Annotated in this window: 52 protein-coding genes and 1 pseudogene (1 of these 53 running past the window's edge); 32 read left to right on the top strand and 21 right to left on the bottom strand. The window is 64.4% G+C overall.

Annotation, left to right across the window (positions count from 1 at the left end):
• The 12 genes from IVA96_RS29600 to IVA96_RS29545 form a co-directional block, all read left to right on the top strand.
• Nucleotides 1–1182, top strand: partial view of a DUF445 domain-containing protein gene (locus tag IVA96_RS29600; RefSeq protein WP_247420842.1) — the 3' portion only. 105 nt of this gene lie to the left of the window's left edge; the window shows 1182 of its 1287 coding nt (coding positions 106–1287); the start codon falls outside the window, past its left edge; it ends in the stop codon at nt 1180–1182.
• A 198-nt stretch (nt 1183–1380) separates the two neighbouring features.
• A complete protein-coding gene (locus tag IVA96_RS29595; protein ID WP_247420839.1) occupies nt 1381–2151 on the top strand; it encodes an alpha/beta hydrolase in 771 nt (256 codons plus the stop codon).
• A 96-nt stretch (nt 2152–2247) separates the two neighbouring features.
• Complete coding sequence (paaX, locus tag IVA96_RS29590) at nt 2248–3114, top strand: phenylacetic acid degradation operon negative regulatory protein PaaX (protein WP_247279823.1); 867 nt, start codon at nt 2248–2250, stop codon at nt 3112–3114.
• 74 nt (nt 3115–3188) lie between these two features.
• Entirely contained in the window at nt 3189–4181 is a 993-nt protein-coding gene (paaA, locus tag IVA96_RS29585) for a 1,2-phenylacetyl-CoA epoxidase subunit PaaA (RefSeq protein ID WP_247420838.1), read from the top strand.
• A 9-nt stretch (nt 4182–4190) separates the two neighbouring features.
• Entirely contained in the window at nt 4191–4478 is a 288-nt protein-coding gene (gene paaB, locus IVA96_RS29580; RefSeq protein ID WP_106942621.1) for a 1,2-phenylacetyl-CoA epoxidase subunit PaaB, read from the top strand.
• Entirely contained in the window at nt 4478–5254 is a 777-nt protein-coding gene (paaC, locus tag IVA96_RS29575) for a 1,2-phenylacetyl-CoA epoxidase subunit PaaC (protein WP_247420835.1), read from the top strand. Before paaB ends, paaC begins: the two co-directional genes overlap by 1 nt.
• Nucleotides 5248–5751 (top strand): 1,2-phenylacetyl-CoA epoxidase subunit PaaD, encoded by a 504-nt coding sequence (gene paaD, locus IVA96_RS29570; protein ID WP_247279820.1) that lies wholly within the window; start codon nt 5248–5250, stop codon nt 5749–5751. The genes paaC and paaD overlap by 7 nt, the downstream gene beginning before the upstream one ends.
• Before the next feature lie 2 nt (nt 5752–5753).
• Nucleotides 5754–6836, top strand: coding sequence for a 1,2-phenylacetyl-CoA epoxidase subunit PaaE (gene paaE / locus IVA96_RS29565; RefSeq protein ID WP_247420831.1), 1083 nt, complete (start codon nt 5754–5756; stop codon nt 6834–6836).
• A 55-nt stretch (nt 6837–6891) separates the two neighbouring features.
• Nucleotides 6892–7341, top strand: coding sequence for a hydroxyphenylacetyl-CoA thioesterase PaaI (gene paaI, locus IVA96_RS29560; protein WP_247420828.1), 450 nt, complete (start codon nt 6892–6894; stop codon nt 7339–7341).
• A 42-nt stretch (nt 7342–7383) separates the two neighbouring features.
• Nucleotides 7384–8715 (top strand): phenylacetate--CoA ligase PaaK, encoded by a 1332-nt coding sequence (gene paaK / locus IVA96_RS29555; RefSeq protein ID WP_247420825.1) that lies wholly within the window; start codon nt 7384–7386, stop codon nt 8713–8715.
• A gap of 51 nt (nt 8716–8766) precedes the next feature.
• Complete coding sequence (locus tag IVA96_RS29550; RefSeq protein WP_247420823.1) at nt 8767–9771, top strand: zinc-binding alcohol dehydrogenase family protein; 1005 nt, start codon at nt 8767–8769, stop codon at nt 9769–9771.
• 114 nt (nt 9772–9885) lie between these two features.
• Nucleotides 9886–10965, top strand: coding sequence for a YeeE/YedE family protein (locus IVA96_RS29545; RefSeq protein ID WP_247420821.1), 1080 nt, complete (start codon nt 9886–9888; stop codon nt 10963–10965).
• 1 nt (nt 10966) lies between these two features.
• On the opposite strand, the gene IVA96_RS29540 is transcribed toward IVA96_RS29545, so the two are convergent.
• Genes IVA96_RS29540 through IVA96_RS29520 form a run of 5 tightly spaced genes read right to left on the bottom strand, consistent with a single transcriptional unit; the run spans nt 10967 to nt 15720 of the window.
• A complete protein-coding gene (locus tag IVA96_RS29540) occupies nt 10967–12190 on the bottom strand; it encodes a bifunctional alpha/beta hydrolase/OsmC family protein (protein WP_247420820.1) in 1224 nt (407 codons plus the stop codon).
• Nucleotides 12191–12216: 26 nt separating this feature from the next.
• Nucleotides 12217–12876: a sulfite oxidase-like oxidoreductase gene (locus tag IVA96_RS29535; RefSeq protein WP_247420819.1), complete on the bottom strand. Its 660-nt coding sequence runs from the start codon at nt 12874–12876 to the stop codon at nt 12217–12219.
• 3 nt (nt 12877–12879) lie between these two features.
• Nucleotides 12880–14202 carry an MFS transporter gene (locus IVA96_RS29530; protein WP_247279813.1) on the bottom strand — a complete coding sequence of 441 codons (1323 nt, stop codon included), beginning with the start codon at nt 14200–14202 and terminating at the stop codon, nt 12880–12882.
• 30 nt (nt 14203–14232) lie between these two features.
• Nucleotides 14233–15456 carry a cytochrome P450 gene (locus tag IVA96_RS29525; protein WP_247420818.1) on the bottom strand — a complete coding sequence of 408 codons (1224 nt, stop codon included), beginning with the start codon at nt 15454–15456 and terminating at the stop codon, nt 14233–14235.
• 54 nt (nt 15457–15510) lie between these two features.
• A complete protein-coding gene (locus tag IVA96_RS29520) occupies nt 15511–15720 on the bottom strand; it encodes a ferredoxin (RefSeq protein WP_247279811.1) in 210 nt (69 codons plus the stop codon).
• Nucleotides 15721–15855: 135 nt separating this feature from the next.
• Here IVA96_RS29520 and IVA96_RS29515 point away from each other — a divergent pair, with 135 nt between their 5' ends.
• Nucleotides 15856–16500: a TetR/AcrR family transcriptional regulator gene (locus IVA96_RS29515; protein WP_247420817.1), complete on the top strand. Its 645-nt coding sequence runs from the start codon at nt 15856–15858 to the stop codon at nt 16498–16500.
• Here IVA96_RS29515 and IVA96_RS29510 read toward each other — a convergent pair.
• The 4 genes from IVA96_RS29510 to IVA96_RS29495 form a co-directional block, all read right to left on the bottom strand.
• Nucleotides 16497–17135 (bottom strand): aspartate/glutamate racemase family protein, encoded by a 639-nt coding sequence (locus tag IVA96_RS29510; RefSeq protein WP_247420816.1) that lies wholly within the window; start codon nt 17133–17135, stop codon nt 16497–16499. The genes IVA96_RS29515 and IVA96_RS29510 overlap by 4 nt on opposite strands.
• 144 nt (nt 17136–17279) lie before the next feature.
• Nucleotides 17280–18293: an amino acid ABC transporter substrate-binding protein gene (locus IVA96_RS29505; protein ID WP_247420814.1), complete on the bottom strand. Its 1014-nt coding sequence runs from the start codon at nt 18291–18293 to the stop codon at nt 17280–17282.
• Nucleotides 18294–18305: 12 nt separating this feature from the next.
• The gene (locus IVA96_RS29500; protein WP_247420812.1) at nt 18306–19655 is read right to left on the bottom strand and encodes an aspartate aminotransferase family protein; all 1350 of its coding nucleotides are present in this window, start codon (nt 19653–19655) and stop codon (nt 18306–18308) included.
• 3 nt (nt 19656–19658) lie between these two features.
• Nucleotides 19659–20531: a MurR/RpiR family transcriptional regulator gene (locus IVA96_RS29495; protein ID WP_247420810.1), complete on the bottom strand. Its 873-nt coding sequence runs from the start codon at nt 20529–20531 to the stop codon at nt 19659–19661.
• An 88-nt stretch (nt 20532–20619) separates the two neighbouring features.
• Between IVA96_RS29495 and IVA96_RS29490 the strand changes: the two genes are divergently transcribed.
• On the top strand, nt 20620–21807 hold the full coding sequence (locus IVA96_RS29490; RefSeq protein WP_346347918.1) for an ABC transporter permease subunit: 1188 nt from the start codon (nt 20620–20622) through the stop codon (nt 21805–21807).
• A gap of 2 nt (nt 21808–21809) precedes the next feature.
• A complete protein-coding gene (locus IVA96_RS29485; RefSeq protein ID WP_247420806.1) occupies nt 21810–22916 on the top strand; it encodes an amino acid ABC transporter permease in 1107 nt (368 codons plus the stop codon).
• A gap of 66 nt (nt 22917–22982) precedes the next feature.
• On the opposite strand, the gene IVA96_RS29480 is transcribed toward IVA96_RS29485, so the two are convergent.
• The gene (locus tag IVA96_RS29480) at nt 22983–24401 is read right to left on the bottom strand and encodes an amidase family protein (RefSeq protein WP_247420804.1); all 1419 of its coding nucleotides are present in this window, start codon (nt 24399–24401) and stop codon (nt 22983–22985) included.
• 127 nt (nt 24402–24528) lie between these two features.
• On the bottom strand, nt 24529–25305 hold the full coding sequence (locus IVA96_RS29475) for an SDR family oxidoreductase (RefSeq protein ID WP_247420801.1): 777 nt from the start codon (nt 25303–25305) through the stop codon (nt 24529–24531).
• A gap of 152 nt (nt 25306–25457) precedes the next feature.
• Here IVA96_RS29475 and IVA96_RS29470 point away from each other — a divergent pair, with 152 nt between their 5' ends.
• Nucleotides 25458–26531: a tartrate dehydrogenase gene (locus tag IVA96_RS29470; RefSeq protein WP_247420799.1), complete on the top strand. Its 1074-nt coding sequence runs from the start codon at nt 25458–25460 to the stop codon at nt 26529–26531.
• A 198-nt stretch (nt 26532–26729) separates the two neighbouring features.
• Here IVA96_RS29470 and IVA96_RS29465 read toward each other — a convergent pair whose 3' ends face one another.
• From IVA96_RS29465 to IVA96_RS29450, 4 genes are read right to left on the bottom strand one after another with little or no spacing between them, the layout of a single operon-like run.
• Nucleotides 26730–27803 carry a malate/lactate/ureidoglycolate dehydrogenase gene (locus tag IVA96_RS29465; RefSeq protein WP_247279800.1) on the bottom strand — a complete coding sequence of 358 codons (1074 nt, stop codon included), beginning with the start codon at nt 27801–27803 and terminating at the stop codon, nt 26730–26732.
• Nucleotides 27804–27814: 11 nt separating this feature from the next.
• The gene (locus IVA96_RS29460; RefSeq protein WP_247420794.1) at nt 27815–28726 is read right to left on the bottom strand and encodes an NAD(P)-dependent oxidoreductase; all 912 of its coding nucleotides are present in this window, start codon (nt 28724–28726) and stop codon (nt 27815–27817) included.
• Nucleotides 28727–28738: 12 nt separating this feature from the next.
• A complete protein-coding gene (locus tag IVA96_RS29455) occupies nt 28739–29989 on the bottom strand; it encodes a Zn-dependent hydrolase (RefSeq protein WP_247420791.1) in 1251 nt (416 codons plus the stop codon).
• A gap of 32 nt (nt 29990–30021) precedes the next feature.
• The gene (locus IVA96_RS29450; protein ID WP_247279797.1) at nt 30022–30939 is read right to left on the bottom strand and encodes a LysR family transcriptional regulator; all 918 of its coding nucleotides are present in this window, start codon (nt 30937–30939) and stop codon (nt 30022–30024) included.
• A gap of 120 nt (nt 30940–31059) precedes the next feature.
• Between IVA96_RS29450 and IVA96_RS29445 the strand changes: the two genes are divergently transcribed.
• The 6 genes from IVA96_RS29445 (at nt 31060) to IVA96_RS29420 (ending at nt 36653) form a co-directional block, all read left to right on the top strand.
• Nucleotides 31060–31875: a putative hydro-lyase gene (locus tag IVA96_RS29445; protein ID WP_247420789.1), complete on the top strand. Its 816-nt coding sequence runs from the start codon at nt 31060–31062 to the stop codon at nt 31873–31875.
• A gap of 88 nt (nt 31876–31963) precedes the next feature.
• Nucleotides 31964–33208 (top strand): ABC transporter substrate-binding protein, encoded by a 1245-nt coding sequence (locus tag IVA96_RS29440; protein ID WP_247420786.1) that lies wholly within the window; start codon nt 31964–31966, stop codon nt 33206–33208.
• A gap of 167 nt (nt 33209–33375) precedes the next feature.
• Nucleotides 33376–34254 (top strand): branched-chain amino acid ABC transporter permease, encoded by an 879-nt coding sequence (locus tag IVA96_RS29435; RefSeq protein WP_346015458.1) that lies wholly within the window; start codon nt 33376–33378, stop codon nt 34252–34254.
• On the top strand, nt 34254–35237 hold the full coding sequence (locus tag IVA96_RS29430; RefSeq protein WP_247279794.1) for a branched-chain amino acid ABC transporter permease: 984 nt from the start codon (nt 34254–34256) through the stop codon (nt 35235–35237). Before IVA96_RS29435 ends, IVA96_RS29430 begins: the two co-directional genes overlap by 1 nt.
• Nucleotides 35234–35965, top strand: a complete 732-nt coding sequence (locus tag IVA96_RS29425) for an ABC transporter ATP-binding protein (protein ID WP_247279793.1) — start codon at nt 35234–35236, stop codon at nt 35963–35965. The genes IVA96_RS29430 and IVA96_RS29425 overlap by 4 nt, the downstream gene beginning before the upstream one ends.
• Entirely contained in the window at nt 35949–36653 is a 705-nt protein-coding gene (locus IVA96_RS29420; RefSeq protein WP_247420781.1) for an ABC transporter ATP-binding protein, read from the top strand. The genes IVA96_RS29425 and IVA96_RS29420 overlap by 17 nt, the downstream gene beginning before the upstream one ends.
• Before the next feature lie 182 nt (nt 36654–36835).
• Here the strand turns inward: IVA96_RS29420 and IVA96_RS29415 are convergent, their stop codons facing one another.
• A complete protein-coding gene (locus tag IVA96_RS29415) occupies nt 36836–37510 on the bottom strand; it encodes an aldolase (protein WP_247279791.1) in 675 nt (224 codons plus the stop codon).
• A 104-nt stretch (nt 37511–37614) separates the two neighbouring features.
• Between IVA96_RS29415 and ltnD the strand changes: the two genes are divergently transcribed.
• The 6 genes and pseudogenes from ltnD (at nt 37615) to IVA96_RS29385 (ending at nt 46995) form a co-directional block, all read left to right on the top strand.
• Nucleotides 37615–38532 carry an L-threonate dehydrogenase gene (gene ltnD, locus IVA96_RS29410; RefSeq protein ID WP_247279790.1) on the top strand — a complete coding sequence of 306 codons (918 nt, stop codon included), beginning with the start codon at nt 37615–37617 and terminating at the stop codon, nt 38530–38532.
• 16 nt (nt 38533–38548) lie between these two features.
• A complete protein-coding gene (gene otnI, locus IVA96_RS29405; protein ID WP_247279789.1) occupies nt 38549–39331 on the top strand; it encodes a 2-oxo-tetronate isomerase in 783 nt (260 codons plus the stop codon).
• Entirely contained in the window at nt 39328–40602 is a 1275-nt protein-coding gene (gene otnK, locus IVA96_RS29400; RefSeq protein ID WP_247279788.1) for a 3-oxo-tetronate kinase, read from the top strand. Before otnI ends, otnK begins: the two co-directional genes overlap by 4 nt.
• A gap of 167 nt (nt 40603–40769) precedes the next feature.
• A pseudogene (locus tag IVA96_RS29395) lies at nt 40770–42462 on the top strand (methyl-accepting chemotaxis protein).
• 170 nt (nt 42463–42632) lie between these two features.
• On the top strand, nt 42633–45812 hold the full coding sequence (locus IVA96_RS29390; RefSeq protein WP_247420776.1) for an efflux RND transporter permease subunit: 3180 nt from the start codon (nt 42633–42635) through the stop codon (nt 45810–45812).
• Entirely contained in the window at nt 45799–46995 is a 1197-nt protein-coding gene (locus tag IVA96_RS29385; RefSeq protein ID WP_247420773.1) for an efflux RND transporter periplasmic adaptor subunit, read from the top strand. Before IVA96_RS29390 ends, IVA96_RS29385 begins: the two co-directional genes overlap by 14 nt.
• Before the next feature lie 146 nt (nt 46996–47141).
• On the opposite strand, the gene IVA96_RS29380 is transcribed toward IVA96_RS29385, so the two are convergent.
• Nucleotides 47142–48647: an acetyl-CoA acetyltransferase gene (locus IVA96_RS29380; protein WP_247420770.1), complete on the bottom strand. Its 1506-nt coding sequence runs from the start codon at nt 48645–48647 to the stop codon at nt 47142–47144.
• A 134-nt stretch (nt 48648–48781) separates the two neighbouring features.
• Nucleotides 48782–49915, bottom strand: coding sequence for a nitronate monooxygenase (locus IVA96_RS29375; RefSeq protein WP_247420768.1), 1134 nt, complete (start codon nt 49913–49915; stop codon nt 48782–48784).
• A 318-nt stretch (nt 49916–50233) separates the two neighbouring features.
• Between IVA96_RS29375 and yghU the strand changes: the two genes are divergently transcribed.
• Nucleotides 50234–51115 (top strand): glutathione-dependent disulfide-bond oxidoreductase, encoded by an 882-nt coding sequence (yghU, locus tag IVA96_RS29370; protein ID WP_247420766.1) that lies wholly within the window; start codon nt 50234–50236, stop codon nt 51113–51115.
• Between the two features lie 138 nt (nt 51116–51253).
• On the opposite strand, the gene IVA96_RS29365 is transcribed toward yghU, so the two are convergent.
• From IVA96_RS29365 to IVA96_RS29355, 3 genes are all read right to left on the bottom strand, one after another.
• A complete protein-coding gene (locus tag IVA96_RS29365; protein WP_247420763.1) occupies nt 51254–52531 on the bottom strand; it encodes an acyl-CoA dehydrogenase family protein in 1278 nt (425 codons plus the stop codon).
• A 368-nt stretch (nt 52532–52899) separates the two neighbouring features.
• Nucleotides 52900–53280: a VOC family protein gene (locus tag IVA96_RS29360; RefSeq protein WP_247420761.1), complete on the bottom strand. Its 381-nt coding sequence runs from the start codon at nt 53278–53280 to the stop codon at nt 52900–52902.
• Nucleotides 53281–53385: 105 nt separating this feature from the next.
• Nucleotides 53386–54165: an SDR family oxidoreductase gene (locus IVA96_RS29355; RefSeq protein WP_247279779.1), complete on the bottom strand. Its 780-nt coding sequence runs from the start codon at nt 54163–54165 to the stop codon at nt 53386–53388.
• A 165-nt stretch (nt 54166–54330) separates the two neighbouring features.
• On the opposite strand from IVA96_RS29355, the gene IVA96_RS29350 reads away from it, so the two are divergent.
• From IVA96_RS29350 to IVA96_RS29340, 3 genes are read left to right on the top strand one after another with little or no spacing between them, the layout of a single operon-like run.
• Nucleotides 54331–55119 carry an enoyl-CoA hydratase/isomerase gene (locus IVA96_RS29350; protein ID WP_247420758.1) on the top strand — a complete coding sequence of 263 codons (789 nt, stop codon included), beginning with the start codon at nt 54331–54333 and terminating at the stop codon, nt 55117–55119.
• Nucleotides 55116–56102 (top strand): phosphotransferase family protein, encoded by a 987-nt coding sequence (locus IVA96_RS29345; RefSeq protein WP_247279777.1) that lies wholly within the window; start codon nt 55116–55118, stop codon nt 56100–56102. The genes IVA96_RS29350 and IVA96_RS29345 overlap by 4 nt, the downstream gene beginning before the upstream one ends.
• A 3-nt stretch (nt 56103–56105) precedes the next feature.
• A complete protein-coding gene (locus tag IVA96_RS29340) occupies nt 56106–56483 on the top strand; it encodes a DUF6285 domain-containing protein (protein ID WP_247279776.1) in 378 nt (125 codons plus the stop codon).
• Nucleotides 56484–56591: the final 108 nt, after the last annotated feature.

The raw sequence follows: 56591 nt of genomic DNA, 5'->3' as shown, positions 1-56591 counted from the left end.
CTTGCGCTCTTCATCGTCGCGAAGATCCTGCTGAACGTGCATCCCGTGTTCGGCTTCGTCGCGGCCTTCGCGGAAGCCGCGACCATCGGCGGGCTCGCCGATTGGTATGCCGTGGTTGCGCTGTTCAAGCGGCCGCTCGGCCTGCCGATCCCGCATACCGCGATCATCCAGAGCAACCAGGCCCGCATCGCCGACAAGCTCGGCGAGTTCATCCAGGTGCATTTCCTCGAGGCGGGACCCGTCGAGGCCAAGCTGAAGGAAATCGATTTCGGCTCCTTCGTTGCCGACTGGCTGCGTGATCGCAAGCGCAGCGACGATCTTGCGCGCTTTGCGCTGCGTCTGCTGCCGGAGGCGTTCTCAGCGACGGAAAGCTCGGGCCTGATGACGTTCATCATCCGCCGCATGTCATCGCAGCTCCAGGCGATCGACCTTGCGCCGCTCGCGGCCGGCACGCTGCGCGGCTTCATAGCTGAGGGACGGCACCAGATTCTGTTCGACGATCTCCTGCGCGTGATGCACGAGACGCTGAATCAGAAGGAGACGATGGCGATGATCCGCGAGAAGGTGCGCGCGGAATTGCCGACCCTGCTCAGGCTCTACCGCGCCGACAAGTTTCTGGTGAACAAGATCGTCGCATCCGCCACCGCCTTCTTCAATGAAGTGCGCAGCGATCCCAAGCATCCGTTTCGCGGTGAATTCGACCGCATGGTGCTGACCTTCGTCGAGAGGCTCGGCACCGACCAGGCCTATATCGACCGTATCGCCGGGCTGAAGCGCGATCTGCTGGCGCGCCCCGAGCTTGCCCAACTCGCCCGCACCGTTTGGGCCAACACGCGCTCCTTCATCGAGCGCAGCGCCAGCGGCGAGACGCAGGTGCTCCAGCATCATCTCGCCGGCATGTTCGTTGCCGCAGGCGAAGCGCTCGCGGGCGATGCCGAGTTGCGCGGCGAGATCAACAAGGGCCTAGTGACCGTGCTGCGCAGCTTCGTCGCCGATCAGAAGGGCGGCGTCTCGACTTTCATCTCCGACCAGGTCAAGGCGTGGAATATGACGCAGTTGATTTCTCTGATCGAAATCAACATCGGGCGCGACTTGCAATACATCCGCTTCAACGGCTCGCTGATCGGCGGCCTGGCCGGACTTGTACTCTACTCCGTCGAATTCCTGCTCCGATTGTTGTGACTTTTGCGTCACGGCCGTTAGCATTAACGCCTGAGCCTATTGTCGCCTTGCGCCTCTCCCGCTTGAATGTCGGGAACCCGCCGCCTAGCTGATTCATGTTGCGCTGCGGAACGTTCAAGAGGCCGGCGTGTTGGAATCCATGCCCGTTTTCCGGCAACGCAGCCGGGCTTTCCAGGAATTCTTCCCAAGGGAACATTGATGACCGCAACTGCCCAGACGCTGCGTCCGCCGTCCCGCTCCCTGATGTTGCTGGAGGGGCGCGCGATCCACGAGTTCGGCGCCTTCCTCGGCGCGCTGCCGCTCTTGAGCCTCGCGCCGCGCGGTGACGGGCATCCGGTGCTGGTGCTGCCAGGCCTCGTGGCCTCCGATTCCTCCACGCGCGCGCTACGCGCGTTTCTGACCAGCAAGGGCTATGCGGTGAGCGGCTGGGGCCAGGGTCGCAACTACGGCCTGCGTCCCGGCGTCCAGCAAGCGATGGTCGATCTGGTCCAGGAACTCAGCGACGCGCATGGCCGCAAGATCAGCCTGATCGGCTGGAGCCTCGGCGGCCTCTATGCACGCCAGCTCGCCAAGATGATGCCGGAGCGCGTGCGCCAGGTGATTACGCTCGGCAGCCCCTTTGCCGGCAATCCGCGTTCGACCAACGCCTGGCGCGTCTATGAATGGGCGAGCGGGCGGAAGGCCGACGAGGTCGATCCGCACTTCGGCGGCGAGCTCGCCGTCCCGCCGCCGGTGCCGACCACCGCCATCTTCAGCCGCACCGATGGTGTCTGCGCCTGGCAGGGCTGCATGGAGAAATCGGGAGCGCAGACCGAGAGCATCGAGGTCGAAAGCAGCCATTGCGGCATGGGACACCATCCCGCCGTGGTCTACGCGGTCGCCGATCGCCTCGCACAGACGGAAGGCCAGTGGCAGCCGTTCGACCGCAGCGGCTGGCGCAGCCTGGCCTATCCCGATCCGCATCGGTGATGCTTCGCCTCTGCCCGTAAGAACGAAACGGGAGAGGAGCAACGGCGTGGTTCCCCTCCATTGTCGCGCCCGCACCAAACGCGCTATGCCTTCCGCATGGCACATCCGTTGTCCCGCATCATCGACCAGCTCAAGCGCGAGCCGTCGCGCACGGGCTCCATCGTCATCACCGTATTCGGTGATGCCATCGTACCGCGCGGCGGTGTGGTGTGGCTCGGTACGCTGTTGGAATTCTTCGAAAGCCTCGACATCGACAGCGGCGTGGTGCGTACCGCGATGTCGCGCCTTGCAGCCGATGGCTGGCTGACGCGCGAAAAGGTTGGCCGCAACAGCTTCTATCGGCTGGCCGAAAAGGGACGCCAGACCTTCGAGGCCGCGACGCGCCACATCTACGATCCGCCGCCGTCCGACTGGACCGGGCGCTTCGAGCTGCTGCTGATCGGCAATGGCGAGGACCGCGACGCCTCGCGCGAGGCACTCCGCAATGCCGGCTTCGGCACTCCGCTGCCGGGCGTTTGGGTTGCGCCATCGGGCGTACCGGTGCCCGACGAGGCGGTTGGCGCGATCCGTCTTGAAGTCTCGGCGGAGGATGACAGCGGGCGCCGCCTGCTCAGCGCGAGCTGGCCGCTGGACCGTACCGCGGACGCCTATGTGAAATTCATGAAGACGTTCGAGCCGCTCCGTGCCGCGATCGCCCGCGGCACGGATTTGTCCGAGACCGACGCCTTCACCGCGCGCATCCTCCTGATCCACTATTACCGCCGCGTCGTGCTGCGCGACCCGCTGTTGCCCGAAAGCCTGCTGCCGGCGGATTGGCCGGGCAGGGCAGCGCGTGCGCTTTGTGGCGAGATTTATCGCGCGCTGCTGGCTCCCTCGGAACAGTGGCTCGACAGGCATGGAACTAACGAGAGGGGACCCTTGCCGGCGGCGCGGAAGCTTCTGGAACGGAGGTTCGGGGTCTGATATATGTTACAGAAATATCTTGCATGAACTAAATTTTGTTATACAATTCCTCCCAACAAATCGGGAGGATGCGCATGTATACCCAGGCGCTGAACACGGCCGAGACCGACGATCGCGGTCTTGAGGACGCAGCCAGGGCTGCACAATTCCAGGCCCGCATTGATGCCGAGGAGCGCATCGAGCCGAACGACTGGATGCCGGCGGCCTATCGCAAGACGCTCACCCGCCAGATCTCCCAGCACGCCCATTCCGAGATCGTCGGCATGCTGCCGGAGGGCAATTGGATCACGCGCGCCCCGACGCTGCGCCGCAAGGCCGCGCTGCTCGCCAAGGTGCAGGACGAATGCGGCCACGGGCTCTATCTCTATGCCGCCGCCGAGACGTTAGGGACCTCGCGCGAAGAGCTGGTCGATGCCATGCTCGCCGGCAAGGCCAAATATTCCTCGATCTTCAATTATCCGACGCTGACCTGGGCCGACATCGGCACTATCGGCTGGCTGGTCGACGGCGCCGCGATCATGAACCAGATCCCGCTGTGCCGCTGCTCCTATGGCCCCTATGCGCGCGCGATGATCCGCGTCTGCAAGGAGGAGTCCTTTCACCAGCGTCAGGGCTACGAGATCATGTTGACGCTGTGCCGCGGCTCGGAGGAGCAGAAGGCGATGGCGCAGGATGCGTTGAACCGCTGGTGGTGGCCGGTGCTGATGATGTTCGGGCCGCCCGATGCCGCGAGCCAGCACAGCGACACCTCGACGAAGTGGAAGATCAAGCGCTTCTCCAATGACGAACTGCGCCAGAAATTCGTCGATGCCACCGTGCCTCAGGCGCAATATCTCGGCCTCACCATTCCCGATCCCGCCATGACGCAGGATGCCGACGGGCACTGGCGCTACAGCGAGATCGACTGGACCGAATTCAAGCAGGTGCTCGCCGGCAACGGCCCCTGCAATCGCGATCGGCTCGCCGCGCGCCGCAAGGCGCACGAGGAGGGCGCCTGGGTGCGCGAGGCGGCGGCTAGCTACGCCGCTAAGCGCGCGCAGCGTCAGACCGCACAAGCCGCGGAATAGGAGATCACGATGGCCACGCCGAACACGCCGCTGTGGGAAGTCTTCATTCGCAGCCGCAACGGGCTCGCGCACAAGCATGTCGGCTCGCTGCATGCAAGCGACGCGACGATGGCGCTGCAGGCCGCCCGCGACATCTACACCCGCCGCGGCGAGGGCCTGTCGATCTGGGTCGTGCCGTCCACTGCGATCACCGCGAGCGATCCCGCCGACAAGGGCATGATGTTCGAGCCGGCGGAGTCGAAGATCTATCGGCACCCGACCTTTTATGAGGTGCCCGAAGAGGTGGGACATATGTGATGCCGGTCGCCAACATCCAGGTCTCTGAAACGCCGCTGGTGCTCTACGCGCTGCGCCGGGCCGACGATGCGCTAATTCTCGGCCACCGGTTGTCGGAATGGTGCGGGCATGCGCCGATGCTGGAAGAGGACATGGCGCTGTCCAACATCGCGCTCGATCTTATCGGGCAGGCGCGGGAGCTCTATGGCTATGCTGCCAGGATCGAGGGCGAGGACAACGACGAGGACAAGTTCGCTTATCTGCGCGACGTCAGGCAGTACCGCAATCTGCTGCTGGTCGAGCAGCCGAACGGAGACTTCGCTCAGACGCTGGTTCGGCAGTTCTTCTATTCCGCCTTCGCCGATTTCTATTGGCGCGCGATGATGACCTCGCGCGATACGACGCTTGCCGCCATTGCAGCCAAGTCGGAGAAAGAGAGCGCCTATCATCTGCGCCATGCCTCGGAGTGGATCATCCGGCTCGGTGACGGCACGGACGAAAGCCGCGCCCGCGCGCAGGCCGCGATCGATCATCTCTGGGCCTTCACCGGTGAGATGTTTGCCGTCGACAAGGGCGAACGCGCCCTGATCGATGCCGACATTGCGGTTGATCCGGCGAGCTTGCGCGGTCGCTGGTTGACGACGTTGTCGGATATCGTCAGCGAGGCGACACTTGAGCTGCCGCAGAACGGCTGGATGCAGCAGGGTGGCCGTTCTGGCCGGCACAGCGAGCATCTCGGCCATCTGCTGTCCGAGCTGCAATCGATGCAGCGCACTTTTCCGGGGCTGACATGGTGACGGCGCTGGATCGCGACACTGACCTGCGCCGGCGCGCCTGGGATGCTGCGGCGAGCGTGGTCGATCCCGAGATTCCGGTGCTGACTATCGGCGATCTCGGCGTGCTCCGTGACGTCGTTCTGGACGGCGATCGCGTCGAGGTCGCGATCACGCCGACCTATTCGGGCTGCCCTGCCATGAACATGATCGCACTCGAAGTCGAGCTCGCGCTGGAACGCGCCGGCTTCCGTCGTCCGAACGTGCGTACGGTGCTGTCGCCGGCCTGGACCACGGATTGGATGAGCGGGGAGGGGCGCGCCAAGCTGCGCGCCTACGGCATCGCGCCGCCGCAGGCCTCAAGCTCGCGCCGCGCGCTATTCGGCGGACAGACCGTCGCGTGTCCGCAATGCGGTTCTGATAAGACCGAACTCTTGTCCGAATTCGGCTCGACCTCCTGCAAGGCGCTCTGGCGCTGCAAGGCCTGCCGCGAACCCTTCGACTATTTCAAGTGTCATTGACCATGTCAGCAGCCGCACCGCGCTTCCATCGCCTGGCCGTCAACGACCTCCGTCGCGAGGCCTCGGACGCCATCTCGATGACCTTCGCCATTCCCGGCGAACTCGCCAGCGATTACGCGTTCACGCCCGGCCAATACCTGACGCTCCGCACGACGCTCGATGGCGAAGAGGTTCGCCGCTCCTATTCCATCTGTTCCGGACCCGAGGACGGCGAGATCCGGATTGCCGTGAAGAAGGTCGACGGCGGCGCATTTTCGAGCTGGGCGGCGGACGAGCTGAAATGCGGTGACGAACTCGATGTGATGACGCCGACGGGGCGCTTCGGCCTGGTCCCATCGGCGGAGAGCGGGCGCATCCATGTCGGCTTTGCCGCGGGCTCCGGCATCACGCCCATCCTCTCGATCGTGAAGGGCATACTCGCGCGTGAACCGCAGAGCCGCTTCTTCTTGTTCTACGGCAACCGCTCTACCGACAACATCATGTTTCTCGAAGCGCTGGAGGAGCTGAAGGATCGCTTCATCGACCGTCTTTCGATCTTCCACGTCATCTCCGGTGAGGAACAGGACATCCCGATCCTGCATGGCCGGCTCGACGGCGACAAGGTGAGGGTGCTCTTGCGTTCGCTGGTGCCGGCCGCAAGCGTCGACCATGTCTTCATCTGCGGTCCATCAGGCATGAGCGAGGACATCGAGGCGACCTGCCGCGATCTTGGGGTCGCGGAAGAGCGTATCCATGTGGAGCGCTTCGTCTCCGAATTCGGCGGCAAGCCGCGGCCGAAGAAGGCCGTTGCCCCCGACGCGCCACCGAAGGCGGTCGCGTCCCTCATCATCGACGGCAAACGCCGCGATGTGCCTGTTGCCGAGGACGAGGCGATCCTCGATGCCGCGCTCCGCGCCGGCGTCGATCTGCCCTTCGCCTGCAAGGGCGGCATGTGCTCGACCTGCCGCGCCAAGCTGGTCGAGGGCGAGGCGCCGATGGACATCAACTACTCGCTGGAACCCTGGGAGCTGAAGGCCGGCTTTATCCTGACCTGTCAGGCGAAGCCGTCGTCGGAGCGAGTCGTGGTCGATTACGACCATGTTTGACAGTTTTGGCCGAGCAGCAGAGCATGATGGATAAACACTTGCCCGGGAGAAGCGCGTGAACATCAAAGCTGCCCTGTCGCCCGAGGATATCGCCCGCGCCTGTGCTGACGCGATGTGGGCGGAGGACGATGCCTCCAAGGGGCTCGGCATGGAGATCGTCGACATCGGCCCGGGCTTCGCGACGGTGACGATGGTGGTGCGGCCGGACATGGTCAACGGCCAGCGCATCGCCCACGGCGGCTTCATCTTCACGCTCGCCGATTCTGCCTTCGCATTTGCCTGCAACTCGCACAATGAGCGCGTCGTCGCGGCGCAAGGCCAGATCACTTTCATCAGGCCGGGCAAGCTCGGCGATTGCCTGGTTGCGAAGGCTAGAGAGATCACCCGTGGCGGCCGCTCCGGCATCTACGACGTGCGTGTCACTGTCGGCGACACCGTCATCGCGGAGTTCCGCGGGCATTCGCGTGTCATTCCCGGCGCGTGGCTGCCGGCGCAGGATCAATAAGAAAGCAAAGAAAAGAACAAACGAAGATGAGGGGAAACGAGGATGGCTCTGACGAGGCTCAAGGAAGGTGGCAACACTTATAGCGCGGAGATGGACGCGCAGGAGCGCGCCTCGCGTGACGAGATCATGGCACTGCAGAAGCAGCGGCTGGCCTGGTCGCTGAAGCACGCCTATGACAACGTCGCGCATTACCGCAACGCCTTCGACAAGGCCGGCGTGCATCCGTCCGACTTTCGCGAGCTTGCGGATCTCGCAAAATTCCCCTTCACGGTGAAGACCGATCTCCGCGACAATTATCCTTTTAACATGTTCGCCGTGCCGCGCGAAAAGCTGGTGCGGGTGCATGCCTCCTCAGGCACCACGGGCAAGCCGATCGTAGTCGGCTATACCCAACGCGACATAGACACCTGGTCGGACGTGATGGCGCGCTCGATCCGCGCCGCCGGCGGCCGGACTGGCATGATCATCCACAATGCCTATGGTTATGGTCTTTTCACCGGCGGACTCGGCGTCCACTACGGCGCCGAGAAGCTCGCCTGCACCGTGGTGCCGATCTCCGGCGGCATGACTGAACGGCAGGTGCAGCTCATCAACGATTTCCGGCCCGACATCATCACGGTGACGCCGAGCTACATGCTGGCGATCCTCGACGAGTTCAAGCGGCAGAAGCTCAATCCGCGCCAGTGCTCGCTCAAGATCGGCATCTTCGGCGCCGAGCCTTGGACCAACGCCATGCGCGGCGAGATCGAGGACGCCTTCGACATGGATGCGACCGACATCTATGGTCTCTCCGAGGTGATCGGTCCCGGCGTCGCGCAGGAATGCATCGAGACGAAGGATGGGCTCCATATCTGGGAGGACCATTTCTATCCCGAGGTGATCGACCCCGAGACCGGCGCGGTGCTGCCCGACGGCGAGAAGGGGGAGCTGGTCTTCACCTCCCTCACCAAGGAAGCGTTCCCGGTGATCCGCTATCGCACCCGCGACCTGACGCGGCTATTGCCGGGCACGGCGCGGCCGGGCATGCGGCGCATGGAGAAAGTGACGGGGCGCTCGGATGACATGATCATCCTGCGCGGGGTCAATCTGTTCCCGACCCAGATCGAGGAGGTGCTGCTCGCCACCGACTGGTGCGGCGGCCACTTCATCCTGGAACTCACCCGCGAAGGCCGCATGGACGAGCTCACCATCATCGCCGAAGCGCGTCCCGAAAGCTGGGACGGTCGCGGGCTTGTCGATCACGCCGACAGGGTATCGACCCAAATCAAGAATACGATCGGGATCAGCTCCAAGGTTCAGGTGGTCGCACCGGCCACGCTGGAGCGCTCGCTCGGCAAGGCCAAGCGGCTCTACGACAAGCGGCCGAAGGATTGACTTGATCGTCTCCAAAGGCGACAAGCCCCGCAAGAAATCACGGGTCTTTCGATGTCGCCAGCCGATGCCAAAACCGTTGAAGCGCGCTGCGTCCGCCTCAATGCCAAGGCCGAGAACGCCGCGGCGCTTGCGCCGGTGGTCGAGCCTCAGACGCTCACGCGTGGTCCGAACGATCTCCTGATCGAGGTAAAGGCTGCCGCAGTCAATCCCTCGGATGTGAAGGCCGCAACGGGCCTGATGCCTTATGCCGTCTTCCCGCGGACGCCCGGCCGTGACTACGCTGGTGTGGTGATCGATGGGCCGGCCGGCACGATCGGCCGTGAGGTGTTCGGCTCGTCCGGCGATCTCGGCATCCGCCGCGACGGCACCCACGCAACCCATCTCGTCGTCGAAGCCGATGCCGTGGTGGAGAAGTCGAAGACGTTGTCCTGGGAGGAAGCCGCCGGCATCGGCGTGCCCTTCGTCACGGCCATGGAAGGCTTTTGCCGCGCCGGCGTGCCGAAGAGCGGCGAGACCGTGTTGGTGTTCGGCGTCAATGGCAAGGTCGGCCAGGCTGCTGTGCAGATCGCGACCTGGCAGGGCGCACGCGTGATCGGCGTGGTGCGCAAGGCAGAAGCTTATGAAGGCCACACCAACGCGCTGGTCGAGGTGATCGATGCCTCCACGAGCGATGTCGCCACGCGCGTGCGCGATTTGACCGGCGGCAAAGGCACAGACGTCGTCTTCAACACGGTCGGCGATCCCTATTTCCAGGCGGCGCACAAGTCGCTTGCCTTGCGCGGCCGCCAGATCCTGATCGCCGCGATCGACCGCATCGTGCAATTCAACATTCTCGAATTCTACCGGGGGCAGCATACATATGTGGGCATCGACACGCTTGGCCTGTCGTCGTCGGCGACCGGCGCGGTGCTGCGCGATCTCGGCGCGGGCTTTGCGAGTGGCCACCTGAAGCCGTTCCCGATCAAGGCGAATGCCGTCTACCCGCTGGAGCGCGCCAAGGACGCTTATGTCGCGGTTGCGGGTTCGTCTCGCGACAGGGTAATCCTGCGGCCATGAAAACGCGTCATTGCGAGCGTAGCGAAGCAATCCAGGGTCTTTCAAGGGCGGCAGTCTGGATTGCTTCGCTGCGCTCGCAATGACGGCGAATGGCGAGAGACCTGAGAACCACCGATGGAACCTGCACAACTCGTCATCCTCGCCGGTCTCGTCATCGGCCTGATCTATGGCGCTGTCGGTCTGCTCAGCGGCTTCTGTCTGATGAGCAGCATGCGCGGTTTTCTGGCGGGGGGCGACGGGCGGCTGGTGCGCACTTATGCGCTGGCGATTGCGGTTGCGATCGCCGCCAGCCAGTTGCTGGCGGGCAGCGGCACGGTCGATCTCGGCAAGTCGATCTATCTGCAACAAACCTTCTCTGCGCCGTCGCTGTTCCTCGGCGGCTTGCTGTTTGGCTACGGCATGGTGCTGTCAAATGGCTGTGGCTCGCGCGCGCTGGTGCTGCTCGGCCGCGGCAATCTGCGCTCCTTCGTCGTCGTGATCGTGCTTGCGATTGCCGCGCAGATGACGCTCAAGGGCCTGATTGCGCCGGCCCGCATTGCGCTGGTTCAGGCGTCGCAAGCTACCGTCAACGCGAATTCGCTGCCGTCGCTGCTGGCCACGCTTGGTGCCGCTGAACCGGTTTCGCGCGCGCTCGCTGCTGCCGCTGTCGTCGTCGCGCTGATCCTGTTTGCCTTCGCGCAGCCGGCGTTCCGGCGCTCGCCGGGCCAGATCGCGGCCGGCGTCATCGTTGGACTTCTCGTTGCCAGTGGCTGGTTCGCCACCGGCTCTCTCGGCGCCGACGATTTCAATCCGGTGCCGGTGACTTCGCTCACCTTCATCGCGCCGATCGCCGATAGCCTGCAATACGCCATGCTCTCGACCGGCCTGACACTCAATTTCGGAATCGCGACCGTCGCCGGCGTCTTCGCCGGTAGCCTGGTCACGGCGCTCGCGACGGGTCGTTTTCATGTCGAAGGCTATTCCTCGCCCCGCCACATGCTGCGTTCAGCCGGCGGCGCCGCGCTGATGGGAATCGGCGGCGTGATGGCGTTCGGTTGCTCGATCGGGCAGGGGCTCACCGGAATGTCCACACTGGCGCTGGGCTCGTTCGTCGCTGTTGCCGGCATCCTGCTCGGCACGGCGGCGGGACTGCGCGGTGCACTGCGCGTTCAGCCTCTCAAGACGGCAGCCGGGGCCGACTCACCGGCCCCTTGAGCTACTCCACGGCTTTCGTCACGATGCGGATCTCCGAGGTCAGCGTCCGGTGCACCGGGCACTTGTCGGCGATCTCCATCAACCTCTTGCGCTGCTCGGCATCGAGCGCGCCCTCCATTGCAATGCCGCGCTCGATCTGATCGAGCATCCCCTCGCGCGTTTCGCACTCCGCACAGTCCTTGGCATAGATCTTGGAGTGCTTCAGTGTGACCGTGACACGGTCGAGCGGCAGTGACTTGCGCTCGGCATAAAGACGCATGGTCATGGAGGTGCAGGCGCCGAGGCCGGCGAGCAGGAAATCGTAAGGGCCGGGGCCGGCATCCTCGCCGCCGGCGGCCACCGGCTCATCCGCTGTCAGGCGGTGCGGACCGACGGCGATGATCTGGTGGAACTTGCTCTTGCGGGTCTCCTGGACCACGACCTGGCGCGGCGTCTCCGGGAGATCCATCGCCTTCGCGGACTTTGCGGTGTCGACATAGCGGCTGGCCCAGGCCGCGATCACGTCGGCCGCGTAGAGGGCATCGCGGGGCTTCGCCAGAAGATGATCGGCGTGGTCGAGGGAGACGAAGCTCTTGGGGTGCTTGGCCGCGACGAAGATCTTGGTCGCATTGTCGATGCCGACGGTATCGTCGACCGGGGAGTGCATCACCAGCAGGGCTTTGTGCAGGCCGGTGACGTCCTTCATCAGCTCATGCTCGACAATATCGTCGAGGAATTCACGTTTGATCCGAAACGGGCGACCCGCGAGCGAGACTTCCACCTCGCCTTGCGCGCGGATGTTGTCGATGTGGTCCTTGAAGAGACCGGTGACGTGGGCGGGATCGGACGGCGCCGCGACGGTCACAACCGCAGTGGCTTCGGGGATCTGTCCTGCTGCCGCGAGGATCGCGGCACCGCCGAGGCTGTGGCCGATCAAGACGGACGGCGCTCTGCGCGTCGCGCGCAGGTGATCGGCGGCGCGCACGAGATCGGCGACATTGGAGGAGAACGTGGAATTGGCGAAATCGCCCTCGCTGGAGCCGAGCCCGGTGAAGTCGAAGCGCAGCACAGCAATGCCCTTGGCCGCGAGCGCGACCGCGATGCGCTTGGCCGCCAGCGTATTCTTGCCGCAGGTGAAGCAATGCGCGAACAGCGCGAAAGCCGCAGGCTCTCCGTCCGGCAGCTCCAGCGCGGCCGAAAGTTGATGGCCGCCTTCACCCCTGAATTGAAAACGCTCCATCGGCATTGCACTTCCCCCGTCCTTTGTTCAAGCTAATCGCCTGAATAGCGCTGCTCGGTCCAGGGATCGCCGCGGTTATGATAGCCGCGGACTTCCCAGAAGCCCGGCGCGTCCTTGTTCAAAAATTCGATGGCCTGGAGCCATTTGGCGCTCTTCCAGAAATACAGATGCGGCACGACCAGCCGCACCGGGCCGCCGTGCTCGGCCGATAGCGGCTGGCCGGACCAGCTATGGGCGAGCAGCGCATCCTCGGCGGCAAAGTCTTCCAGTGCGAGATTGGTGGTGTAACCATCATAGGAATGCAGCACGACGAAGCGCGCATCCTCGCGCGGCTGGCAGGCCGCGAGCAGCTCACGCGTCGCGAGTCCTTCCCACTCATTGTCATAGCGCGACCAGGTCGTCACGCAATGGATGTCGGAGGTGAACCGCGCCTGCTTCTGCGCGATAAACTCGTCGAAGGTCCAGAACACGGGATTTTCGATCGCGCCATAGACGTCGAGCCGCCAGCGCTCGCGCGATACCGGCGGCACGACCCCGAGATCGAGCACCGGCCAATCCTTGGTGAGGTGCTGGCCGGGCGGTAGCCTTTGGTCTTCAGGCCGCGTGATCTTGCCGGTGAGGAAGCGGCCCTCGCGCGCCCATTTCTCTTTGGTGCGCGTCAGCTTGTTGTCGGATGGCATCTCGTCGGTCATGGCCTACTCGTGCCGATGCATTGCAGAGGCGTGCTTGGTGTCGCGCATGGTGGAGTAGATGATCAGCGACAGGCAGATGATGCCGGCAAGATAGAAATAGAACCACTCCTCGTGCCCGATGCTCTTGAAGTAGAGCGCGATCGCCGGCGCGGTGCCGCCGAAGATCGAGACCGTGATGGCGTAGGGCAGGCCGACGCCGAGCGCGCGGACATTGGTCGGGAACAACTCGGCCTTCACCACCGCATTGATCGAGGTGTAGCCGGCGACGAACAGCCAGGCGGCGCAGATCAGGATGAACGCGACGAAGGGCGACTTGGTCTCCTTCAGCGTCATCAGCAGCGGCACGGTCGCGAGCGTGCCCGCGGCACCGAAGAAGATCAAGAGCGGCTTGCGCCCGATCCTGTCTGAGATGGCGCCGTAGATGGGCTGGAGGATGGTCGCGAAAATCAACGTGCCGAAGATCACGAAAGTGGTCTGGTCCTCGGTCAGCCCGACCGAAAGCTTGACGAAGGTCTGCATGTACGTGGTGAAGGTGTAAAACGCCGCAGTGCCGCCGGCGGTGAGGCCGACGACCAATAGCAGTTCGCGCGGATAGCGCAGCAGATTGGTGATCGAGCCGGTCGGCTTCACCACCTTCTTGGCTTCCTCGAATGCTTCCGTCTCGTGCAGGCCGCGCCGCATCACCGCGGCGAAGATCGCGAGAGCCGCGCCGATCGCGAAGGGGATACGCCAACCCCAATCCTTCAGCTCCTCCGGCGTGAGGAAGACCTTCTGCAGAAGCAGCAGCACGATGATCGCGGTGAGCTGACCACCGATCAGTGTCACGTACTGGAAGCTGGAATAGAAGCCGCGGTGCTTGGGGTCGGCGACTTCGCTGAGGTAAGTGGCGCTCGCGCCATATTCGCCGCCGAGGCTCAGGCCCTCGATCACACGGGCGAGCGCCAGGATCACCGGTGCGGCGAAGCCGATCGTGGCATAGGTCGGCGTCAGCGCGATGATCAGGGAGCCGAAGCACATGAAGACGACGGACAGGGTCAGCGAGATGCGGCGGCCGAAATGGTCGGCGAGATAGCCGAAGAACCAGCCGCCCAGCGGCCGCATCAGGAAGGTCGCCGCGAATACGACGGCGACGTTCAATTGCTGCACGACGGGGTCGTTACCAGGGAAGAACGCGGGAGCGAAGTAGAGCGCGAACGCCGTATAGGCGTAGAAATCGTACCATTCGACGAGATTGCCGATCGAGCCGATGAAGATCGCCTTGATCCGCCGTTCAGCGTCGGCGACGTCAAAATGCCCAGAGGCCGGTTTGGTTGCTTGCTCTGTCACGTCCGGCCTCCCGTACTCTGTTGGAGAGGCCTACATCGCCTTTCCGAGCAGAAATGGCAACTGGCGGGGGCCTCTGACCGTGCCCTGCGACCAGGTCACGGTGCCTGCCGGGTCGAGCGCGAAGTCTGGAATGCGTCTCAGCCATTCCTCCAGCGCAACCTGCATTTCCATGCGCGCAAGGTTGGAACCGACGCAGCGATGGATGCCAAGCCCGAAGGCGGCGTGGCGGTTTTCGCGGCGGTCGATCACGACTTTGTCAGCGTCCGGAAACATCTTGGGGTCGCGGTTCGCCGCCGGGAAGGACAAGAGCACCATGTTGCCCGCCTTGACCGGGCAGCCCGAAATGGTGGTGTCCTGGACCACCTCGCGCGCCATTGTCACCGGCGAATAGGCGCGCAGCAGCTCTTCCACCGCGATCGGGATCAGCCCGGGCTCGGCGATCAGCCGCTCGCGATCGGCCGGCGTTTTCGCAAGATGCCACAGCGAGGAGCCGATCGCGCTCCAAGTGGTGTCGATGCCGGCGATCAGCAGCAGGCGCAGCGAGCCCACCACGTGGGAGTCCTCGAGCGGATTGCCGTCCTTGTCCCTGGCATTCATCAGATAGGAGATCAGGTCATCGGTCGGCTTCGTCTTGCGCGCCTCGATGTGTCCGCTGAAATAGGCGCTCATCTCCTCGACGGCCTGGAGCAGCTTGGTCTCGTCCTTGATGCCGAGCTCGAGGATCATGTGGATCCAGTTGATGAAGAGGTCGCTGTCGCTCTCGGGAATGCCGAGCATATGCGCGATCGCGCGCACCGGAATGTGCTTCGTGTAGCGCGCCGCAGCGTCCACGCTCTTTTCGGCGATGAAGTCGTCGATCAGTTCGTTGCAGATAGCGCGGACCCGCGGTTCGAGCTTCTTCATCGCATCCGGCGTGAACGGCGGCAGCAGCAATTGCTTGGCCGGCTTGTGCACGGGCGGGTCGGAGGTGATCGGCGGGGCGGCGTTCTTGCTGGTGATCTCCGGCCGCACGTCGCGGACGATGATCCGGCGCGAGGAGAAATGCGTGGTGTCGTTGGCGATCTCGCGCACCGCCTCATAGGTCGTCGGCAGATAGCAGCCGAGGAAGCGTTTTGTGTGCACCACCGGACTCGCGGCGCGCAACTGGTCCCAGATCGGGAAGGGATCTTCCGTCCATTGCGGATCGGTGTGGTCGAAATCATGAACCCAGTCGGTGACGGGTGGATGGGCGGCAGGCAGGCTGGCGTCGGACATCTCTAATCCCTCGGTTCGTGGTCGCTGAAGACAGGCGAGCGGGCGGAGAGCGCGCTACTCCTCGATCACGTCGATTGCGATTTCCGGGCAGTTGGATTTGGCAAGCCAGGCTTTGTCTTCCTGACCCGCCGGGACCGTGCCGTCGCCGGTTTCATGGGCGTTGCCGAATTCGTCCAGCTCGAATAGCTCCGGCGCGAGCGCCTTGCAGCGGGCGTGGCCCTGGCACTTGTCGGGATCGACGTGAACCTTCAGTCGCTCTGTCATCGCGGCTTCCTCGGTCGTTTGCGCGCGAGGCCCGAAGGCGGCGCGTTTCCTCATCTGAGCTCTTCTTAAGTTATATCCTATTACATTCGCGGCAGGCTTCCCCTGTCAAGCGCAAACTTATAGGCTTTGCTCGATATGCGCTCACAACCCATCCGCAAGCCCGAGAAGACCTACCACCATGGCGATCTTCGCGATGCCTTGATCAAGGCCGCTCTGCGCGAAGCGGAACGCGGCGGCGCCGAGGCGATCAGCATCAAGGCGCTGGCCAAGCAGCTCGGCGTCTCGCAGCCGGCGCCGTACCGGCATTTTGCCGACCGCGAGGCCTTGCTCGCGGCGGTGACGGCGGAGGCGTTCCGGCAGCTCAGTGCAATTTTGCGCGAGGCGATGGCAAGGCCGTCGCAGCAATCGAAGCTGTCGCGGCTCGCGCTGGCCACGCTCGACTTCGGCCTCCGTCGCAACGGTGTCTACCGCCTGATGTTCGCCTCGCGCACTGTGTCATGCGCCGCCAAGGGCAGCGAGCTGCACGCGGCGACGCGCGAAACCTTTGCGCTCGTGATCGAGGCCTTGGAGGCTCCGGCGGTCGGTTACTTGCGCGAGCGGCAAGCGCTCAAGATCTGGGCGGCACTGCACGGCGTCGTGATGCTTGCTCAGCAGGGCTTGTTCACCGGCGAGGCGGCGCATGCCACGCGTGAGGAATTGGTCGAGGACTTCGTGAGCGAAACCAAGGCCGCCCTGGCCGTCGCGATCAAGGATGCCCGGCGAAAAAAGAACGGCGCTTAGGCCCTCGCTTTCAGCAGCCTCATCAGCTTGTCGACCGCGCTCTCCGGTGTAGTTACGACAGGGCGGCCGGTGGCCTCGGCGACCAGCGGCGCCGTCGCGGCGATGCTGAACTGCGCGAGCGCAATGACGTCGCAATCGCGCAAGTCGCGCGATGCGTCTGCAATCAGCCGATCGTGAGTGGCGCGGTCGCCGCGGTCGAGTGCCGCCAGCGCCCCTTCGGCGAGTTTCGGTACGACCTCGACGGCGGCCGGAAATTCCTTGGGCATCGAGGCCAGGGTCGGCGGGAAAGTCGAGAGCAGGCCGATGCGCTGACCCAAGGTCACGGCACGTTCGATCATGGCCTCGTTCGGCCTCAGCACCGGCATCGGTGCATGCGCGCGCGCGACCGCTTCGATGCAGGGACCGAAGGCCGAACAGGTGAACAAAATCCCATTCGCCCCCGTTGCCGCCGCGTAGTCGCCCAGTGCCAGGAAGCGCTCGGTCATGGTATCGCTGAGCACGCCGTCGCGCGCCAGATCGGCCGACAGGCTGTCGTCGAGCAGGTTCATCAGCCGTGCCTCGGGCCAAGCCTTCGCGAACGCCGTCTCGATCGGGGCGATGGAATGCTTGAGGGCGTGGATGAGGGCGATGCGCATATCTTCGCTGCTTCTTCTCCCTCTCCCCGTGCTTACCGGGAGAGGGCTGGGGTGAGGGGCTCTATCCGCGCATAAGGTGAGGGTGGAGAGTCCTCCCTCACCGGATTGCTGCGCAATCCAACCAAGCGCGGAGAGGTGAACTCCTTACTTGAATGGAATGGCGTACATCAAGCCGCCTTTGCTCCAGAGACCATTGAGGCCACGATCGAGCTTGAGCGGGCTGGCCTTGCCGACATTGCGCTCGTAGATCTCGCCATAATTGCCGGTGGTCTTGATCGCCGTGACCAGCCATTTGTTGTCGAGCCCAAGCCGCGAGCCGAGGTCGCCGGAGGCACCAAGGAGCCGCTGGATTGCAGGCGTCTGCGACTTCGCCATTTCCTCGACATTGGCTTGCGTGACGCCGAGCTCTTCTGCCTCGATCAGGCCGTAATGCAGCCAGGTGATGATGTCGCTCCAGACCTCGTCGCCATTGCGGGTGAAGGGGCCGAGCGGCTCCTTGCTGATGGTCTGCGGCAGCACGACATAGTCGGCCGGGTTCGGCGCCGCGGTGGTCACTGCACCTGCGAGCGCGGAGGCGTCCTGGGTCATGGCATCGCAGCGGCCGCCGAAAAAGGTCTGGTACATGGTGTCGATGCGGTCGAACACCAGCGGCTTCCAGTCGATGCCGTTGGCGCGGCCGTAATCGCCCAGCGTGACCTCATGCGTGGTGCCTTGAGCCACGCAGACGGTGGCGCCCTTGAGGTCCTTGAGCTCCTTCACGCCGAGGTCCTTCTTCACGACGAAGCCCTGGCCGTCGTAGAAGTTGATCGGACCCTGCCGCAGGCCCAGCGTGACGCCGCGCAAGTAGGTCTGGGTCGAGTTGCGGTAGAGTACGTCGATCTCGCCCGATTGCAGCGCGGTGAAGCGATTCTGCGCAGTCAGCGAGACGTAACGCACCTTGTTGGGATCACCGAGCACGCCGGCCGCAAGGGCGCGGCAATAGTCGACGTCGAGACCCTTGTAGTTGCCTTGCGAATCCGGCGCGGAGAAGCCGGCAAAACCGGCGCTGACGCCGCACACCAACGTGCCGCGGCTCTTCACCGTGTCGAGCGTCGCGGCCGAAGCGACAACAGTCGATGCTGCGAGCACGCCCGCTGCGATAACCACTTTCCTCATCATGCTACTCTCCCCTCAGTGATTGACATTACGCAACACGTTGTCGACGGCCGTGCCAAGCCTGTCGACGATCAGGTCGATCTCATCTGCGGAAGCGATATAGGGCGGCGCCAGCAGCACGTGGTCGCCGCGCGCGCCGTCCACGGTGCCGCCACCGGGATAGCAGCCGAGCCCGTTGGCGAGCGCCTCCGCCTTGATTTTCTGGTGCAGCTTGAGCGCCGGATCGAACGAGGTGCGGCTGGCGCGATCGGCGACGAGCTCGATGGCCCAGAACAGGCCGCGGCCCCTGATGTCGCCGACATGGCGGTGATTGCCGAAGCGTTCGGTCAGCCGCTGCTCGAGTTGTCGTCCGCGCTCCCTGACCCGATCGAGCAGGCCGTCCTCGCGGATCACGTTTTGCACCGCGAGCGCCGCCGCGCAGGCGAGGGGATGCGCCAGATAAGTGTGACCGTGCTGGAACGCGCCTGAGCCGGCGCGGATCGTGTCGATGATCTTGCCGCTCGCGAGCATCGCGCCGATCGGCTGGTAGCCACCGCCGAGCCCCTTTGCGATCGCCTGGATATCGGGCGCGACACCTTCCTGCTCCCAGGCGTGCGTGGTGCCGGTGCGGCTCATGCCGCACATGACCTCGTCGAGGATCAGCAGCGCGCCGTGCCGGTCGCAGATCTCGCGCATGGCCTTGAAGTAGCCGTCGGGCGCGGTCACGGCGCCGGCGGTGGCGCCGACGACGGGCTCGGCGAGAAACGCCGCGACCGTGTCGGGCCCCAGCCGCTGAAACTCGGCCTCGAGCTCGGCGGCAAGGCGCGCGACGAACTGCGCGTCCGACTCGCCCTCGCGCTTCTCGTGATAGGCGAAGGCCGGCGTCACGTGGCTGAACGCAGCCGAGAGCAGCGGCGCGTAGGGCGCGCGTCGCCAGGCATTGCCGCCGGCGGCCAGCGCGCCGAGCGTGTTGCCGTGATAACTCTGCCGCCGCGCGATGAAGCGTTGCCGCTGCGGCTCGCCGCGCTCGATGAAATATTGCCGCGCGAGCTTGATGCTGGCCTCGATCGCTTCCGATCCGCCGCTGACGAAATAAGCGTAGGCGAGACCGCCGGGCTCGTGCCCAACCAGCGCTTCGGCCAGCGCCTCGGCCGGCTCGGAGGAGAAGAACGTCGTATGAGCATAGGCAAGCGTCGCGGCCTGCTTCGCCATCGCCGCGATCACGCGCGGGTGCTGGTGCCCGAGGCAGGAGACCGCCGCGCCGCCGGAGGCATCGATGATGCGCCGGCCATCCTCGGCGAAGAGATAGACGCCTTCGCCGCCGATCGCCTTGGGCGGCGTTTCGCGCAATGAGCGATGCAGCACACGGCTGGTGCGGGCGGCCATGGGTCAACCTTTCTCTGGGACGTAAGTGGAGGCCGCAGCGAGCCGCGCCTCGGTACTTTCCAGACGCTTCTTCGCGGCAACCCCGCCGAGCGAGAACGTGACCGCCGCGAGCGACTGCGCGATCGCAATCGCGCCAGTGAGGCTCGGAAAGAAGCCGGGGGAGGAGGCCGCCTCGAACAGCAGCACGTGGTCGGCGCCCTCGGCCATGGGTGCCGAGAGACTATCCGCGATGGCGACCAGTGTCGCGCCGGTACGATAGACCGCCTGTGCGACGCGGACGCTTGCATGCGTGTAGGGCAGGAAGCCGATGACGATGACCGCTTCCCCGGGCCGGAACGCGCCGAGATCGAGGTCGTCGGGCCCGGAAGCGCCGACGAGCTGGACTTGTTCGGGTCGAAACAGTCGCAGCTCGTAGTTCAGCAATTCCGCGACGCTGCGGCAGCTTCGATAGCCGGCGATCCAAATCCGCTTGGCGTCGTGCAGCGCGCGGGCAGCTTCCGCAATCGGCTGCGCCGGGATCCGTCGAAGACCCGCGGCCTCCGCCTGGAGCTTGTCGATGACGAGCGCGACATCGGCGTTCGGCCCGTGCCGACGGCCCTTTGCGCGGCCGGAGAAGGGCGCGGTCTGCGATGGCCGCCGCGCCTCGGTCAGCGCCGCGCGCAATTCCTCCCAGCCGGAATAGCCGATCGCCTTCGCAAGTCGCGTGAACGCGGCAGGATCGGCGCCGGCTTCCGCCGCGAGATCGCGCATGGAACGGGTGGTGGCGTCGTAATCGTTGGCGGCGACGAAGCGTCCGACTTCCTGCAAGCGCATCGGGAGCGATGGCAATGCAATACGCAGCTCGCTCAACGGCGAGGATTTCGCGGGCTCGACCATGCAACATTTGTTGCATGGATTGAAGTTTGGTGCAACAGTTGACGTGCGCTGCCGGAAATCGCTGCCTTTTTGAGAAGGTTTTTGTGCCGTGACATCAGACGTGCCGAGACCGCCGCCACGCCGTCGTTTCATCGGCGCCTTTGGGCGCCGCGAGCTGAAGGGCCTGTTCTGGCAGGTGCTGGTCGTCGGCATCGCGGTAGCGGTCGTCGCTTTCCTTTGGTCCAACACCGTCACGAACCTCTCGGCTCGGCGCATCACGACTGGCTTCGCCTTCCTCGGTCGCGAGGCCGGGATGCCGATCGCCGACAGTCTGCTCGCCTATAATCCGAGAGACACTTATCTCTGGGCGTTCATCGTCGGCGTCACCAACACCTTGCGCGTTGCCGTGATCGGAATCGTGCTCGCGACGATTTTGGGCACGCTGATCGGCATTTCGCGATTGTCGGCGAACTGGCTGCTGTCACGGCTCGCTGCGGTCTATGTCGAGACGCTCCGCGATATCCCGCTGCTGCTTCAGCTCCTGTTCTGGTACGTGTTGATGCAGGCGCTGCCGGCCGCACGCGCCGCGTGGCGACCAGTCGAGGGTGTGTTCCTGTCCAATCGCGGCCTGATCCTGCCGGCGATCCCGTTCGGGCCGGCGCAGCTCGCGGTCCTCGGCACCGCCGTGCTGGGTTGCGCGGTGTTCTATATCGTCCGGCGATCGCTGGTCGCGCAGCAGATGCGCGATGGCAAGCCGCGGTCGGCGTGGCCCTTTGCGGTTGCGCTGGTGATTGCGTTGCCGGCGCTGGCGTCCGTGCTGCTCGGTGCATCCTGGAGCATCGATTGGCCCGAGCTGCGCGGCTTCAACTTTGTTGGTGGGCTGACGCTGGCGCCGGAATATTTCGCGCTGTTGCTCGCACTCGTCACCTACACCTCGGCCTTCGTCGCCGAGATCGTGCGCAGCGGCATCCAGTCGGTGCCGCGGGGACAGTGGGACGCCGCCAACGCACTTGGCCTGCGCCGCAGCTTCATGCTGCGGCAGATCATTCTGCCACAGGCATTGCGCGTGATCGTTCCGCCGATGACGAGTCAGTATCTCAATTTGACAAAGAACTCATCGCTCGCTGTCGCGATCGGCTACCAGGACGTGGTCTCGATCGCCAACACCACGCTGAACCAGACCGGGCAGGCGATCGAGGCGATCGCGCTGATCATGGCGGTGTTCTTGACCATCAGTCTCGGGATCAGCTTTTTCATGAACTGGTATAATGCGCGCATCGCCCTGGTGGAGCGCTGAGGATGACGGCGATCAGCGATATGCCGGACGTGCCGCGTGCCGCTCGCCGCCCGCAAGTTGGTAATCCGATGCTGCGCTGGCTGCGCAGCAACTTGTTCTCGTCGATTCCGAACGGCATCCTCACGATCGTGCTGCTGGCGGTGCTCACGAAGGGCGTGATCAGCCTCGTGCAATGGGGCATCGCCAGCGCTGTCTGGCTTACGCCGGCGAATGATTCCAGCGCTTGCCGCGCGGTGCGCGGCATCGGCGCCTGCTGGGCTGTCATCCCCGAAAAGTACCGGTTCATCCTGTTCGGCACCTATCCGTTCGACGAGCAGTGGCGGCCGGCGTTGTCGGTCGTGCTGTTCATCGCGCTGTTCTATCTGTCGACCCGCCGCGCGCTGTGGCGGCGCGAACTCGTTTTCATCTGGATCGGTGCACTCGCGCTGATCAGCGTGCTGATGTGGGGCGGGGTGCTCGGGCTCTCGTTCGTCTCGCAGGACCGCTGGGGCGGATTGCCGGTCACGCTGATCCTGGCGACGTTTGGACTCGCGTTCGGATTTCCGCTCGGCATCCTCGTCGCGCTCGGCCGTCGTTCGAAGCTTCCGGCAATCCGCTCGCTCAGCGTGCTCTATGTCGAGCTGATCCGCGGCGTGCCGCTGGTGAGCCTCTTGTTCATGGCGAGCGTGATGTTTCCGCTGTTCATGCCGAGTGGGTTCAACATCGACAAGCTGTTGCGCGCACAGATCGCGATCATCCTGTTCGCGGGCGCCTACCTTGCCGAAGTCATCCGCGGTGGTCTCCAGGCCGTACCGCGCGGGCAGTATGAGGCTGCCGACGCGCTGGGACTGTCCTACTGGCGCAAGCACCGGCTGATCATCTTGCCGCAGGCGATCCGCCACGTCATCCCGCCACTGGTCAACACCTTCATCGCCTTCTTCAAGGATACCAGTCTCGTGCTGATCATCGGCATCTTCGACCTGCTGACGACGGCGAAGACCGCGATCATCGATCCCGCTTGGCAGCAGTTTTCCGTCGAGGTCTATATCTTCGTCGCCGCAATCTATTTTGTCTTTTGCTTTGCGATGTCGCGCTATAGCCGGAGTCTGGAGGCATCAGGCGCGCGGTGACGCTCGGGCCCGGACGCAGCGCATCGCTGAAAGAGCGCTGCGCTGCGTCCGGGCACCAGAGCGAGATTAATTCTTCACCTTCGGATCGATCGGGGTCGTGCCGCGCAGGCCCAATATATCCTCCAGCACCTTCGCGCCTGCAATCACCTGCGCATCTGCGCGCGGTGCGCCGACCACCTGCACGCCGACAGGCAGGCCGGACGCGGTAAAGCCGCAGGGCAGCGACAGCGACGGGCAGCAGGCGAGCGTGATAGCGTAGACGATGCCGAGCCATTCGACATAGTTCTCGAACGTCTTGCCGGCGCATTCGGCGACATAGCGATGCTCGACGGGGAAGGGCGGCACGATCGTCGTCGGCACCAGCAGGAGGTCGTAGGTCTTGAAGAACTCGACGGCGCGCGCGGTCATGCCGACGCGCTGGGCCTCGGCGCGCTCAAGCTGCTCGACGGTGAGCTTGAGGCCTTCCTCGATGTTCCAGATCACCTCGGGCTTGAGCAGGTCACGCTTGGTCCGGAGAAGTTGCGCCTTGCTGATCGCGAAATCGAAAGCGCGCAGCACGTGGAAGCATTCATGCGCCTCGCGCCAGTCCGGATGCGCCTCCTCGACGATGACGCCGGCCTCGGCGAAACGTTCAGCTGCCTTGCGCGTGATCGCCTTGACCTCGGGATCGACCGGCGTGATGCCGAGATCGGGCGAATAGGCGATGCGCTTCGGCTTCTTGCCGGACTGCGCCGCCGAGAGAAACGAAGTCAAAGGCGCCGGCAGCGACAGCGGATCGGCGGCATAGTCGCCGCTCATGGCATCCAGCAGCAGGGCGAGATCCTCGACGTTGCGCGCCATCGGACCCTGCACGCCCAGATTGCGGTCGATGCCTGCCTTCGGCGTATGCGCGACACGGCCGATGCTCGGCCGCATGCCGACGATGCCGCAGAAGCTCGCCGGGCTGCGCAGGCTGCCGCCCATGTCTGAGCCCTGCGCGAGCCAGGCCATGCCGGTGGCGAGCGCAACTGCTGCGCCGCCGGAGGACCCGGCCGCAGATTTCGAAGTATCCCAGGGATTGAGGGTCGCGCCGAATACCTCGTTGAAGGTGTTGGCGCCGGCGCCGAATTCCGGCGTGTTGGATTTGGCGTAGACGACCGCGCCGTTGGCCTCGAGGTTCTCGACCACGAAGTCGGATTTCGCCGGGATGTTGTCCTTGAAGATCGGCGAGCCCTGGGTGTTCAGCACGCCCGCAACGTCGGTCAGATCCTTGATGGGCACCGGCAGGCCCGCGAGCAGCCCGCGCGCGCCGGCCGGCTTCTGCATCAGCGCCTTGGTGTTATCCCGGGCGCGATCGAAGCACAGCGTCGGCAGCGCGTTGACCTTGCTGTCGACTTCACTGATGCGCTTCTCCAGCACATCCAGCAGCTCGAGCGGGGAGACGTCGCCGGACCGCAATTTGTCGACGACGGTGCACGCGGTTTCGCGAATCAGCTCTTGAGACAATTAGTTTACTCCTGTGCTTCTTCTAGGCTCCGTCGTTGCGAGGAGCGAAGCGACCAAGCAATCCAGACCTTTTGCGTAGAGGCATTTCTGGATTGCTTCGCTGCGCCCGCAATGACGAGGGTTAGACCTACCCCCACCCGGCGCTGATGCCGCCATCGACGGTATAGATCACGCCCGACGTATAGCCCGAGCGAGCCGACGCCAGGAACGCCATGAGGTCGCCGATCTCGCGCGCATGCGCAGGGCGCCCGAGCGGCAGACTCTTCTGGAATTCGCTGTAGCGGCTCTCGTCGCCAAATTGGTGCTTTGCCCGCGTCTTGAGCAGGGTGACGTGGCGGTCGGTGCCGACAGGGCCGGGATTGATGCCAACCACACGGATGTTGTCGGCGAGACTTTTTCCTCCGAGGGCACGGGTGAACGCCATCAGCGCAGCATTGCCGGCGCTGCCGCAGATGTAATTGGCATCGAACTTCTCGCCGGCCGCACCGATGTCGTTGACGATCACGCCGCCACCCTTGGCCTTCATCTGCGCGTAGATCTGCCGCGTGAGGTTGATGTACCCGAACACCTTCAATTCCCAGGCGTGCCGCCAGGTCGCCTCGTCGATCTTGTCGATGGACCCACCAGGGATGTCGCCGGCATTGTTGACGAGGATGTCGATGTCGGCGGCCTCCTTGGCGAGCCGCGCAATGTCCTCGGCTTTGCGCAAATCGACGATACTCGTCGCGGCGTCGATCTGGTGCGCAGAACGCAACCGCTCGGCCAGCGCCTTGAGCTGCTCGCCGCTGCGGGCGGCAAGCAGCAGATGCGCGCCTTCCTCGGCAAACGCCTCGGCGGCGGCCGCGCCGATGCCCTTGGATGCGCCCGTGATCAGGACGCGCTTACCGCGCAGATGCAGATCCATGAGGGGTACTCGTCGGATGGGAACAGGATCAGATCAGTAGGCGCTCGGTCGCGCCACGGTCAACATTGCAGTGCAGCGTTGCACTGGCGCCGCGTTTGGTCCATTGCAGTGCAATCAAAAGGCGGCTGCCGAAACCAACCAAGGACGTCTCGATGAGCAAGAAACAATACCGGATCGCAATCATTCCCGGCGACGGCATCGGCAAGGAAGTGATGCCTCAGGGCCTGCGCGTTCTGGAGGCGGCGGCGAAGAAGCACGGGGTGTCCCTGCAATTCGACCATTTCGACTTCTCGTCCTGGGATTATTACGAGAAGCACGGCCAGATGATGCCGGATGACTGGAAGGAGAAGATCGGTAAGCACGATGCGATCTATTTCGGCGCGGTCGGCTGGCCGGCCAAGATTCCGGACCACGTCTCGCTGTGGGGCTCGCTGATCAAATTCCGCCGCGAGTTCGACCAGTATGTGAACCTGCGTCCCGTGCGGCTGATGCCCGGCGTGCCGTCGCCGCTGGCGAATCGCAAGCCCGGCGACATCGATTTCTGGGTGGTGCGCGAGAACACGGAAGGTGAATATTCCTCCGTCGGTGGCCGCATGTTCCCGGACACCGAGCGCGAGTTCGTGACGCAGCAGACGGTGATGACTCGCACCGGCGTTGACCGCATCCTGAAGTTCGCCTTCGAGCTCGCGCAGTCGCGGCCGAAGAAGCACCTGACCTCGGCGACGAAGTCGAACGGCATCTCCATCACCATGCCCTATTGGGACGAACGCGTGGAGGCGATGGCCAAGAAGTTCCCGGGCGTGAAATGGGACAAGTACCACATCGATATTCTCACCGCGAACTTCGTGCTGCATCCGGACTGGTTCGACGTCGTGGTCGGCTCCAATCTGTTCGGTGACATCCTCTCCGATCTCGGCCCGGCCTGCACCGGCACCATCGGCATCGCGCCGTCTGGTAACATCAATCCCGAGCGCAATTTCCCATCGGTGTTCGAGCCGGTGCACGGCTCGGCTCCCGATATCGCGGGGCAGGGCATCGCCAACCCGATCGGCATGATTTGGTCGGGCGCGATGATGCTCGAGCATCTCGGCGAGAAGGAAGCCGGCAAGTCGATCGTCGACGCGATCGAGCGCACGCTCGCCGAACGCACGCTGCGGACGAAGGATCTCGGCGGCAATGCCGACACCACCGCCTGCGGCAAGGCGGTGGCGGAGATGGTAGACTAGTTCGCTGTTTTACCCTCTCCCCTCGTGGGAGAGGGTGGCTTCGATGCGAAGCATCGAAGACGGGTGAGGAGGAGTCTATCTCCGCAGAAGCAGACCTCTCATTGTGGGTTTTTGCTCGCTGCGAGAACCCCTCATCCGGCGCTTCGCGCCACCTTCTCCCACAAGGGGAGAAGGGAAGACAAGCGTGCCTCGCTCTGCTTAGCCCGCAATCTTCTCAATCGTCGCCTGATCGAGCCCGAACCGCTTTCCGGCGTCCAGAATCTCCTGCCAGGTATTCGGATCCACAGGAATGCCCTCGGCCAGCCGCTTCTTCTTGGTCTCGCGCTCGGGCTCGCCGGCGATCTTCACCTTGTCGACACCCGGGGCGGGGGGCGAGCCGGTGTGCCAGGCGACGAAGCTCTCGACTTCGCGCGCGAGGTTCTCGCCGGTGCCGAGCTTGTTCGGATCGATGATGATCGAGAGCATGCCGTTGAGGACGCGGCGCTTGCTGTCGGCCGGGCCTTTGACGACCTGCCCGCCCGAAAGTGCGCCGCCGAGAATTTCGCACACCAACGCCAACCCAGAACCCTTATGCTCGCCGAACGGCAGGATGGCGCCGTGCGGCGCGATCACGGTGTAGCGCGGGTTCGTGGTTGGCCTGCCTTCGTTATCGATGATGGTGCCGGGATCGAGCGCGACCCCCTTGTTGTAGGCGACGCGGGTCTTGCCCTGCGCAATCTTGCTGGTGGCGAAGTCGAGCACGATCGGCTCGTGGCCTGCGCGCGGGATGCCGACGCAGAACGGATTGGTGCCGTGGCGCGCATCGCTGCCACCCCAGGGTGCCACTATCGGACGCGAGATCACGTTGACGAAGTGGATCGACACCAGCCCGTGCTCAATGCACTGCTCGGCCCAATGGCCGATGCGCCCGATATGGTGCGAGTTGGAGAGGCCGACGACGCACACGCCGTTGCGCTTGGCGCGCTCGGCGCCCAGCTCCATCGCCTCCTGGCCCATCACCTGGCCATAGCCGGTGAGGCCGTCGAGGGTGAGCAGGGGGCCAGTGTCCATCACGATCTTGACGTGCTGGTTGACCGCGAGGCCGCCCTCGGCGACCGCCTCGGCATAGCGCGGAATCATGCCGACGCCGTGCGAGTCGTGGCCTTTCAGGTTCGCCTCGACGAGGTTGGTGGAGACCAATTCGGCTTCGCGATCGGTGGATCCGCCCGCCTTGGCGATGGCATGGATGACGCTGGTGAGCTTCTCTGCCTTGATGGTGCGGTAATCGGCCATTGTTGTTGCTGTTATCCCTTCACGATCCGGCGGCAGTGCTCCCACGCCGCGCCAATCAGGTTCTCGCTCGCCTCCGGCGTGCGGAAGGCGGAATGCGCCGACAGCGTCACATTCGGCAATTTTGTCAGCGGATGGCCGCCGGGCAGCGGCTCGATGTTGAAGACGTCGAGGCCGGCATGCCGGATGTGGCCCGATTTCAGGGCATCGATCATGGCGGCTTCGTCCACGATCGCGGCGCGAGCGGTGTTGATGAGGATGACACCGCGTTTCATCGCAAAGATCTTCTCGCGCGTGATCATGCCGCGCGTCTCGTCACTGAGCAGCAGATGCAGCGACACGACGTCGCTCCTTGCCAGCACGGTATCGAGATCGGTGAATTCTACGCCAGGATGGCTCTTCGGCGAGCGGTTCCAGGCGATCACCTTCATGCCGCTGCCGGACGCAATGCGCGCCACTTCCGCGGCGATGCCGCCGAAGCCGATCAGCCCGAGCGTCTTGCCGGTGAGCTGCATACCGTCCTCGCGCAGCCAATTGCCGCCGCGCATCTCGCGATCCATCATCGCGATGACGCGGGCCGAGGCCCACATCAGCGCGATCGCGGATTCCGCCACCGCCGTGTCGCCGTAGCCCTTGATCAGATGCACGGTGATGCCGAGCTCGGCCAGTTCCTCCGGGTTCATGTAGCTGCGCGCGCCGGTGCCCAGGAACACGACGTGCTTGAGGCCGGTGCACTTCTTTGCGACGTCGGTCGGAAGCGAAGTGTGATCAATGATCGCGATTTCGGCGCCGTCGAGAATCTCCGGATATTGCTCCGGCTTGATATCAGGATTCCTGTGGATCCGCACTTTGGGATCGCCGGGCTTCTCCAGCCGCTCCATGATCACCGCCAGCGTTTCATTGGCGTCGACGAAAACTCCGCGCATGGTTCTCTCCGGTCAGGACGCGACGCCGGCGATCGCCAGCACGGTGTGCATGAGCACGTTGGTCCCCGCGGCACAGTCCGCTTGCGTGGCATCCTCCAATTCGTTGTGGCTGATGCCGTCCTTGCAGGGCACGAACACCATAGCCGCCGGCATGACGGTGTTGAGGTTGCAGGCGTCGTGGCCAGCCCCGGAGGTGATGCGGCGAGAGGAATAGCCGAGCATCTTCGCCGCGTTCTCGACCGTCGCAATCAGCTTGGGATCGAAATGCGTCGGCGGCTTGCGCCAGACCAGGTCGACCTTGACCTCGACCTTGCGGCGCGCAGCGATCTCGGCAATCGCGGCGCGCAAATCGCGATCGAGCGCGTTCATAATGGCGCCATCCGCGCTGCGGCAATCCATGGTGAAGGCGATCTCGCCGGGAATGACGTTGCGCGAGGGATTTGCGATCACGGCCTCGCCGATGGTGCCGACCGCGTTCGGACCATGTTTCTTCGCAATCGCCTCCATCGCCAGCACGATCTCCGACAGTGTCGCCAGCGCGTCGCGCCGCAGCGGCATCGGTGTCGAGCCTGCATGGCTCTCGAAGCCGGAAATCTTGCCGTCGTACCACAGCACGCCCTGGCCGGAATCGACCACGCCGATGGTCTTGCCTTCGGCCTCCAGGATCGGGCCCTGCTCGATGTGCAATTCGACGAAGCAGCGGAGCTTCTGGAAACCGACCGGCTTGTCGCCGCGATAACCGATGCCGTCGAGCGCCTGCCTGACGGTCATGCCTTCAGCGTCCTTGCGCGACAAAATGTCATCGGTGGTGAAATCGCCGACATAGGCGCCAGACGCCATCATCGCCGGTGCGAAGCGCGAGCCTTCCTCGTTGGTCCAGTTGACGATGCAGATCGGCGCTTCCGTCTCAATGCCGGCATCGTTCAGCGTGCGGATCACTTCCAGTGCGCCGAGCGTACCCAAAATGCCGTCATACTTGCCGCCGGTCGGCTGGGTGTCGAGATGCGAGCCGATGCCGACGGGCGGCTTTGTCATGTCGCGCCCCTTGCGCAGGCCGAACATCGAGCCGAGCGCATCGACATGCACCTCCAGGCCCGCGTCTTCGCAGGCCTTGCGGAACCAATCGCGGACCTGCTTGTCCTCGGAGCTGAGCGTCAGCCGCCGCACGCCACCCTTGGCCGTCGCGCCGAACTGCGCGGTCTCGTGGATGGAGCCCCAGAGGCGGACGGGATCGATCTGCAGGTTGGTGGCGGCTCGGCTCATGCGGTCAGTCTCTCAATTGTCCGGCGCCTTTTTCAATGACGCGCCAGCGCGGGCGCGTCAACCGCGAGGCTGCTCTGCGCAATCTGCCGCGCCAGCTCCGCGACGCGCTCGATAGCCACGACGTCGGGCGAGGCGAGCCAGCTCGCGGTGAAGGTCAGCGGCGCGATCGCGAGATCGGTGTCGAGCAGTTGCAGCCTCCCGTCGGCGAGTTCGTTCTCGACGATGGCGTCGGGGATCACGGCGATGCCGAGCCCTTCGACCGCCATGTGGATGACCGTGGCCAGCGAGGCGGAGGCATGCAGTCGGATTGGCGGCAGCTCGGGCCGGTCGAACACCTCGCGCACGACCTCGTAAGGCTTGGTCTTGCGCGGGAAGGTAATGATCGGAAATCGCGCGAGCTCCGCCGGCGTCACCGGCCCCTTGCCGAGGCCGAGCGAGGGGCTGGCGAGGAAACCGATCGGATAATCGGCGAGCACGCGGTTGTGCACGCCGGAAGCGGACAGCGGTCCCACGACGAACGCCAGCTCAATCTCCTGTGCGAGCAGACGCGCGGTGAGGTTCGGCGTGATGTCGACCTCGATCTCCAGCGACAGGTTCGGATAGACCTCGTTCATGCTCTTCACCAGGCGGGGCAGCCAAGTGTGCACGATGGTCTCGGCGACGCCGAGTCGCATCACGCCGCGCATCGCCGAACGGTCGCCGATCTCCGCCATCATCGCGGCGCGCAGCCCGATCAGCTTCTCCGCATAGACCATCATCTGCCGGCCGCTCGGGGTCGGCGAGGCCACGCGATGATCGCGGTTGAGGAGCTTTACGCCCATCTCGCGCTCGAGCTGGGCGATGCGCTGGGAGATCGCCGGCTGGGTCGTGTTGAGCCGTTGCGCGGCGCCCCGAAAGCTGCCGAGCTTCACAACCCAGAGAAATGTCTCGATCGATCTGAAGTCCAGCATTGGAAGGATCTTCCCATTCGATAAAGAAAATTTATCGAGTTTGATTAGAAACGACGATTAGACTTTATAGCATGCTTGGTGTTGGCTTGTCTTTGTCGAGTTTATAGGCAGGTCGATCCCATGACTGTTTTGGTGGCAGCGCAGCAAACTGAAACGCCCGACACGCTCCCGAGCCGCAAGGCGCGGCTTGCCTATCGCGAAGGGCAGGTCGCCTCCACCGCCGGCGTTGCGCCCGGCTTCGTCCAGGGCAATCTGGCAATCCTCCCGGCGGAATATGCCAGCGCCTTTCACCGCTTCTGCCAGCTCAATCCGAAGCCGTGCCCGATCATCGGCATGTCCGACGTCGGCAGCCCGCACATCCCCTCGCTCGGCGTTGATCTCGACATCCGCACCGACGTGCCGCGCTACCGCGTCTGGCGTGACGGCGAGATCGTCGACGAGCCGACCGACGTGAAGAGCTACTGGCGCGACGATCTCGTGACCTTCGTGCTTGGCTGCTCCTTCTCGTTCGAAGAGGCGCTGCTCGAGGAGGGAATGCCGATCCGTCACATCGAACAGAACGTGCGCGTGCCGATGTACCGCACCAACATCGCTTGCGGCGAGGCTGGCCCCTTTGCCGGCCCGATGGTGGTGTCGATGCGTCCGTTCAAGCCGGCGGACGTGATCCGCGCGGTGCAGATCACCTCGCGATATCCCGCCGTGCACGGTGCGCCGGTGCATCTCGGCCATCCGCATCTGATCGGCATCAAGGACATTGCCAAGCCTGACTACGGTGATCCCGTTCCGGTCGCCGATGACGAGATCCCGGTGTTCTGGGCTTGCGGCGTGACGCCGCAATCGGTGATCAATGCCGCCAAACTGCCGTTCGCGATCACGCATTCGCCCGGCCTGATGCTGGTGACGGATCTCAAGAACAGGACCATGGCCGTGATTTAATGGGCAGCGTATGCTGCTTGTTCAGGCTTTACCGCATCCATCAATCACTTCATTCGATCAGTCGAAATTCAGTACAGGGAACTTTGCCATGACGATCTCTCGCCGCGACGTGTTGTTAGGAGCTACCGCTACGGCCGCGCTGGTGCCGCTGGCAGCGCGCGCACAGACCTCGGAAGTCGTGATCGGCGTGATCTATCCGTTCTCCGGCGGCAGCGCGCAGCAGGGCGTCGATGCGCAGAAGGCCTATGAAACCGCGCTCGAAGTCATCAACAAGGACACCAATTTCGACCTGCCGCTGGCGAAAGGTGAAGGCCTGCCGGGCCTCGGCGGCGCCAAGGTCCGCCTCGTGTTCGCCGACCACCAGGCCGATCCGCAGAAGGGGCGTGCCGAGGCCGAGCGCCTGATCACGCAGGAAAAGGTCGCCGCCATCATCGGCACCTATCAGAGCGCGGTCGCCGTCACTGTCAGCCAGATCTGCGAGCGCTACCAGATCCCGTTCGTCTCCGCCGACAATTCCTCGCCGAGCCTGCATCGCCGCGGCTTGAAATATTACTTCCGTGCCGCGCCGCATGACGAGATGTACTCGGCCGCGATGTTCGACTTCTTCGATGCCATGAAGAAGAAGGGCACCAAGATCGAGACGCTTTCGCTGTTCCACGAGGACACCATCTTCGGCACCGACTCCGGCAACGCCCAGGCCAAGATCGCCGGCGAGCGCGGCTACAAAATCGTCACCGACATCAAGTACCGTGCCAACTCGCCCTCGCTCTCGGCCGAGGTGCAGCAGCTCAAGACCGCCAATGCCGACGTGCTGATGCCGTCGAGCTACACCACCGACGGCATCCTCTTGGTCAAGACCATGGCCGAGCTCGGTTACAAGCCGAACGCGATCGTGGCGCAGGATGCCGGCTTCTCCGAGAAGGCGCTTTATGATGCCGTCGGCGACAAAGTCGAAGGCGTGATCTCGCGCGGCACCTTCTCGCTCGACCTCGCGCAGAAGCGCCCGATGGTCGGCAAGATCAACGAGATGTTCAAGGCGAAGTCGGGCAAGGACTTCAACGACCTCACCTCGCGCCAGTTCATGGGCCTGATCATCCTCGCCGATGCCATCAGCCGCGCCAAGTCGACCGACGGCGAGAAGATTCGCGATGCGCTGGCGGCGACCGACATCCCGGGCGAGCAGACCATCATGCCCTGGAAGCGGGTCAAGTTCGACGAGATGGGCCAGAACAACGACGCCGACCCGGTGCTGCTGCAATATGTTGGCGGCAAGTTCGTCACCATCTTCCCGCCGCAGGCCGCGATCGCCGAGGCGATCTGGCCGATGAAGTAAGACGCTGCTGAAGCAGGACAGAAGATCGAGGTCGTCGTGAATGCCTCGTCATTGCGAGGAGCGTAGCGACGAAGCAATCCAGACTGCCTCGGCGGTGAGATTCTGGATTGCTTCGCTTCGCTCGCAATGACGGAGCAAACGATGACGTTTCGAACGGGGGATCAGAGGTGACAGCCCAAGCCATTATCCAAAGTCTCGCGAGCGGCCTGCTCATGGGCCTGCTCTATGGACTGATCGCGGTCGGCCTCGCGCTGATCTTCGGCCTGATGGACGTCGTGAACTTCGCTCATGGCGAGTTCCTGATGATCGCGATGTATGTGAGCTTCTTCCTGTTCGCGTTCTTCGCCATCGATCCCCTTTTGTCGGCGCCGCTGGTCGCCGCGGCGCTGTTCGTGTTCGGAGCGGTGGTCTATCTATTGATTGTCCGCTTCGCCATGCGGGCCAAAGCCAATGCCGGCATGGTGCAGATCTTCTCCACCTTCGGCCTTGCCATCGTGATGCGCGGCCTGGCGCAGTTCTTCTTCACGCCGGATTATCGCAGCATTCCGCAGTCTTGGCTCGGCGGCAAGACCATCTCGGTCGCCGGCATCTTCCTGCCGGAGCCGCAGCTGATCGGCGCGCTGGTCTCGATTCTCGCTTTCGCCGGACTCTATTTCTTCATCAATCGGACCGATTTCGGCCGCGCGCTGGAAGCGACGCGTGAGGATCCCGGCGCGGTGGCTCTCGTCGGCATCGACAAGAACCGCGTGTTTGCGCTGGGCTGGGGCCTTGGCGCCGCGCTGGTCGGTCTTGCCGGCGCCATCATGGCGGTGTTCTTCTACATCTACCCCGATGTCGGCGCGTCCTTCGCGCTGATCGCCTATGTTACGGTGGCGCTGGGCGGCTTCGGCAGCGTGTTTGGGGCCTTTGCCGGCGGGATCATTGTCGGCCTCGTGGAGGCCGTCACCGCCTTGGTGCTGCCGCCCTCGCTGAAGTCGGTCGGCATCTACGCCGTCTACCTGCTCGTCGTCTTCATCCGGCCGCGTGGCCTGTTCGGGTCGATGTGATGGACAATAAATTTGCCGCGCGGCGCCGCCGCGACCTCATCATTGCCGCAGTATTGGCCGGGCTCGCAGCGCTGGCGCCGTTGCTCGTCAAGGACGTCTACGTTCAGAACATCCTCATCCTGACCTTGATGTATGCGGCGCTGTCGCAGAGTTGGAACATCCTCTCCGGCTATTGCGGACAGATCTCGCTGGGACACGCGCTCTATTTCGGCATCGGCGCCTACACCACCGAACTCTTGTTCACCAAGTTCGGCGTGCTGCCCTGGTTCGGCATGCTCGGCGGCGGCGTGATTGCCGCCCTGATCGCGATGGGGCTCGGCTATCCCTTCTTTCGCCTGCGCGGCCATTACTTCGTGATCGCGACCATCGTCATTGCCGAGATCGGCCTGTTGCTGTTCCAGAACTGGGAGTGGGCGGGAGCGGCGATGGGGATCACCATTCCGATCCGCGGCGACAGCTGGCTGAAATTCCAGTTTCTGCGCACCAAACTGCCATACTTTTATTTCGCGCTGGCATTGTGCTGCCTCGCCTGGTTCGTCACCTGGTGGCTGGAGGACTCCAAATGGGGCTTTTGGTGGCGCGCGGTGAAGGACAACCCGGAGGCGGCCGAAAGCCTCGGCGTCGTCGTGTTCAACTCCAAGATGGGCGCGGCAGCCGTCTCCGCCTTCCTCGTCGCCATCGGCGGCGCATTCTATGCGCAGTTCCTTGCCTATATCGATCCTGAGAGCGTGATGGGCTTCCAGTTCTCGCTGCTGATGGCACTGCCGGCCGTGCTCGGTGGCATCGGTACCCTCTGGGGGCCGGTGTTGGGGGCCGCCATCCTGATCCCGATGACGGAGCTGACGCGCTCCTATATCGGCGGTTCCGGGCGCGGCGTCGACCTCATCGTCTACGGCACCCTGATCGTGCTGATCTCGCTGGCGTTGCCGCAGGGTCTGGTGAGCCTGCTCTCACGTACCAAGGCGAAGGGGGCCACACGATGACCGCGCTCCTCGAAACCCGTGGCGTCTGGCAGCGTTTTGGCGGGCTCGTCGCCAACAGCGATGTCTCGATCTCGGTCGGCCGCGGCGAGATCGTCGGCCTGATCGGCCCGAACGGCGCCGGCAAGTCGACGCTGTTCAATCTCATCGCGGGGGTGCTGCCGCCGACGCAAGGCTCGATCTGGTTCGACGGCGAGGATGTTACCCGCATGCCGGCGGCCGAGCGCTGCCAGCGCGGCATCGGGCGCACCTTCCAGGTGGTCAAGAGCTTTGAGACCATGACGGTCATCGACAACGTCATCGTCGGCGCCTTGGTTCGCAACACCGTGATGCGTGAGGCGCGCCGCAAGGCGCATGAGGTGCTCGAATTCACCGGCCTTGCCGCGCGCGCCGATGTGCTCGCAAGCGACCTCGTGCCGGCCGAGAAGCGCCGCCTCGAAGTCGCGCGTGCGCTGGCAACCGAGCCAAAGCTGCTGCTGCTCGACGAAGTCCTCACCGGCCTCACGCCGACCGAGGCGCAGACTGGCGTCGCCTTGGTGCGCAAGGTGCGCGATGCCGGCATCACCGTGCTGATGGTCGAGCACGTCATGGAGATCGTGATGCCTTTGGTCGATCGCGCCATCGTGCTCGACCTCGGCAAGGTGCTGGTCGAAGGCAAGCCTGCTGAGGTCGTCCGCGATCCCAAGGTGATCAGCGCATATCTGGGAGATCGTCATGCTGTCGGTGCGTGAAGTCACGACCGCCTACCAGGGCCTGGTCGCGATCTCCGCGGTCTCGATCGAGGTTCAGAAGGGCGAGATCGTCTGCGTTGCCGGTGCCAATGGCGCGGGCAAGTCGACGCTGCTCAAGTCCATTGCCGGCGCCGAGCGGCCGCGTTCGGGCACGGTGACATTCGACGGCAAGCGTCTCGATGGCATGGCGCAGCATCACATCACGGCCACCGGCATTGCCTATGTGCCCGAGAACCGCCGCTTGTTCCCCCGTCTGTCGGTGCGCGACAATCTGCGCCTCGGCAGCTATCTCTATCGCGGCGAGGCGAACCGTGAGGAGCCGCTCGATCTCGTCTTCCAGCTTTTCCCGCGTCTGGCCGAACGCCTGGAGCAGCGCGCCGAGACGCTCTCCGGTGGCGAACAGCAGATGCTCGCGATCGGCCGCGCTCTGATGACGCGTCCGCGGCTGTTGATGCTGGACGAGCCTTCGCAGGGTATCATGCCGAAGCTGGTCGACGAGATCTTTCAGGCCGTGAAGCGCATCCGCGATGCCGGCATGACCGTGCTGATCGTCGAGCAGCGCATGGCCGAGTGCCTCGAGATCGCCGATCGCGCCTACATCCTGCAAACCGGCCGCGTGCTGATGCAGGGTGCGGCCGCGGAGATCAAAGGCAATCCGGCCGTCCGCAAGGCGTATCTGGGGCTGTAACTGTGGCGTGTGCGGCATTCACGCTCCGCACACTCGGTGTCATCGCCCGCGAAGGCGGGCGATCCAGTATTCCAGAGGCGTCAGTGAAATACGGACAAGCCGCGGCGTACTAGATTCCCCGCCTTCGCGGGGAATGACAGCGCTGGGTGAGGCGGCGTTAGGGCGCCGATGACCGCACGACACTAATGCCCATCCCTATGCTCCGGCAGCGTCACTCCAAACACCTTCACCAGATCCGTCACCTGATCCGGCGAGAGGTATCGTGGGTTCATCCCGCGCAGCAACAGATACAGCTTCGCCGTCTCCTCCAGCTCCTCGGTCGCAAACACGGCCGCTTCCAGCGTGTCGCCGGCGACGACCGGGCCGTGATTGGCGAGCAGCACCGATGAATATTTCCCCGCCAGCCCTTTGATCGCATCCGCGACCGCACGATCGCCAGGGCGATAATACGGCACGAGCGCGGTGGCGCCGCATTTCATTAGATAATAGGCCGTCATCGGCGGCAGCGCGGCGCGCGGGTCGATGTCGGGCAGCATCGAGAGCGCAACCGAATGGGTCGAGTGCAGGTGCACGATCGCGCGCGCGCTCCCGCGCGTGTCGTAGAGCGCAGTGTGCAGCGGAACTTCCTTGGTCGGCGCATCGCCCGAAACCAGCCGGCCCTGATCGTCGAGCCGCGACAGCCGCGCCGGATCGAGGAAGCCAAGCGAGGCGTTGGTCGGCGTCACCAGCCAACCGCCGCCGTCCAGCCTGACGCTGATATTGCCGGAGGAGCCCGGCGTCAGCCCGCGCTCGAACAGCGACCGCCCGAAGCGGCAGATATCCTCGCGCAGCCGTGTCTCGTTGCTCATGGCCGTCATGCCTGCTTGTCTCACGCTTTGGCAGCGCGGCCAAGCCGTGTTATCGGTTCGCCGAGCCGCCGCAAAGGGCGGCGGTCCGGGAAACGTTCGCAAGGGTCAGTTGCATGTCCGCCTCCACGTCACAAAATCAGCGCATCGTCGTGATCGGGCTCGGCTCGATGGGCTTTGGCATGGCGACCTCGCTGAAACGCGCCGGCCATGCCGTCACCGGGTGCGACGTCTCCGACGATGCCGTCGCGCGTTTCGTGGAGGACGGCGGCGCGGGCGCCAAGACGCCGGCTGACGCTGCCAAGGACGCCGACATCGTCGTCAGCGTCGTGGTCAACGCTGCCCAGACCGAAGCCATCCTGTTCGGCAAGGATGGCGCCGCCGAGACCATGCCGAAGGGCAGCGTCTTCATATCCTCGGCCACCATGGACCCGGATGTCGCGCGGCGTCTTGCCAAGCAGTTTGAGGCGACCGGCCGGCATTATCTGGATGCGCCGATCTCCGGTGGGGCGCAGCGCGCCGCGCAAGGCGAGCTGACCATCCTCGCGTCCGGTAGCTCCACCGCTTTTGCCAAGGCGCGTCCAGCTCTCGATGCCATGGCCGCAAAGGTCTATGAGCTCGGTGACGCCGCAGGGCAGGGCGCCGCGTTCAAGATGATCAACCAGCTCCTCGCTGGCGTGCACATTGCCGCCGCCAGCGAAGCGATGGCGTTCGCGGCCAAGCAGGGCCTCGACATTCGCAAAGTCTATGAGGTGATCACAGCCTCCGCCGGCAATTCCTGGATGTTCGAGAACCGGATGCCGCACGTGCTCGATGGCGACTACACGCCGCGCAGCGCGGTCGAGATCTTCGTCAAAGACCTCGGCATCATCCAGGACATGGCGCGCAGCGCCAGATTCCCGGTGCCGGTCTCCGCCGCCGCGCTCCAGATGTTTCTGATGACGTCAGCCGCGGGCATGGGCCGTGACGACGACGCTTCGGTGGCGCGGATGTATGCGCAGGTCACCGGCGTCAAGCTGCCCGGCGACAAGTAGAGCTGAGAGGATTCCGATGCCCCGTTTTGCCGCCAATCTCTCGATGATGTTCACCGAGGTGCCGTTCCTCGACCGCTTCGATGCCGCCGCGCAAGCGGGCTTCACCGCAGTCGAGTTTCTCTTTCCCTATGAGCATCCGGCCGAGGCGGTCGGCGAGCGGCTCAAGCGCAACGGTCTGACCCAGGCGCTGTTCAACCTGCCGCCGGGCGACTGGAATGCCGGCGACAAGGGTTTTGCCGCGTTACCGGCGCGGTTCTCCGATCTGAAGGCGAGCCTGGGGAGGGCATTGCCGTACGCCCAGGCGACTGGCGTCAAGCGCCTGCACCTGATGGCCGGCATCGCCAATCGGGGCGAGCGCGTCGCGATCGAGGCCTTCTACAAATCGGTGACGTGGGCCGCGGAGTTCTTCGCGCCGCACGGCATCGATATCGTGATCGAACCGATCAATGCACGCAACGTGCCCGGCTACTTCCTCAACGATTTCGGCTTCGCCCGCGACCTGATCCAGGAGTTGAGGCTGCCGAACCTAAAACTCCAGTTCGACATCTATCACTGCCAGATCATCCACGGCGACGTCACCATGCGGCTGCGCGAGATGATGCCGATCATCGGCCACATCCAGATCGCCAGCATCCCCTCGCGCAACGAGCCTGACGGCGAGGAGCTGAACTATCCGTTCCTGTTCACTGAGCTCGACCGGCTCGGCTATGCCGGCTTCGTCGGCTGCGAATACAATCCGCGCGGCAAGACAACGGATGGGCTCGCCTGGTTCGAGCCTTACGCGGGAGTGAAGCCGTGATACTTGCGTTGGGCTGCATCGCCGACGACTACACCGGCGCCTCCGACCTCGCCAATACGCTGACGCGAGCGGGCCTGCGTACCGTGCAGACGATCGGTGTGCCCGCGAACGATCTCGCGCTGCCCGAGGTCGACGCCGTCGTGGTGTCACTGAAGAGCCGTTCGATCGACGCCAGCGTTGCCGTGTCGCGCTCACGCGCGGCGGAGACATGGTTGCGCGGCCGCGGCGCGGGCCACGTGCTGTTCAAGATCTGTTCGACCTTCGATTCCACCGATGCCGGCAATATCGGGCCGGTGATGGACGCCTTGCGCGCCGAATGCGGCGAAAGCGCCGTGCTGGTGACGCCGGCCTTTCCGGAAACAGGACGCACCGTCTACCAGGGCAACCTCTTCGTCGGCGCCGTGCCGCTGAACGAGAGCCCGCTGAAGGACCATCCGCTCAACCCGATGCACGATTCCAACCTGGTGCGCGTCTTGGCGCGCCAGAGCAAGACGCAAATCGGCCTCGTCGATCTCGCCACAGTCTCGCGCGGTGCAGACGCCGTGCGGGCGCGCCTGGCCGAACTCGCGGACAAGGGCATCGGTGCCGCGATCATCGACGCCGTGTTCGACCGCGACCTCGAGACGATCGGCCTCGTCGCCGCCGAACATCGGCTCTCGGTCGGCGCCTCCGGCATCGGCCTTGGCCTCGCTCGTGCGCTGGTGTCGACAGGCAAGGTCAAGTCGACGGCGGCAGGCGGGACGGGCGCCGCGGTTGGCGGGCCGGCGGCCTGCCTTGCCGGAAGCTGCTCCCAGGCAACGCTTCAGCAGATCGCCAATGCCGAGCGTGTCATGCCGGTGTTACATCTTGATCCCGAGCAGATCGTCGCGGGGGGCGGCGAAGCGCAGCGGGCGCTGGCCTGGGCGAGACCGCGGCTGGCGGATGGCCCTGTCCTGATCGCCTCGAGCGCGACACCGGAAGCCGTTGCCGCCGTTCAGGCGCGTCACGGCCGCGATGCGGCCGGGCATGCCATCGAGCAGGCCATGGCCGACATTGCCGAAGGCCTGGTGCAGGCGGGCGTTCGGCGCTTGATCGTCGCGGGTGGCGAGACGTCAGGCTCCGTGGTCGACCGGTTGAGGATTCCCGGATTTCTCGTAGGAGTGGAAATCGCGGCGGGTGTCCCGGTGTTGCGCGCGGTCGGTGCAGAGACAGGCGAGATGCTGCTTGCGCTAAAGTCCGGAAATTTCGGTGGCCCGGAGTTTTTCACGGACGCGCTTAAGCTCATGCGCTGAGCGCAGAGCATTGTTAGCTGCCTGTTCATTTCTTTCGGCTTTCCGTACTCGTACGGAGTCGTAGTTAACATCTGCGCAGGTGCTCTGGTGTCGGATGTCGGTGCTGCTCCTTTTGTTTGATTCGTAGTTCCCGGACGCGCACCGGCCAGCACAAAGAGACCCAGTTCATGTTCGCCACTATTTCCATCCGCGCCAAGATCATCAGTGTCGTGGCATTCCTGCTGGTCGCAATGACCGGCATGGGTCTGCTCGCCGTCATGAAGATGCGGTCGATGAATGCCAACACCGTCGACATCACCACGAACTGGATGCCCAGCGTGCGCGTGCTGGGCGAACTGCGCGCCGGCGTGATCACCTATCGCAACGTGATCCGCGAGCACATGCTGTCCGAAACGTTGGAAGAGAAGCTGGCGGCGGAAAAAACGCTTGGGACCGTGATCGAGGCGAATACCAAGCTTCGGCAGTCGTATGAAGCCATGATCACGTCGCTTGAGGAACGGGCGCTCTACAGCGAGTGGTCCAAGCTGTGGGAAGACTACAAGAAGGGCACACAGGAGGTGATGGCCCTGTCGCGCAAGGAGGCCGGCAAGATTCCGCACGAAGCGCACGAGTTGAACAGCAAGACGGTCAACAAGATCGGGCTGCAGGCGGACGAGATTTTGAGGCGGGACATCGAGCTCAACACCAAGGGCGCGGATCAGGCCGCGCGAGACGCTGACGACAGCTATGAATCATGCCTTCATGCTGGTCTCACTCATTCTCGGTGCGGCGGTCGTCATTGGTATCGGCGTCAGTTTTTATCTTGTTCGTGACGTCTCCCGGGGCATCAGCTCCATCACCGATCCCATGCAGGCGCTGGGCAAGGGTGACCTCAGTGCCGAAGTCCCGCATCGCGGCGAGAAGACCGAGATCGGCGCCATGGCCGATGTGCTCTAGGTCTTCAAGGAGGCGCTGATCGCCAAGAGGGCGGCGGACGAAGCTGCCGCGGCCGACGCCGAAGCCAAGATCGAGCGCGGCCGCCGCGTCGACAGCATCACCCGCGAATTCGAAACGATGATCGGCGAGATCGTCCAGACCGTCTCGTCGGCCTCGACCCAGCTCGAAGCCTCCGCCTCGACGCTGACCTCGACGGCCGACCGCTCGCAGCGGCTGGCGACCACAGTTGCCGGAGCTTCGGAGGAAGCCTCGACCAACGTGCAGTCGGTGGCCTCGGCGACCGAGGAGATGGCCTCGTCAGTCGGTGAGATCAGCCGTCAGGTGCAGGAATCGGCGCGGATGGCGGGCGACGCCGTCGGCCAGGCGCGCGCGACCACCGAGCGCGTCAGCGAACTGTCCAAAGCGGCGTCCCGCATCGGCGACGTCGTCGAGCTCATCAACACCATCGCCGGCCAGACCAATCTCTTGGCGCTGAACGCCACTATCGAGGCCGCGCGCGCCGGTGAAGCCGGCCGCGGCTTTGCGGTGGTCGCCTCCGAGGTGAAGGCGCTGGCCGAGCAGACAGCGAAGGCGACCGGCGAGATCGGCCAGCAGATATCCGGCATCCAGGCGGCGACGAACGATTCAGTCGGCGCCATCAAGGAGATCTCCTCGACCATCGAGCGCCTGTCGGAGATCTCGTCGGCGATCGCGGCGGCCGTGGAAGAGCAGGGCGCGGCAACCCAGGAGATCGCGCGCAACGTGCAGCAGGCGGCGCAGGGCACCCAGCAGGTCTCCGCCAACATCACCGACGTGCAGCGCGGCGCGACCGAGACCGGCACGGCCTCCTCGCAGGTGCTCTCGGCGGCGCAGATGCTGTCGAACGATTCGAACCGGCTGAAGAATGAAGTCGGCAAGTTCCTGTCCGACGTGCGCGCCGCCTGAGGCACGCGGCCGCATGGCTGCGATGTAGATTTCGCAGTGCGGTAGCAGGGAAGTGAATGCGCGAAGGCCGCCGGAGGTTAGCGTTTCCGGCGGCGCTCGGGTAAAGGGAGATGGGGGTCGCCCCGGGGGCGGATTTCCACATTCTTGCTTGACCTGGAATTGCCTGGCGCATGATTGCTCTGGTCCGTATTGCCCTGAGCCGGCCCTATACTTTCGTCGTGCTCGCGCTGCTGCTGCTGATCATTGGGCCGCTGGCGGCGCTGCGGACACCGACTGATATCTTCCCGGACATTCGCATTCCCGTGATCGGCGTGGTCTGGCAGTACACCGGCCTGCCGCCCGACCAGATGTCCGGCCGCATTACGACGCCGTTCCAGCGCGCGCTGACGACGACGGTCAACGATATCGAGCACATCACTGCCAATTCCTATAACGGTTTCGGCATCATCAAGATCTTCTTCCAGCCCAACGTCGATATCCGTACCGCGAACGCGCAAGTCACCGCCATCTCGCAGACGCTGCTCAAGCAGATGCCGCCTGGCGCGACGCCGCCCTTGATCCTGAACTACTCCGCCTCCACCGTTCCGATCATCCAGGTGGCGCTGTCGGGTGAAGGCCTCACCGAGCAGAACCTCGCCGATATCGGCATCAATCAGCTTCGCACGCCGCTGGTCACTGTTCCGGGGGCGGCGATCCCGTACCCGTTCGGCGGCAAGCAGCGCCAGGTTCAGATCGACCTCGATCCGACCGCGCTCCAGGCCCGCGGCCTCTCGGGCCAGGACGTTGCCAACGCGCTCGCCGCCCAGAACCTCATCACGCCGGTCGGCACCCAGAAGATCGGCCAGTTCGAATACAACATCCAGCTCAACAACTCGCCGCTCCGGATCGACGAGCTCGGCAATCTGCCGATCAGGACCGTCAACGGCGCGATGGTCTACGTCCGCGACGTCGCGAGCGTGCGCGATGGCAATCCGCCGCAGACCAACATCGTCCATGTCGACGGCAACCGCTCGGTGCTGATGATGGTGCTGAAGGCGGGCGCGACCTCGACACTCGATATCATCGCCGGCATCAAGCAGAAGGTCATCGAGGTCAAGGACCAGCTGCCCGACGCACTGAAGATCGGCTTCATCGGTGATCAATCGGTGTTCGTCCGCGGCGCGATCCAGGGCGTTGCCTTCGAAGGCGTGATCGCGGCGCTGCTCACCAGCGTCATGATCCTGTTGTTCCTCGGCAGCTGGCGCTCGACCATCATCATCGCGGTCTCCATCCCGCTGTCGGTGCTGGGCGCCATCATCATGCTGTCGGCGATCGGTGAGACGCTGAACATCATGACACTCGGCGGCCTTGCGCTCGCCGTCGGCATTCTCGTCGACGACGCCACGGTCACGATCGAGAACATCAATTACCATCTGGAGCAGGGCAAGCCGGTCGAACAGTCGATCCTCGACGGTGCCAACCAGATCGTGACGCCGGCCTTTGTGTCGCTGCTCTGCATCTGCATCGTATTCGTGCCGATGTTCTTCCTCACCGGCGTCGCGCGCTTCCTGTTCGTGCCGATGGCCGAAGCCGTGATGTTCGCGATGATCTGGTCGTTCATCCTGTCGCGCACGCTGGTGCCGACCATGGCGAACTACCTGCTGCAGGCGCATGTCCATCACGAGGGCGGGCTGCCGAAGTCGCGCAATCCCTTCGTCTGGTTCCAGCGCGGCTTCGAGGCGCGGTTCGAGCGCATTCGCGGCTTCTATCGTGGTTTGCTCGGCCTCGCGCTGGCGCATCGTGCGGTGTTCGTGATCGGCTTCCTCTGCGTGGTCGGCGCGTCCTTTGCCCTGGTGCCGTTCCTCGGGCGCAACTTCTTCCCCGCGGTCGATGCCGGCAACATCCTGATGCATGTCCGCACCCAGGTCGGCACCCGCGTCGAGGAGACCGCCAACCAGCTCGCCGACGTGCAGAAGGCAGTCCGCAAGCTGATCCCGGGCGAGATCGAGACCATGACCGACAACATCGGCATGCCGATCTCCGGCATCAACATGACCTACAACAACACCGGCGTGATCGGCCCGCAGGACGGCGACATCCAGATCAAGCTGAAAGAAGGCCACAAGCCGACCGAAGAGCATGTACGCGTGCTGCGTGAGCAGCTGCCGCGATTGTTCCCCGGCGTCAGCTTCGCGTTCCTGCCCGCCGACATCGTCAGCCAGATCCTGAACTTTGGCGCGCCGGCGCCGATCGACCTCCAGATCCGCGGCGCCGATGTCAGCGCCAATTTCGCTTACGTCAATAACCTGCTGGCCAAGGTCCGCAAGATTCCCGGCGTTGCCGATGCGCGCATCCAGCAATCGCCGAACAATCCGACATTCAACATCGATGTTGATCGCACCCGCGCGCAATATGTCGGTCTGACCGAACGGGACGTCACCAACAGCCTCGTCGTCAATCTCGCCGGCTCCTCGCAGGTCGCGCCGACCTACTACCTCAACCCCGACAACGGCGTGTCGTACTCGATCGTGATGCAGACGCCGCAATACCAGATCGACTCGCTCAGCGCGCTCCAGACGCTGCCGATCACCGCGACCGGCAATGCGCAATCGCCGATCCTCGGCGGCATCGCCGATATCAAGCGCTCGACCTCGAGCGCGGTGGTCTCGCAATACGACATTCAGTCGATGGTGCAGATCTTCGCGACCACGTCCGGCCGCGATCTCGGGGCGGTCGCGGCCGACATCCGTCAGCTGATCGCGGACACCGCAAAGGAGGTGCCGAAGGGCTCGTCCGTGGTGCTGCTCGGTCAGGTGCAGACCATGAACAGCGCCTTTACTGGTCTGCTGTTCGGCCTGCTTGGCGCCGTCGTGCTGATTTATTTCCTGATCGTCGTGAACTTCCAGTCCTGGTCCGATCCCTTCGTCATCATCACGGCGCTGCCGGCCGCGCTCGCGGGCATCGTCTGGATGCTGTTCATGACGGAGACCACGCTGTCGGTGCCGGCGCTCACCGGTGCCATCATGTGCATGGGCGTTGCCACCGCCAATAGCGTGCTCGTGATCTCCTTCGCGCGTGAACGCTACGAGGAGCTCGGCGATCCCGTCGCCGCTGCGCTGGAAGCCGGTTTCGTCCGTTTCCGCCCCGTCCTGATGACCGCGCTCGCCATGATCATCGGCATGGCGCCGATGGCCTTGGGCCTCGGCGAGGGCGGTGAGCAGAATGCGCCGCTCGGCCGCGCCGTGATCGGCGGCCTGATCTTTGCAACCTTCGCCACGCTGATGTTTGTTCCCGTGGTGTTCAGCATGGTACACAAGAAACAAGGCGCCAAAGCCGCCGCCCCATTGGAGACTGCGCATGTCGCCCACTGAAACTCGCTCCCCGGTCTCGCACCGGAAATTGGGCATCTTCGGCGTGGTGGCGCTGATTGCGGCAGGCCTCGTGGTGGGCACGGGCATCCGTGCCCGCGAGGAGCAGGGCTCCAAGCTGAAGGAATGGACCCATGATCAGGCCATTCCGAGCGTTGCGGTGACCCAGCCCAACGCCAAGGCCCTCAACGCCACCATCGATCTGCCGGGCCGGCTGGAGGCCTACTACCGCGCGCCGATCTTCGCGCGCGTGTCGGGTTACCTGAAGAGCTGGAGCGCCGATATCGGCGCCCGCGTCAAGGCAGGGCAGGTGATTGCCGAGATCGAGGCGCCAGACCTCGATCAGCAGCTCTTGCAGGCCCGCGCCGACCTCGCCAGCCAGCAGGCCAGCGCCAGGCTGTCCGAAGCGACGCTGAACCGCCGCAAGACGCTGGTCGCCTCGAACTTCGTCTCGGCACAGGAGATCGACGAGCGCACTGCCGATCTCTCCAACAAGAACGCTGCCGTGCATTCGGGCCAGGCCAACGTCGAGCGGCTGGAAGCGCTGGCCGGCTACAAGAAGATCACCGCGCCGTTCGACGGCGTCGTCACCGCCCGCGACACCGACATCGGCGCGCTGATCAATGCCGGCGGCGGGGCGGGCCCGGCGATGTTCGTGGTCTCCGACATCACCAAGCTGCGTGTTTACGTCAACGTGCCCCAGAACTATGTCCCGGCGATCAAGATCGGCGCCAAGGCCACCATCACGCTGCCGGAATATCCGAACCGGTCGTTCCAGGCGACCGTGGAAGCCTCCTCCCAGGCCGTCGACGTCGCCTCGGGCACCACGCGGATGCAGCTCGGGCTCGACAATTCCAGCGGCGAGCTGATGCCCGGCGGTTATGCCAGCGTGAAGCTCAGCTTGCAGCGCGACTCCGCGCCGCTCAGCATCCCCGCCAGTGCGCTGATCTTCAATAGCAACGGCCTGCGCGTTGCGACAGTCAGCCCGGACGACAAGGTACGGTTCAAGACCGTGACCATCGCGCGCGACCTCGGCCGCGAGATCGAACTTGCTTCGGGCATTACAGCGGACGACCGCGTCATCACGGCACCGCCGGACGGCCTGTCGGATGGGGATGCAGTGCGCGTGGTTGGCGCCAAGGCCAAGCCGGCGACCGCGTCGGAGAAGCAGGCACCGAAAAGCTAGGGCGCCTCATGCCCCGGACACAGCGCAGCATGAAGTCAAGCGCTGCTGAGCTGGGGCTCGTCTCCCCTCAAGCACCGTGCTTCTTGCTGGGTCCCGGCTCTGCGGAGCGCGCTTTGCATGCCGCACCGCGTCCCGGAACACGAGAGCTACGTCGCCCGCCACTCCGGCACGCCGTCGGCCGCCATCGTGACCTCGCCGACCGATCCCACCGGCGTGCGATCCATGTTGAGCAGATGCGCCAGCGTCGCCGTGTCGCTCGCTGGAATCCGCGCCAACGTGCGGCGATCGTCTGCCGTCCGCAGCATCACCACGCCATGCTCGACCTCGCCGCCGCGGCCGTAGAGCACGGTAAAGCTCTCGACCTTGCCCTTGCCAGTTGCCTCCGCGACGAATTCCGGCACGGCCCGCTTGTTGCGGTCGGCTTCCGCCTGCACGCTCGTCTCCTGCATCAACGCCGCGCGCGGCGGCGTCTTCGACACCACCAGCGCATGGTGCTTGGTGACGAAGCCGCCCTGGCCGTAGAGCAGACCGAGCTTGGCGCCGTCGCGCACGCGCCGCACCATCGCGCAGGCCGCGTGCGTCATGTAGGTATTGAGCGGGGCGCCGAAGAAGGTGAGGCCGCCGGTCACGGTCGGCTGCACGTCGGCATCCAGGCCAAGCGTGCGTCGCGCCATCTTCGGAACGCACGGGAAGCAGCTGTAGAGCTCGATGGCGTCGAACTTCTTGCCGTCGCCGGCGAGATCCATCACGGCCTTCAAGACCGCGTTCTGCGGATGGCTCTCGTAGAACTGGTCGCGCAGGAGATAATCGCGCGGCTCCTCCGCCGAGGCGCCGCCGAGCGGATAGACCAGCTTGCCCTCCGCAATGCCCGCCGCCCGCGCCTTGGCAAGGCTCGTCAGCAGCAGCGCGCCGCCCATGTTGACGCTGGGATTGGCGACCATCAGCTTATTGTAAGGCCATGCGATCAGGCGGTTGTCCGCGGTCGGCGTCGTGATTTCGTCAGGCGCATAGCGCCGCTTCAGCCAGGCAGTGGGATTTTGCGCCGCGGCTTCGGAGTAGCGCGACCACAGCGTGCCGGATTCAGCCATCGCCTCGCGTGGCGTCTGGCCCCAATGCGCCGACGAAGCCGCCTCATAGAACGGATAGACGGTGACCGGGCGGAACACGCCGAGCTTCACTGCCAGCGGTTTCTGGAACGCTGCCCCGCGCTTGGGCTCCTCGACATCGTGTGCGAATGGCGTCCATGGCAGCTTTGTCCCGGCGCGCTCAGCCTTGGTCGCCGTCGATTGCGCCTCGGCGCCGCAGATGGCCGCCACGGTGCATTCGCCCCGCGCGATGCGCTTTGCAGCCTCGTGAATATAGCGGATCGGGCTCTCGCCGCCGACCGGGCCGTAGTAACAATGCGAAGGCGAGATGCCGAGCCGCTGTGCCAGCAGCGCTTCTGGATCGCGATAGCGCCAGCTCAGAAAGTTCACGACGTCAAGCGACTGCACCTCGCCCAGCAGCTTTGCACCGGCGTCTGCTTCCGCGCGCCGCAGCGCCTGTTCGAGCAGATCGAGCGGCTCGAGGCCATCAGTGATCTCCTTGGGACGGTCGACAATCTCGCCGACGCCGACGATGACGGGGATGCGGTCTGGGGAAACAGTCGTCATTGTTCTTGCTTCTTCACTCTCTGAGATCTCCGACCTCATCCTGAGGAGCCTGCGAAGCAGGCGTCTCGAAGGATAGGCCACGGGCGCTCATGGTTCGAGACGGCGCTTGCGCGCCTCCTCACCATGAGGGTCCATCACTCCGCCACCAGCGCATTCATGTGCTCGACGGCCTCCGCAAACTCTTCCTTGAACTCCTGCACCACGGCGCCGGCCGACTTCACGCTGTCGATCAGCCCGACGCCCTGGCCGACGAAATAGCTGACGAGATCACGCGCCTTGGCATTGCCGCTCGCCGCCGCGCGGTCGATGGAGTTGAAGGCGTCGCGACTGATGATGCTCTGGAGCGGCATCGGCAGCGCGCCCGGGCTCTCCGGCGCGCGGTCCCAGGCATCGGTCCAGACCGAGCGGAGCTGTCGCGCCGGCTTGCCGGTACGGCCCTTCGAGCGCACCGCGTCGCGTGAGGAGGCCGCGATCATCTTCTCGCGAAAAATCTCCGTGGTCTCCGCCTCGACGGTCGCAAGCCAGACTGATCCGGTCCAGGCGCCGGACGCGCCCATCGCCATGCAGGCCGCCATCTGCCGGCCCGTCATGATGCCGCCGGCGGCCAGCACCGGCACCTCGCGGATCGGTTTGATCGCCTTGATCACCTCCGGCACCAGCACCATGGTCGAGACCTCGCCGCAATGGCCGCCGGCTTCCGTGCCCTGCACCACGAGAATGTCGACGCCGGCTGCGACCTGGCGCAGCGCGTGCTCCTTGGCGCCGACAAGCGCAGCAACGGGCACGCCGTGGGTCTTGCCCATCTCGATCATGGCCTTCGGCGGCACGCCGAGTGCATTGGCGATGAGCCGGATCGGATGGCGGAACGAAACTTCGAGCAGCTCCAGCGCCGTTTTGGCGTCGAACGGCTGCGGCTGGTCGGCGGCGACCTCGGTGGTCGTCAGCTCGATGTCGTACTTCTTCAGGAGATCGCGCGCGTAGTTGCGGTGCTCTTGCGGCACGCGCGTTTCCAGGCTCTTCCAGGTGACGTTCTTCTCTCCCGCGGTGGAGATGTTTTCGGGGATCAGCACGTCGATGCCGTAGGGCTTGCCGTCGACTTGGTCGTCGATCCATCTCAGCTCGCGTTCGAGCGTATCAGGCGTATGCGCGGTGGCACCTAACACGCCAAAGCCCCCGGCGCGGCTGACGGCCGCAACGACGTCGCGGCAATGGCTGAAGGCGAGCAGCGGGAACTCGATCCCCAGCATGTCGCAGATCGGCGATTTCATGGCTCTCTCCCGGCGGTCTTCGCGTTCTCGTTGCTGTCGCGGCGAAGCAAAGCGACGCTAGCGGATCGTCGCTGGTGATGCCATGCCGGATTCGACGGCGCATCTTGCGTGGACACGCCGCTCGATGCTCCACCCCCAGGCTAACTCCTGGTGCTTGGAAGGCTTCGTGATGGAGTCCGAAGCGCCGGAGCTGGCGGCAGACAGGCGAGCGCATGACGCGAGCCTGAGGCCCGCGCCGGGCGCAGATCGGGCAGCCCTTGTCATCCGCCATTTGCGGGCTAATTAATGCAGGCGCATCTTTCCGCCGGAGCCTCTCGCATGACCGATACCCCTGCCTACATGCCGCCCAAAGTCTGGACCTGGAACAAGGAAAATGGCGGGCAGTTCGCCAACATCAACCGCCCGATCGCCGGCCCCACCCACGACAAGGAGCTGCCGGTCGGCCGCCATCCGCTCCAGCTCTATTCGTTGGCGACGCCGAACGGGGTGAAGGTGACGGTGATGCTGGAAGAGCTGCTGGCGCTCGGCCATAAGGGCGCCGAATACGACGCCTGGTTGATCAGGATCGGCAACGGTGACCAGTTCGGCAGCGGCTTTGTCGAGATCAATCCGAACTCCAAGATCCCGGCGCTGATGGACCGCTCCGGGCCCGAGCCGATTCGGGTGTTCGAGTCCGGCTCGATCCTGTTCTACCTCGCCGAGAAGTTCGGAGCCTTCCTGCCGAAGGACGTCAAGACGCGCACTGAGGCGATGTCCTGGCTGTTCTGGCAGATGGGCAGCGCGCCCTATCTCGGCGGTGGCTTCGGCCATTTCTACGCCTACGCGCCGACCAAGATCGAATACGCCATCGATCGCTTCGCGATGGAGACCAAGCGCCAGCTCGACGTGCTCGACCGGCGGCTCGCCGACAACGAATATCTCGCGGGCAGCGAGTACACCATCGCCGATATGGCGGTGTGGCCCTGGTACGGCGCCCTCGCCAAGGGCTTGGTCTATGGCGCCGGCGAATTCCTCTCCGTGCAGGACTACAAGAACGTGCAGCGCTGGACCGACCAGATCGCCAAGCGCCCGGCCGTGAAGCGCGGCCGCATCGTCAACCGCGTCTCCGGCGATCCCGCCAGCCAGCTCCACGAGCGGCACGACGCGAGCGATTTCGAGACCAAGACTCAGGACAAGCTTGAGGCGGCGAAGACTGCGTAACGTCGTTCGCCGATACGGTAGTTCGCCGATATTGTAGGGTGGGCAAAGCGAAGCGTGCCCACCGCCTCGTGTAACAACGCGTGATGGTGGGCACGGCGCGAAGAGCGCGCCTTTGCCCACCCTACAGCACCGCGCGGCTCACGCCATGCTCAGCTCGTGGCGTCCCACCACCATCCAGTGCACCTCGTCCGGACCGTCGGCAAAGCGGAGGTGACGCACGTCCTGGTACATCTCGGCCAGCGGGGTCCAGTGCGAGATGCCGGTGGCGCCGTGCATCTGGATAGCCTGGTCGATGATCTTGCAGGCGCGCTCCGGCACCATGGCCTTGACCATCGAGACCCAGACGCGGGCCTCTTTGTTGCCGAGCACGTCCATCGCCTTCGCGGCCTTCAGCACCATCAGCCGCATCGCCTCGATCTCGCAGCGGGCCTGCGCGATGATCTGCATGTTGCCGCCGAGATGGGCGATCTTCTTGCCGAAGGCTTCGCGGGTGAGGCCGCGCTGCACCATGAGGTCGAGCGCCTTCTCGGCCTTGCCGATGGTGCGCATGCAGTGATGGATGCGGCCGGGGCCAAGGCGGAGCTGCGAGATCTCGAAGCCGCGGCCCTCGCCGAGCAGGATGTTCTCCTTGGGTACCCGGACATTATTGAAGCGCATATGCATGTGGCCGCGCGGAGCGTGGTCCTGGCCGAACACGTACATCGGCCCGAGCACCTCGACGCCGGGCGTATCGCGCGGCACGAGGATCTGCGACTGCTGCTTGCTCGGTGCCGCATCCGGATTGGTCTTCACCATCACGATGAGGATCTTGCAGCGGAGGTCCCCTAAGCCTGAGATGTAGTACTTCTCGCCGTTGATGACCCATTCGTCGCCGACGAGTTTGGCCGTGGTCGAGATGTTCTTGGCGTCAGAGGAGGCGACGTTCGGCTCGGTCATGACGTAAGCCGAGCGGATCTCGCCGTTGAGCAGCGGCTTCAGCCATTTCTCCTTCTGCTCCTTGGTGCCGACGCGCTCCAGAACTTCCATGTTGCCGGTGTCCGGCGCCGAGCAATTCATGGTCTCGGATGCCAGCGGGCTCTTGCCGAGCTCGGAGGCGATATAGGCGTAGTCGAGATTCTTCAGGCCCTGGCCGGTCTCGTCATCGGGCAGGAAGAAGTTCCAGAGGCCTTCCTGCTTGGCCTTGTTCTTGGCCTTCTCGAGCACCTCGAGCTGCTTCGGCGTAAAGCTCCAGCGATCCTCCTTGTTCTCGCCGGCCTTGGCAAACTCGATCGACATCGGCTCGACGGTGTCGCGGATGAACTTCTTGACGTGGTCGTAGAGCGGGCGGACCTGGTCCGACATGCGCAAGTCGTTGAGCTCGTCGCCGGGATTGAGGGTGTAGTTGGTGGTGCGGGGAATGTAGGTGTGCTTTGTCATTGTTCCTCCCGGAGCGCTAGGATTCCGCTGAGCGCAAGAATAGTCGCAGCGCCGCCAAAGTGCGAGCGCGCATTTTTCACGCAGAGCCATGCCACGCGATGGAATATCGCCAAGGCGTTTGAAATGTTGTTTGAATGGTGATGAGGTTTCGCTGCGCTCGCGCGACAACTCCGCTGTCATCGCCCGATTCAATCGGGCGATCCAGTATTCCAGAGACGGCGGTGATTGAACCGAAAGGCCGCGGCGCACCGGATGCCCCGGTCCCGGCTCCGCTAATAGGCTACGCCGGGCCTACAAGCGCTCTCGGCCGGCGAAGCTTGAGCGAAGACGGCAAGCCGGGGCATGACACGTTTGGCTGTGGCCCAGACCTAGTTCGGCATCCGATGCATCGCGCAGATCTTGTTGCCGTCGGGGTCGCGCAAATAAGCGAGATAGAGCTTGCCGCCTGGGCCCTGGCGGACACCGGGCGGATCCTCAATCGAGGTCGCACCGGCCGCGACTCCGGCCGCGTGCCAAGCCTCGACCTGCTCCGGCGAATTGCACGCAAAGCCGATCGTGCCGCCATTCGCGCAGGTCGCCGGTTCGCCGTTGATCGGCTTCGACACCGAGAACACACCGGTCTTGGTGATGTAGAAGATGCGATGGCCGTCGACCCTGGCCGGCCGCACCTCGAGCGTGCCGAGCAGCTTGTCGTAGAACGCCTTGGCCTTGTCGAGATCGTTGGTGCCGATCATCACGTGCGAGAACATTTGCCCATTCCCTCCGAGTTTGTAGCCCGGATGGAGCGCAGCGAAATCCGGGTTGTTTGCTTTTGGTTGTCCCGGATTGCGCTGCACTCCATCCGGGTTACGAAATCAAAACGCCGTATAGCCGCCGTCGATCACGAATGTATCGGCGGTGTGATACGACGACGCCTTGCTCATCAGATACACTGCAATGCCGCCGAAATCGGATGCCTCGCCGAAGCGCCGCACCGGAATGCGCGGCATCACGTTGGCGACGAACTTGTCGTTGGCCATGAGCCCAGCGGTCATGTCGCTCTTGATCCAGCCCGGCAGGATCGCGTTCGCGGTGACCCCGTAACGCGCGAGCTCGACGCCGAGCGCACGCACCAGCGCGTTGATGGCGGCCTTGGTCGCCGCATAATGCTCGTTGCGCGCGGTGCCGAAGATCGAGGCGAGGCTCGAGGTCGCAACCAGCCGGCCGAAGGGGTCGCCGGCATTGGCACGCTCGGTCATGTGCTTTGCCGCAGCCTGGAACGCGTGGAATACGCCGTCGAGATTGGTCGAAAACATCGTGCGCCATTCCTGTTCGGTGCGCTCGATGAACGAGCGCCGCCCGCCGCCACCGATGCCTGCGTTGGCAAAGCAGCCGTCAACCCGGCCGAACGCGTCGAGCGTCGCCTTCATCGCAGCATCGACCGAGGCCGGATCGGTGACGTCGCAGACGCGGGTGTCAACTTTGCCGGCAAGGCCGGCCAGGCTCGCGGCAGCAGCCTTGTTCTTGTCAGCATTGCGGCCCCAGATCGAGACGTTGCAGCCCTGGCCGGCGAGCGCCTGCGCAATGCCGAGCCCGATGCCGCCATTGCCGCCGGTGATCACGGCGACGCGGCCGGAAAGGTCGAAAAGGTTCATGGCGCGTTTCCTGTTTTGGCCTGCGGCGGATCAGCCGCTGCGCGCAAGATTGCTTGCTATGCTCTGATCACCATGGACAAGACCGCGCCAAAAATCAAATATGCGCCCGGCAAAACAAATTCCGGTCTGCGAAACTGACGCAGGCGGCAAGCTGACGAGGAAACCATGCAGTTCAAACACGTCACGCTCGATCTCGATGGTTCGGTCGCGATCCTCAAGCTCGACCATCAGGAGGTGATGAACGCAGTCTCCTTGGACATGCTGGGCGGCCTTGCCGAAGCTCTGGATGCGATCGAGGAGAAGAAGGATGAGGTGCGCTGCGTCGTTTTGACCGGCGCGGGGCGGGCGTTCTGCACCGGGGCAAATCTCCAGGGCCGCAACAACCAGCCGAAGAAGACCAAGGCCGGCCTGACGCTGGAGACCGGCTTTCATCCGTTCCTGCGCCGCATCCGCAACCTGCATTGCCCGATCGTGACCGCGGTCAACGGTCCCGCCGCCGGCGCCGGCATGAGCTTCGCGCTGCTCGGTGACATGATCCTGTGCGCGCGCTCGTCCTATTTCCTGCAAGCCTTCCGCCGCATCGGTCTTGTGCCGGATTGCGGCTCCACCTGGCTCTTGCCGCGCCTGATCGGTCGGGCGCGCTCGATCGAATTGTCGCTGATGGGCGAGCGGCTGCTGGCCGAGAAGGCATTGGAATGGGGCCTCGTCAACCGCGTCTATGATGACGGCGTGCTGATGGAGGAGGCGATGAAGCTCGCACGCGAGTTCGCCAGCGGCCCAACGGTGGCGCTGTCGCTGATCCGCAAACTCTACTGGGACAGCCCGGAAAATTCTTTCGAGGATCAGCTTAACCTCGAATTCCAGTGCCAGCTTCGAGCGGGCGACACCGATGACTTCCGCGAAGGCGTCGGCGCGTTCCTGGAGAAGCGCCCCGCGCAGTTCAAAGGCAAATGATCGAGGCGGAGCTTTCCCGCAGCGTCGCGCGCTGGTGTCCCGGTGCGACCGGCGTCGCCGGCGCGGCCAAGCTCTCCGGCGGCGCCAGTCAGGAAACGTGGCGCTTCGATATCGTGCATCCCGATGGGCTGATAGGCGCAATCCTGCGCCGCTCGCCGAAGGGCTATGGCGCCGCGCCAACGCGCGCGGCAGGCCTCGCCGCTGAAGCGCAGCTGATGCAGCTCGCCTATGAGGCTGGCGTGCCGTCGCCGCGCGTGATGCATGTGCTCACGCCGGAGGACGATCTCGGCACCGGCTTCATCATGCAGCGGATCGAGGGCGAGACTATCGCCCGCAAGATCCTTCGCGATGAGGAGTTCGCAGCCGCACGGCCGCTGCTGGCGCGGCAGATCGGCGACGTGCTCGCCGGTTTGCACAAGCTGCCGCTGCACAAGCTGCCGGAGCTGCGCCGCATGACCGCGGCGAAGGAGGTCGATGAGTTCGAGCGCGACTATCGCAGCCTGAACTGGCCCAAGCCCGTGTTCGAGCTGGCGCTGCGCTGGCTGCGCGACCACGATCCCGGTCCCTCGGCGGAGGAGACGTTGGTACATGGCGATTTCCGCAACGGCAATCTTATCATCGGCGCCGACGGTATCCGTGCCGTGCTGGACTGGGAGCTCGCCCATCTCGGCGATCCCATGGAGGATCTCGGTTGGGTCTGCGTCAACTCGTGGCGTTTCGGCGAGATCGACAAGCCGGTCGGCGGCTTCGGCTCGCGCGAGGAGCTGTTTGCGGGCTATGAGGCCGCGGGCCGCAAGGTCGATCCGCCGCGCGTGAAATTCTGGGAAGTAATGGGCACGCTGCGCTGGGGCATCATGTGCGGCGGCATGATGCAGCGGTTTCGCGAGGGGCCTGACCATTCCATGGAGCGCGCCATGATCGGACGCCGCGCCTCCGAGACCGAGATCGATCTGTTGCGGCTGCTGGCGCCGCGCGGGAGCTGATGCATGCAGGACGAACCCACGCCGATCGAGCTGACAAAGTCAGTCGCCGATTTCTTGCGCAACGAGATCACGCCGCTGATCTCCGGCCACCAGGCTTTCAAGCTGCGCGTCGCCATCAACATCCTCGATCTCGTGACGCGGCAGCTGACGCGGGAGGAGGGCAGCGATGCGGCGGAGGTGGAGCGGCTGCGCGCGCTGCTGGGCATGGACGGTTCATTGATCGAGCTCAACCGCACGCTCGCGATGCGCATTGCCAAAGGCGAGATCGATCTCGCAACGCCGGGCCTTGCCGAGCACCTCTGGCAGACCACGATGGACAAGCTCGCAGTCGATCAGCCGAATTACGCGTCATACAAGCGAGAGCTGTCGCGAGGCGGGTAGCTCTCTCCCCGTCATTGCTGTGCATGTTCACTAATTCGCTGATTGGATCGCTCCAGCGGAGGACGATCCGATGCGCGACAACAGCTATGACCGGACGATTGAGCGCAA

It is taken from the genome of Bradyrhizobium sp. 159 (assembly GCF_023073795.1).
GTDB lineage: Bacteria > Pseudomonadota > Alphaproteobacteria > Rhizobiales > Xanthobacteraceae > Bradyrhizobium.
The sequence above is the reverse complement of the archived record's forward strand: the minus strand, read 5'-3'. Positions and strand labels throughout refer to the sequence as shown.

Coding starts and splice junctions, on each gene's coding strand:
- IVA96_RS29595 (WP_247420839.1), top strand. CDS start 1,381: ATGACCGCAACTGCCCAGACGCTGCGTCCGCCGTCCCGCTCCCTGATG.
- paaX (WP_247279823.1), top strand. CDS start 2,248: ATGGCACATCCGTTGTCCCGCATCATCGACCAGCTCAAGCGCGAGCCG.
- paaA (WP_247420838.1), top strand. CDS start 3,189: ATGTATACCCAGGCGCTGAACACGGCCGAGACCGACGATCGCGGTCTT.
- paaB (WP_106942621.1), top strand. CDS start 4,191: ATGGCCACGCCGAACACGCCGCTGTGGGAAGTCTTCATTCGCAGCCGC.
- paaC (WP_247420835.1), top strand. CDS start 4,478: ATGCCGGTCGCCAACATCCAGGTCTCTGAAACGCCGCTGGTGCTCTAC.
- paaD (WP_247279820.1), top strand. CDS start 5,248: ATGGTGACGGCGCTGGATCGCGACACTGACCTGCGCCGGCGCGCCTGG.
- paaE (WP_247420831.1), top strand. CDS start 5,754: ATGTCAGCAGCCGCACCGCGCTTCCATCGCCTGGCCGTCAACGACCTC.
- paaK (WP_247420825.1), top strand. CDS start 7,384: ATGGCTCTGACGAGGCTCAAGGAAGGTGGCAACACTTATAGCGCGGAG.
- IVA96_RS29550 (WP_247420823.1), top strand. CDS start 8,767: ATGTCGCCAGCCGATGCCAAAACCGTTGAAGCGCGCTGCGTCCGCCTC.
- IVA96_RS29545 (WP_247420821.1), top strand. CDS start 9,886: ATGGAACCTGCACAACTCGTCATCCTCGCCGGTCTCGTCATCGGCCTG.
- IVA96_RS29540 (WP_247420820.1), bottom strand. CDS start 12,190: ATGCCGATGGAGCGTTTTCAATTCAGGGGTGAAGGCGGCCATCAACTT.
- IVA96_RS29535 (WP_247420819.1), bottom strand. CDS start 12,876: ATGACCGACGAGATGCCATCCGACAACAAGCTGACGCGCACCAAAGAG.
- IVA96_RS29525 (WP_247420818.1), bottom strand. CDS start 15,456: ATGTCCGACGCCAGCCTGCCTGCCGCCCATCCACCCGTCACCGACTGG.
- IVA96_RS29520 (WP_247279811.1), bottom strand. CDS start 15,720: ATGACAGAGCGACTGAAGGTTCACGTCGATCCCGACAAGTGCCAGGGC.
- IVA96_RS29515 (WP_247420817.1), top strand. CDS start 15,856: ATGCGCTCACAACCCATCCGCAAGCCCGAGAAGACCTACCACCATGGC.
- IVA96_RS29510 (WP_247420816.1), bottom strand. CDS start 17,135: ATGCGCATCGCCCTCATCCACGCCCTCAAGCATTCCATCGCCCCGATC.
- IVA96_RS29505 (WP_247420814.1), bottom strand. CDS start 18,293: ATGATGAGGAAAGTGGTTATCGCAGCGGGCGTGCTCGCAGCATCGACT.
- IVA96_RS29500 (WP_247420812.1), bottom strand. CDS start 19,655: ATGGCCGCCCGCACCAGCCGTGTGCTGCATCGCTCATTGCGCGAAACG.
- IVA96_RS29495 (WP_247420810.1), bottom strand. CDS start 20,531: ATGGTCGAGCCCGCGAAATCCTCGCCGTTGAGCGAGCTGCGTATTGCA.
- IVA96_RS29485 (WP_247420806.1), top strand. CDS start 21,810: ATGACGGCGATCAGCGATATGCCGGACGTGCCGCGTGCCGCTCGCCGC.
- IVA96_RS29475 (WP_247420801.1), bottom strand. CDS start 25,305: ATGGATCTGCATCTGCGCGGTAAGCGCGTCCTGATCACGGGCGCATCC.
- IVA96_RS29470 (WP_247420799.1), top strand. CDS start 25,458: ATGAGCAAGAAACAATACCGGATCGCAATCATTCCCGGCGACGGCATC.
- IVA96_RS29465 (WP_247279800.1), bottom strand. CDS start 27,803: ATGGCCGATTACCGCACCATCAAGGCAGAGAAGCTCACCAGCGTCATC.
- IVA96_RS29460 (WP_247420794.1), bottom strand. CDS start 28,726: ATGCGCGGAGTTTTCGTCGACGCCAATGAAACGCTGGCGGTGATCATG.
- IVA96_RS29455 (WP_247420791.1), bottom strand. CDS start 29,989: ATGAGCCGAGCCGCCACCAACCTGCAGATCGATCCCGTCCGCCTCTGG.
- IVA96_RS29450 (WP_247279797.1), bottom strand. CDS start 30,939: ATGCTGGACTTCAGATCGATCGAGACATTTCTCTGGGTTGTGAAGCTC.
- IVA96_RS29445 (WP_247420789.1), top strand. CDS start 31,060: ATGACTGTTTTGGTGGCAGCGCAGCAAACTGAAACGCCCGACACGCTC.
- IVA96_RS29440 (WP_247420786.1), top strand. CDS start 31,964: ATGACGATCTCTCGCCGCGACGTGTTGTTAGGAGCTACCGCTACGGCC.
- IVA96_RS29430 (WP_247279794.1), top strand. CDS start 34,254: ATGGACAATAAATTTGCCGCGCGGCGCCGCCGCGACCTCATCATTGCC.
- IVA96_RS29425 (WP_247279793.1), top strand. CDS start 35,234: ATGACCGCGCTCCTCGAAACCCGTGGCGTCTGGCAGCGTTTTGGCGGG.
- IVA96_RS29420 (WP_247420781.1), top strand. CDS start 35,949: ATGCTGTCGGTGCGTGAAGTCACGACCGCCTACCAGGGCCTGGTCGCG.
- IVA96_RS29415 (WP_247279791.1), bottom strand. CDS start 37,510: ATGACGGCCATGAGCAACGAGACACGGCTGCGCGAGGATATCTGCCGC.
- ltnD (WP_247279790.1), top strand. CDS start 37,615: ATGTCCGCCTCCACGTCACAAAATCAGCGCATCGTCGTGATCGGGCTC.
- otnI (WP_247279789.1), top strand. CDS start 38,549: ATGCCCCGTTTTGCCGCCAATCTCTCGATGATGTTCACCGAGGTGCCG.
- IVA96_RS29390 (WP_247420776.1), top strand. CDS start 42,633: ATGATTGCTCTGGTCCGTATTGCCCTGAGCCGGCCCTATACTTTCGTC.
- IVA96_RS29385 (WP_247420773.1), top strand. CDS start 45,799: ATGTCGCCCACTGAAACTCGCTCCCCGGTCTCGCACCGGAAATTGGGC.
- IVA96_RS29380 (WP_247420770.1), bottom strand. CDS start 48,647: ATGACGACTGTTTCCCCAGACCGCATCCCCGTCATCGTCGGCGTCGGC.
- IVA96_RS29375 (WP_247420768.1), bottom strand. CDS start 49,915: ATGAAATCGCCGATCTGCGACATGCTGGGGATCGAGTTCCCGCTGCTC.
- yghU (WP_247420766.1), top strand. CDS start 50,234: ATGACCGATACCCCTGCCTACATGCCGCCCAAAGTCTGGACCTGGAAC.
- IVA96_RS29365 (WP_247420763.1), bottom strand. CDS start 52,531: ATGACAAAGCACACCTACATTCCCCGCACCACCAACTACACCCTCAAT.
- IVA96_RS29360 (WP_247420761.1), bottom strand. CDS start 53,280: ATGTTCTCGCACGTGATGATCGGCACCAACGATCTCGACAAGGCCAAG.
- IVA96_RS29355 (WP_247279779.1), bottom strand. CDS start 54,165: ATGAACCTTTTCGACCTTTCCGGCCGCGTCGCCGTGATCACCGGCGGC.
- IVA96_RS29350 (WP_247420758.1), top strand. CDS start 54,331: ATGCAGTTCAAACACGTCACGCTCGATCTCGATGGTTCGGTCGCGATC.
- IVA96_RS29345 (WP_247279777.1), top strand. CDS start 55,116: ATGATCGAGGCGGAGCTTTCCCGCAGCGTCGCGCGCTGGTGTCCCGGT.
- IVA96_RS29340 (WP_247279776.1), top strand. CDS start 56,106: ATGCAGGACGAACCCACGCCGATCGAGCTGACAAAGTCAGTCGCCGAT.